Annotated in this window: 55 protein-coding genes and 3 pseudogenes (1 of these 58 cut by a window edge); 37 read left to right on the forward strand and 21 right to left on the reverse strand. The window is 69.4% G+C overall.

The annotated features are described in order from the left end of the window. Positions 1 to 116: 116 nt before the first annotated feature. On the forward strand, positions 117 to 608 hold the full coding sequence (locus tag ACWCO2_RS19545) for an oxidoreductase C-terminal domain-containing protein (RefSeq protein ID WP_450129242.1): 492 nt from the start codon (positions 117 to 119) through the stop codon (positions 606 to 608). 175 nt (positions 609 to 783) lie between these two features. Continuing rightward, positions 784 to 1,842 (forward strand): ABC transporter substrate-binding protein, encoded by a 1,059-nt coding sequence (locus tag ACWCO2_RS19550; protein ID WP_450129157.1) that lies wholly within the window; start codon positions 784 to 786, stop codon positions 1,840 to 1,842. A gap of 372 nt (positions 1,843 to 2,214) precedes the next feature. Here the strand turns inward: ACWCO2_RS19550 and ACWCO2_RS19555 are convergent. Then, positions 2,215 to 2,771, reverse strand: a pseudogene (locus tag ACWCO2_RS19555) (amino acid ABC transporter ATP-binding protein); the annotation flags it as partial. 174 nt (positions 2,772 to 2,945) lie between these two features. Between ACWCO2_RS19555 and ACWCO2_RS19560 the strand changes: the two are divergent. From ACWCO2_RS19560 to ACWCO2_RS19580, 5 genes are all read left to right on the forward strand, one after another. Beyond that, the gene (locus ACWCO2_RS19560; protein WP_450129158.1) at positions 2,946 to 3,899 is read left to right on the forward strand and encodes a LysR family transcriptional regulator; all 954 of its coding nucleotides are present in this window, start codon (positions 2,946 to 2,948) and stop codon (positions 3,897 to 3,899) included. 217 nt (positions 3,900 to 4,116) lie between these two features. Next, a complete protein-coding gene (locus ACWCO2_RS19565; RefSeq protein ID WP_450129159.1) occupies positions 4,117 to 4,671 on the forward strand; it encodes a cysteine dioxygenase in 555 nt (184 codons plus the stop codon). Positions 4,672 to 4,750: 79 nt separating this feature from the next. Further along, positions 4,751 to 6,004, forward strand: a complete 1,254-nt coding sequence (locus ACWCO2_RS19570) for a pyridoxal phosphate-dependent aminotransferase (protein ID WP_450129160.1) — start codon at positions 4,751 to 4,753, stop codon at positions 6,002 to 6,004. Between the two features lie 52 nt (positions 6,005 to 6,056). After that, entirely contained in the window at positions 6,057 to 6,308 is a 252-nt protein-coding gene (locus ACWCO2_RS19575) for a glutaredoxin domain-containing protein (RefSeq protein ID WP_450129161.1), read from the forward strand. Beyond that, positions 6,305 to 6,445, forward strand: coding sequence for a hypothetical protein (locus ACWCO2_RS19580; protein WP_450129162.1), 141 nt, complete (start codon positions 6,305 to 6,307; stop codon positions 6,443 to 6,445). Before ACWCO2_RS19575 ends, ACWCO2_RS19580 begins: the two co-directional genes overlap by 4 nt. A gap of 99 nt (positions 6,446 to 6,544) precedes the next feature. Here the strand turns inward: ACWCO2_RS19580 and ACWCO2_RS19585 are convergent, their stop codons facing one another. From ACWCO2_RS19585 to ACWCO2_RS19595, 3 genes and pseudogenes are all read right to left on the reverse strand, one after another. Next, complete coding sequence (locus tag ACWCO2_RS19585; RefSeq protein WP_450129163.1) at positions 6,545 to 7,372, reverse strand: hypothetical protein; 828 nt, start codon at positions 7,370 to 7,372, stop codon at positions 6,545 to 6,547. Next, the gene (locus ACWCO2_RS19590; protein WP_450129164.1) at positions 7,365 to 8,030 is read right to left on the reverse strand and encodes a CatB-related O-acetyltransferase; all 666 of its coding nucleotides are present in this window, start codon (positions 8,028 to 8,030) and stop codon (positions 7,365 to 7,367) included. The genes ACWCO2_RS19585 and ACWCO2_RS19590 overlap by 8 nt, the downstream gene beginning before the upstream one ends. 14 nt (positions 8,031 to 8,044) lie before the next feature. Next, a pseudogene (locus ACWCO2_RS19595) lies at positions 8,045 to 8,551 on the reverse strand (ATP-binding cassette domain-containing protein); the annotation flags it as partial. A 154-nt stretch (positions 8,552 to 8,705) separates the two neighbouring features. Here ACWCO2_RS19595 and ACWCO2_RS19600 point away from each other — a divergent pair. Further along, entirely contained in the window at positions 8,706 to 8,966 is a 261-nt protein-coding gene (locus tag ACWCO2_RS19600; protein ID WP_450129165.1) for a hypothetical protein, read from the forward strand. A gap of 183 nt (positions 8,967 to 9,149) precedes the next feature. Here the strand turns inward: ACWCO2_RS19600 and ACWCO2_RS19605 are convergent, their stop codons facing one another. Then, positions 9,150 to 10,808, reverse strand: coding sequence for an aromatic amino acid ammonia-lyase (locus tag ACWCO2_RS19605; protein ID WP_450129243.1), 1,659 nt, complete (start codon positions 10,806 to 10,808; stop codon positions 9,150 to 9,152). Positions 10,809 to 10,825: 17 nt separating this feature from the next. On the opposite strand from ACWCO2_RS19605, the gene ACWCO2_RS19610 reads away from it, so the two are divergent. The 5 genes and pseudogenes from ACWCO2_RS19610 to ACWCO2_RS19630 all read left to right on the forward strand — a co-directional run. Then, complete coding sequence (locus tag ACWCO2_RS19610; RefSeq protein WP_450129166.1) at positions 10,826 to 11,524, forward strand: IclR family transcriptional regulator; 699 nt, start codon at positions 10,826 to 10,828, stop codon at positions 11,522 to 11,524. After that, the gene (locus ACWCO2_RS19615; protein ID WP_450129167.1) at positions 11,521 to 11,820 is read left to right on the forward strand and encodes a hypothetical protein; all 300 of its coding nucleotides are present in this window, start codon (positions 11,521 to 11,523) and stop codon (positions 11,818 to 11,820) included. The genes ACWCO2_RS19610 and ACWCO2_RS19615 overlap by 4 nt, the downstream gene beginning before the upstream one ends. A gap of 47 nt (positions 11,821 to 11,867) precedes the next feature. Further along, positions 11,868 to 12,083: a hypothetical protein gene (locus ACWCO2_RS19620; protein WP_450129168.1), complete on the forward strand. Its 216-nt coding sequence runs from the start codon at positions 11,868 to 11,870 to the stop codon at positions 12,081 to 12,083. 214 nt (positions 12,084 to 12,297) lie between these two features. Continuing rightward, positions 12,298 to 13,635: an MFS transporter gene (locus ACWCO2_RS19625; RefSeq protein ID WP_450129169.1), complete on the forward strand. Its 1,338-nt coding sequence runs from the start codon at positions 12,298 to 12,300 to the stop codon at positions 13,633 to 13,635. Positions 13,636 to 13,980: 345 nt separating this feature from the next. Continuing rightward, a pseudogene (locus ACWCO2_RS19630) lies at positions 13,981 to 14,100 on the forward strand (ISAs1 family transposase); the annotation flags it as partial. A 217-nt stretch (positions 14,101 to 14,317) separates the two neighbouring features. On the opposite strand, the gene ACWCO2_RS19635 reads toward ACWCO2_RS19630, so the two are convergent. Then, positions 14,318 to 15,064: a LuxR C-terminal-related transcriptional regulator gene (locus ACWCO2_RS19635; protein WP_450129170.1), complete on the reverse strand. Its 747-nt coding sequence runs from the start codon at positions 15,062 to 15,064 to the stop codon at positions 14,318 to 14,320. Between the two features lie 196 nt (positions 15,065 to 15,260). Further along, the gene (locus ACWCO2_RS19640; RefSeq protein ID WP_450129171.1) at positions 15,261 to 16,364 is read right to left on the reverse strand and encodes a cytochrome b/b6 domain-containing protein; all 1,104 of its coding nucleotides are present in this window, start codon (positions 16,362 to 16,364) and stop codon (positions 15,261 to 15,263) included. A gap of 339 nt (positions 16,365 to 16,703) precedes the next feature. Between ACWCO2_RS19640 and ACWCO2_RS19645 the strand changes: the two genes are divergently transcribed. Beyond that, positions 16,704 to 18,191, forward strand: coding sequence for a S53 family peptidase (locus ACWCO2_RS19645; protein WP_450129172.1), 1,488 nt, complete (start codon positions 16,704 to 16,706; stop codon positions 18,189 to 18,191). Between the two features lie 241 nt (positions 18,192 to 18,432). Here the strand turns inward: ACWCO2_RS19645 and ACWCO2_RS19650 are convergent, their stop codons facing one another. Further along, positions 18,433 to 18,573: a hypothetical protein gene (locus ACWCO2_RS19650; RefSeq protein WP_450129173.1), complete on the reverse strand. Its 141-nt coding sequence runs from the start codon at positions 18,571 to 18,573 to the stop codon at positions 18,433 to 18,435. Between the two features lie 5 nt (positions 18,574 to 18,578). On the opposite strand from ACWCO2_RS19650, the gene ACWCO2_RS19655 reads away from it, so the two are divergent. Next, entirely contained in the window at positions 18,579 to 18,809 is a 231-nt protein-coding gene (locus tag ACWCO2_RS19655; RefSeq protein ID WP_450129174.1) for a hypothetical protein, read from the forward strand. Between the two features lie 86 nt (positions 18,810 to 18,895). On the opposite strand, the gene ACWCO2_RS19660 is transcribed toward ACWCO2_RS19655, so the two are convergent. Genes ACWCO2_RS19660 through ACWCO2_RS19670 form a run of 3 tightly spaced genes read right to left on the reverse strand, consistent with a single transcriptional unit; the run spans position 18,896 to position 21,649 of the window. Further along, positions 18,896 to 20,059, reverse strand: coding sequence for an FAD binding domain-containing protein (locus tag ACWCO2_RS19660; protein ID WP_450129175.1), 1,164 nt, complete (start codon positions 20,057 to 20,059; stop codon positions 18,896 to 18,898). 15 nt (positions 20,060 to 20,074) lie between these two features. Further along, a complete protein-coding gene (locus tag ACWCO2_RS19665) occupies positions 20,075 to 20,746 on the reverse strand; it encodes a hydrolase (RefSeq protein WP_450129176.1) in 672 nt (223 codons plus the stop codon). Between the two features lie 45 nt (positions 20,747 to 20,791). Further along, entirely contained in the window at positions 20,792 to 21,649 is an 858-nt protein-coding gene (locus ACWCO2_RS19670; RefSeq protein ID WP_450129177.1) for an NAD(P)-dependent oxidoreductase, read from the reverse strand. 224 nt (positions 21,650 to 21,873) lie between these two features. Here ACWCO2_RS19670 and ACWCO2_RS19675 point away from each other — a divergent pair, with 224 nt between their 5' ends. From ACWCO2_RS19675 to ACWCO2_RS19710, 8 genes are all read left to right on the forward strand, one after another. Beyond that, positions 21,874 to 22,161, forward strand: a complete 288-nt coding sequence (locus ACWCO2_RS19675) for a hypothetical protein (RefSeq protein WP_450129178.1) — start codon at positions 21,874 to 21,876, stop codon at positions 22,159 to 22,161. Between the two features lie 444 nt (positions 22,162 to 22,605). After that, positions 22,606 to 22,854, forward strand: coding sequence for an SHOCT domain-containing protein (locus ACWCO2_RS19680; protein WP_450129244.1), 249 nt, complete (start codon positions 22,606 to 22,608; stop codon positions 22,852 to 22,854). Between the two features lie 46 nt (positions 22,855 to 22,900). Then, on the forward strand, positions 22,901 to 23,725 hold the full coding sequence (locus ACWCO2_RS19685; protein ID WP_450129179.1) for a universal stress protein: 825 nt from the start codon (positions 22,901 to 22,903) through the stop codon (positions 23,723 to 23,725). 53 nt (positions 23,726 to 23,778) lie between these two features. Continuing rightward, positions 23,779 to 24,597: a polyphosphate kinase 2 gene (gene ppk2 / locus ACWCO2_RS19690; RefSeq protein WP_450129180.1), complete on the forward strand. Its 819-nt coding sequence runs from the start codon at positions 23,779 to 23,781 to the stop codon at positions 24,595 to 24,597. Positions 24,598 to 24,679: 82 nt separating this feature from the next. Beyond that, complete coding sequence (locus tag ACWCO2_RS19695) at positions 24,680 to 25,114, forward strand: CBS domain-containing protein (RefSeq protein WP_450129181.1); 435 nt, start codon at positions 24,680 to 24,682, stop codon at positions 25,112 to 25,114. Continuing rightward, entirely contained in the window at positions 25,111 to 26,055 is a 945-nt protein-coding gene (locus ACWCO2_RS19700) for a nitroreductase family protein (protein ID WP_450129182.1), read from the forward strand. The genes ACWCO2_RS19695 and ACWCO2_RS19700 overlap by 4 nt, the downstream gene beginning before the upstream one ends. 31 nt (positions 26,056 to 26,086) lie before the next feature. Beyond that, positions 26,087 to 26,956, forward strand: coding sequence for a universal stress protein (locus tag ACWCO2_RS19705; RefSeq protein WP_450129183.1), 870 nt, complete (start codon positions 26,087 to 26,089; stop codon positions 26,954 to 26,956). Further along, on the forward strand, positions 26,928 to 28,310 hold the full coding sequence (locus ACWCO2_RS19710; RefSeq protein ID WP_450129184.1) for a nicotinate phosphoribosyltransferase: 1,383 nt from the start codon (positions 26,928 to 26,930) through the stop codon (positions 28,308 to 28,310). Before ACWCO2_RS19705 ends, ACWCO2_RS19710 begins: the two co-directional genes overlap by 29 nt. Positions 28,311 to 28,328: 18 nt before the next feature. Here ACWCO2_RS19710 and ACWCO2_RS19715 read toward each other — a convergent pair whose 3' ends face one another. Next, positions 28,329 to 29,324 carry an Acg family FMN-binding oxidoreductase gene (locus ACWCO2_RS19715; protein ID WP_450129185.1) on the reverse strand — a complete coding sequence of 332 codons (996 nt, stop codon included), beginning with the start codon at positions 29,322 to 29,324 and terminating at the stop codon, positions 28,329 to 28,331. Positions 29,325 to 29,497: 173 nt separating this feature from the next. Here ACWCO2_RS19715 and ACWCO2_RS19720 point away from each other — a divergent pair, with 173 nt between their 5' ends. Beyond that, the gene (locus ACWCO2_RS19720; RefSeq protein ID WP_450129186.1) at positions 29,498 to 30,385 is read left to right on the forward strand and encodes a universal stress protein; all 888 of its coding nucleotides are present in this window, start codon (positions 29,498 to 29,500) and stop codon (positions 30,383 to 30,385) included. A gap of 4 nt (positions 30,386 to 30,389) precedes the next feature. On the opposite strand, the gene ACWCO2_RS19725 is transcribed toward ACWCO2_RS19720, so the two are convergent. Both ACWCO2_RS19725 and ACWCO2_RS19730 read right to left on the reverse strand, forming a co-directional pair. Continuing rightward, positions 30,390 to 31,211, reverse strand: coding sequence for a universal stress protein (locus ACWCO2_RS19725; protein WP_450129187.1), 822 nt, complete (start codon positions 31,209 to 31,211; stop codon positions 30,390 to 30,392). A 10-nt stretch (positions 31,212 to 31,221) separates the two neighbouring features. Further along, a complete protein-coding gene (locus ACWCO2_RS19730) occupies positions 31,222 to 32,046 on the reverse strand; it encodes a universal stress protein (RefSeq protein WP_450129188.1) in 825 nt (274 codons plus the stop codon). Positions 32,047 to 32,297: 251 nt separating this feature from the next. On the opposite strand from ACWCO2_RS19730, the gene ACWCO2_RS19735 reads away from it, so the two are divergent. After that, positions 32,298 to 32,564, forward strand: coding sequence for a DUF3040 domain-containing protein (locus ACWCO2_RS19735; protein WP_450129189.1), 267 nt, complete (start codon positions 32,298 to 32,300; stop codon positions 32,562 to 32,564). Between the two features lie 14 nt (positions 32,565 to 32,578). Continuing rightward, on the forward strand, positions 32,579 to 32,848 hold the full coding sequence (locus ACWCO2_RS19740; protein WP_450129190.1) for a DUF1876 domain-containing protein: 270 nt from the start codon (positions 32,579 to 32,581) through the stop codon (positions 32,846 to 32,848). A gap of 24 nt (positions 32,849 to 32,872) precedes the next feature. Here the strand turns inward: ACWCO2_RS19740 and ACWCO2_RS19745 are convergent, their stop codons facing one another. The 4 genes from ACWCO2_RS19745 to ACWCO2_RS19760 form a co-directional block, all read right to left on the reverse strand. Continuing rightward, complete coding sequence (locus ACWCO2_RS19745; protein ID WP_450129191.1) at positions 32,873 to 35,296, reverse strand: glycoside hydrolase family 65 protein; 2,424 nt, start codon at positions 35,294 to 35,296, stop codon at positions 32,873 to 32,875. Further along, positions 35,293 to 36,849, reverse strand: a complete 1,557-nt coding sequence (gene otsB / locus ACWCO2_RS19750; protein ID WP_450129192.1) for a trehalose-phosphatase — start codon at positions 36,847 to 36,849, stop codon at positions 35,293 to 35,295. The genes ACWCO2_RS19745 and otsB overlap by 4 nt, the downstream gene beginning before the upstream one ends. A gap of 66 nt (positions 36,850 to 36,915) precedes the next feature. Next, positions 36,916 to 38,181: an MgtC/SapB family protein gene (locus ACWCO2_RS19755; RefSeq protein ID WP_450129193.1), complete on the reverse strand. Its 1,266-nt coding sequence runs from the start codon at positions 38,179 to 38,181 to the stop codon at positions 36,916 to 36,918. A gap of 9 nt (positions 38,182 to 38,190) precedes the next feature. Next, on the reverse strand, positions 38,191 to 40,245 hold the full coding sequence (locus ACWCO2_RS19760; RefSeq protein ID WP_450129194.1) for an NAD(+) synthase: 2,055 nt from the start codon (positions 40,243 to 40,245) through the stop codon (positions 38,191 to 38,193). A gap of 160 nt (positions 40,246 to 40,405) precedes the next feature. Here ACWCO2_RS19760 and ACWCO2_RS19765 point away from each other — a divergent pair, with 160 nt between their 5' ends. The 11 genes from ACWCO2_RS19765 to ACWCO2_RS19815 all read left to right on the forward strand — a co-directional run bounded on the left by ACWCO2_RS19765 (position 40,406) and on the right by ACWCO2_RS19815 (position 51,477). Then, positions 40,406 to 43,126, forward strand: a complete 2,721-nt coding sequence (locus ACWCO2_RS19765; RefSeq protein ID WP_450129195.1) for a cation-translocating P-type ATPase — start codon at positions 40,406 to 40,408, stop codon at positions 43,124 to 43,126. Positions 43,127 to 43,205: 79 nt separating this feature from the next. After that, complete coding sequence (locus tag ACWCO2_RS19770; protein ID WP_450129196.1) at positions 43,206 to 43,652, forward strand: hypothetical protein; 447 nt, start codon at positions 43,206 to 43,208, stop codon at positions 43,650 to 43,652. A gap of 23 nt (positions 43,653 to 43,675) precedes the next feature. After that, the gene (locus ACWCO2_RS19775) at positions 43,676 to 44,560 is read left to right on the forward strand and encodes a hypothetical protein (RefSeq protein ID WP_450129197.1); all 885 of its coding nucleotides are present in this window, start codon (positions 43,676 to 43,678) and stop codon (positions 44,558 to 44,560) included. Continuing rightward, on the forward strand, positions 44,547 to 45,944 hold the full coding sequence (locus ACWCO2_RS19780) for a V-type ATPase 116kDa subunit family protein (RefSeq protein WP_450129198.1): 1,398 nt from the start codon (positions 44,547 to 44,549) through the stop codon (positions 45,942 to 45,944). The genes ACWCO2_RS19775 and ACWCO2_RS19780 overlap by 14 nt, the downstream gene beginning before the upstream one ends. Beyond that, the gene (locus ACWCO2_RS19785) at positions 45,941 to 46,363 is read left to right on the forward strand and encodes an ATP synthase subunit C (protein ID WP_450129199.1); all 423 of its coding nucleotides are present in this window, start codon (positions 45,941 to 45,943) and stop codon (positions 46,361 to 46,363) included. The genes ACWCO2_RS19780 and ACWCO2_RS19785 overlap by 4 nt, the downstream gene beginning before the upstream one ends. Further along, on the forward strand, positions 46,360 to 46,590 hold the full coding sequence (locus ACWCO2_RS19790) for a hypothetical protein (protein ID WP_450129200.1): 231 nt from the start codon (positions 46,360 to 46,362) through the stop codon (positions 46,588 to 46,590). Before ACWCO2_RS19785 ends, ACWCO2_RS19790 begins: the two co-directional genes overlap by 4 nt. Next, the gene (locus ACWCO2_RS19795; RefSeq protein WP_450129201.1) at positions 46,587 to 47,090 is read left to right on the forward strand and encodes a hypothetical protein; all 504 of its coding nucleotides are present in this window, start codon (positions 46,587 to 46,589) and stop codon (positions 47,088 to 47,090) included. The genes ACWCO2_RS19790 and ACWCO2_RS19795 overlap by 4 nt, the downstream gene beginning before the upstream one ends. Then, on the forward strand, positions 47,087 to 48,802 hold the full coding sequence (locus ACWCO2_RS19800; RefSeq protein ID WP_450129245.1) for a V-type ATP synthase subunit A: 1,716 nt from the start codon (positions 47,087 to 47,089) through the stop codon (positions 48,800 to 48,802). The genes ACWCO2_RS19795 and ACWCO2_RS19800 overlap by 4 nt, the downstream gene beginning before the upstream one ends. Next, positions 48,799 to 50,166, forward strand: a complete 1,368-nt coding sequence (locus tag ACWCO2_RS19805; RefSeq protein WP_450129202.1) for a V-type ATP synthase subunit B — start codon at positions 48,799 to 48,801, stop codon at positions 50,164 to 50,166. The genes ACWCO2_RS19800 and ACWCO2_RS19805 overlap by 4 nt, the downstream gene beginning before the upstream one ends. Before the next feature lie 5 nt (positions 50,167 to 50,171). Further along, a complete protein-coding gene (locus tag ACWCO2_RS19810) occupies positions 50,172 to 50,801 on the forward strand; it encodes a V-type ATP synthase subunit D (RefSeq protein ID WP_450129203.1) in 630 nt (209 codons plus the stop codon). A 79-nt stretch (positions 50,802 to 50,880) separates the two neighbouring features. Beyond that, positions 50,881 to 51,477 carry an Rv1733c family protein gene (locus ACWCO2_RS19815; RefSeq protein ID WP_450129204.1) on the forward strand — a complete coding sequence of 199 codons (597 nt, stop codon included), beginning with the start codon at positions 50,881 to 50,883 and terminating at the stop codon, positions 51,475 to 51,477. 21 nt (positions 51,478 to 51,498) lie between these two features. On the opposite strand, the gene ACWCO2_RS19820 is transcribed toward ACWCO2_RS19815, so the two are convergent. The 3 genes from ACWCO2_RS19820 to fdhF all read right to left on the reverse strand — a co-directional run. Beyond that, positions 51,499 to 53,838, reverse strand: a complete 2,340-nt coding sequence (locus ACWCO2_RS19820; RefSeq protein ID WP_450129205.1) for a heavy metal translocating P-type ATPase — start codon at positions 53,836 to 53,838, stop codon at positions 51,499 to 51,501. Positions 53,839 to 53,977: 139 nt separating this feature from the next. Further along, positions 53,978 to 54,583, reverse strand: coding sequence for a CBS domain-containing protein (locus ACWCO2_RS19825; RefSeq protein ID WP_450129206.1), 606 nt, complete (start codon positions 54,581 to 54,583; stop codon positions 53,978 to 53,980). Positions 54,584 to 54,690: 107 nt separating this feature from the next. Further along, on the reverse strand, positions 54,691 to 54,964 hold the 3' portion of the coding sequence (gene fdhF / locus ACWCO2_RS19830) for a formate dehydrogenase subunit alpha (RefSeq protein WP_450129207.1). It continues 2,402 nt past the right edge of the window; 274 of the gene's 2,676 nt are visible here — the last part of the coding sequence; the start codon falls outside the window, past its right edge; it ends in the stop codon at positions 54,691 to 54,693.

A 54,964-nucleotide genomic window follows, 5' to 3' on the forward strand; every position in this document is an offset into this window, starting at 1 on the left:
AGCACGGTGCTGCCCAGCAGCAGTTCGCCTTCGTCGATGCGGCGTTTCGGGTGCGGCTCGAAGCGGGCGGGGTCGACGGCGGATCGGGCGCTGGTGGTGTCGCGGACCTCGTGGTCGTGGGGATCGGCTCAGCGCCGTCGACTGAACTGGCCGAACGAGCCGGGCTGGTGGTGGAGGACGGGGTCGTGGTCGACTCCCGGCTGCGAACCTCCGACCCGCACGTGAGCGGAATCGGCGACTGCGTGCGGTTTCCGCTCGGTGACCGGCTGGAGCGGCTCACCTCGGTCCAGCACGCCATGGACTCGGCCCGGCACGTGGCCGAGCAGATCGTCGGCCAGGACGCGCCGTATCGGCCCGTCCCGTGGTTCTGGACCGACCAGGCCGGGGTGAAGGTGCAGATGGCAGGTGCCCCGCGGGCCGACCACGACCGCACCGAGGTCACGACAGGGCCGGCGGACGGGCGGTTCGCGATCCGGCACTACCACGGCGACCGGTTCGTCGGTGGAGCTGCGGTGGCGATGCCGGCCGAGCACGTGAAGATGCGCCGGGAGTTGGCGGCTGAGCTCGCGCTGTCGAGGTCTCCGGTGATCGGCAAAGCCGGGGCATGAGCACGTGGGCGGCTGACCGACCCGCTTCAACACCACCGAACGAACAGCCACGAGGCGGACGATCTCCGGTCGGATGACCGTGCCAAAGAGAGGTAGAGCCATGCACAACCGATCCAGCGATTCGACTGATTCCCAGTTAGATCTAGCCCGGACCAGCCGCCGCACCGTGCTCCGGATGGCCGGAGCATCGGTTCTCGCAGCCGGTGCGGGTGCCCTTCTCAGCGCGTGCGGAGACGGTTCGTCGGGTTCGTCCGCCACCGGCACCGCCGCGGGCGCTGCGCCGCAGCCGACGCCTTTCCGCGTCGCCACGGCACCGGGCGACAACTACTTCCTCGACGCGGTCAACCTCGACCAGCAGCACTACGGCAAGTACAACCTGGAAGTGCCGAAGTTCCTGCACCCCTCCAGCGGTGTCCAGGGGATGCAGCTGCAGACAGCCGGCCAAATCGACGGACAGATGCAGGACACGCTGCTCGTGATGACGACCTTCGCCAACTCCAGGGCAGGGGACCGGCCCGTCATCATCGGCATGCGCATCCCCGAAACGACCTACTCGATCGTCGTCAACAAGGGGAAGTGGCCATCCGAGTCGGCGAGTTTCGCCGACAAGATGGCGTCCTTGAAGGGCAAGACCGTCGGCGTCACAGCGATCGGCGCCGGGGCCGACAAGCAACTCCGGCTGGCCCTGAAGCAGGCGGGAATGTCCGATGGCGACGTCACTCCGCTCGCCGTCGGGCAGACCACCCCGGCCATTGCCCAGATGAGCGCCGGGAAGATCGACGCCTACGTCGGCATCACGTTCGCCACCGCGCGCCTGATGGCCGAGCAGACCGGCGGCAAGGTACTCATCGACTTCAACGCCAGCGGCGTTCCAGATCTGCTCAGCAAGCAACAGGTCGATGTGCTCATCGCCCGCGAAGACTACGCGAAGTCGAACGCGGACGCGTGCAAGGCGTGGCTCGCTGCGCAGTGGGAAGCGAAGGACTGGATCTTGGCCAACCGGGATGAAGCTGCCGATCTGCTGAACTCCGACAGCTTCGACGGACGAGGCTTGGACGTCTCGAAGCAGTACATCCAGCACTTCGCCGAGGCCGTCGTACCGAAACTGCAGCCGCAGTGGAAGGTTACGAGGGACGCGATCGATCTGATGATCGAGGTCGCGGTGCAGACCGGCGCCGTCAAGCAGGGTCAGGTCAGCTACGAGACCCTGGTCGCCGATTTCGCACGAGCGTGATCGCGTGAACGCGGCTGACGGCCTGCACGACCTGGACGGAGCCCAGAGCCGACCAGGTCGTTGATCCCAATTCGTTCTGCGTGGCGGTGCGGGTTGTGAGCGTGGTTGATAGCTGCTTGCTTGCGAGTTTTGGGAACCCTGCCCGAGCCATGCCACGTGGACGGTGACCGGCCTCGTCGATCCGGCTGCGTGGACGTCGGACCTCGCACCATCCCATCTCGACGAGGCATGTCGTGTCATCAGGAGGCATTCAGGGTTGTTCTGACGCTGCCATAGGATGAGCCGATTAGTCCTGTGGTATTTGGATTTTATTACAAACTGTCTCTTGTGGACAGAGTTGAGAAGCAGTATCGGCTGGTTCATCGGATGCGCGCGGTGGCGGCGATGGCAAGGGCTGCCCAGAACCTCGTGTGGTGGGCCTCCTCGACGACGACGCCGCCATCCATGAAGACGACGCGGTCAGCGACGTCGCGTGCGAAGCCCGTCTCGTGCGTCACGACCATCATCGTCATCCCGTCGTCGGCGAGGCCGCGCATCACCCGCAGTACCTCGCCGACGAGTTCGGGGTCGAGTGCGCTGGTCGGCTCGTCGAACAACATCAGCTCTGGCCCCATGGCGAGCGCCCTGGCGATGGCGACTCGCTGCTGCTGGCCACCGGACAGTTGCGCGGGATAGCTGAGTTCCTTTTCCGCCAGGCCGACCCGGGCCAGGTTCTCCCGAGCGATGCGAACCGATTCGGCCTCCCCGCGCTTGAGCACCTTGCGTTGGGCGATGGTCAGGTTCTTCAACACGTTCAGGTGCGGGAAGAGGTTGAAATCCTGGTACACCATGCCGATCCGGCGGCGCACCTGGTCGGTGTACACGTCGGTATCGGTGATGTCGACGCCGCCGACGAGCACCCGCCCACTGCTCGGCTCATCCAGCAGGTGTTCTCAGGGAGCGCGAACCGGTCCTGACCGGTGTATGGCGAAAGAGATGCAGCGGCGGGAGGGATCGGCGCCGTCCATCGGTACGAGTGGGTTGTGCAACGATCGCGCAGGATCCGGATCGAAGTCCAGACATGACTTATTTACACCTCTCAAAGAAATGCTTATGGTTCGGAGATGTTCGACTTGAGGCATGTCCGGGCGTTCGACGAGGTCGTGCGCACCGGCTCCTTCGCCGCAGCGGCAAGGAATCTCGGTTACACGCAGCCGGCGATCAGTCAGCAGATGAAGGGACTTGAGCGCTCGGTGGGCACACCGCTGTTCGTGCGGGCGGGCCGGGGGCTTCGGCTCACCGAGGCTGGCGAGGTTCTCGCGCGCCACGCGGCAGGCATCCTCGGATCGATCTCTTCCGCGCAGAACCAGATGACCGCCATCACCCGCTTGAAGGCCGGCCGCATCCGGATCTGCGCGTTCCCCAGCGCGAGTGCGACGCTGATCCCGCCGGCCGTGGCGTCGATCAAGGCTCGTCATCCTGGAATCCGAATCGAGTTGCTGGAGGGCGAGCCGCCGGCGTCGGTCGACACCGTGCGGCGCGGGGAATGCGACATCGCGCTGGCCTTCAGCTACGAGGCCACGAGTGAGCAGTCCGAATCGGACGACCTGTTCACGCTCGAACTTCTCGACGATCCGCTGATCGTCCTGCTGCCGCGCGAACATCCGCTGGCCCGACGCCGATCGGTCGAGCTGGTCCAACTCGCCGAGGAACGCTGGATCGCCGGTTGCGTGCGCTGCCGGAGCCACTTCGTCCGGTCCTGTGCGGCGGCCGGTTTCGAACCCGACATCGATTTCACCACCGACGACAACCTCGCGGTGCAGAGTCTGGTGGCCGCCGGGATGGGCATCGCGGTGATGCCGAGCATGGTGCAGTCGTTCATCCGTCACCCGAAGATCGTCAGCCGACCGGTGATTCCTGCGGACTCCCGGACCGTTGCGGCATACACGCTGTCCGGTCACGAGAATGTCCCGGTCACCCGGCTGATGCTGGAGGCGTTGCAGCAAGCCGCCGATGAGATGCAGGGGATGGGTGAACGCTGGAACACAGCTCGCGCGTTCCCCAGACATAAGCGGTAGCCGCTACGACGGCAAGAATCTCGAAGTAGACCGCAAGGGTTGTTGCCCGGCAGGCTCATGTCCATGACACAGCTGCACGGGTTCGAAACCCTCGCGATCCACGCCGGACAGGAACCGGACTCGGGCACCGGTGCGGTGGTGCCGCCGATCTGACGCTCCTCGTTGGCCTCGGCGCAGCCCCTCGTTATGTCCATCGCACCTTTTGATCGGAGAACCGATGACCTCCGCCTCTGCCATGCACCGCACGCCGCTTCTCGCCGAACTCGTCTCCACGGTGCGTGATGTCGTGCGTCTCGAGCGGCCACCCGCCGAGTCTGCGCAACTCGTGGCCAGGCAGCTCGAACCCTTCCTGGCACGGCCGAATCTGCTACCGGCCGAGTACCGCGCGGGCGACCCGGAGCGGTACCGACAGCACATCGTGCACGCCGAGCCGGACGGCAGCTTCTCCGTCGTAGCACTGGTCTGGCAACCCGGACAACAGACCCCCATCCACGATCACGTCGCCTGGTGCGTCACCGGCGTCTACGAGGGCGCGGAGACCGAGCGGCGATACGAACTGCGCGGGCAGGGCACCACCGCCCGTCTCGTCCCGACCGCCGACGTCATCAACGGAACCGGAACCGCATGCGGCTTCGCCCCGCCCGGCGATATCCACCTGGTTCGCAACGCCGAGGAGTCGACGGTGATCTCGATCCACGTTTACGGCGCCGACATCAGCAAGCTGGGCACGAGCGTGCGCCGGATGTACGACCTTCCCGTGGCGGAGAGCTGATCCGACGCTCCGGCGAATCGGGCACAGCCGCCCGGTCGAACCCCACACCCGCATTTTCCCTTGGATTCCAGGAGAACCCGTGGTTTCGCGCTCAGCGACCCTCGCCCTCAATGACGCGATCAGCGCGCGTCGCGCGGCGGGCGAGGACATCGTCCACCTCGGCTTCGGTGAAGCCGGTCTGCCCGTGCTCCCCGAAGCAGCCGCCGCGCTGGCGGAGGGAGCCGGTGAGAACTCCTACACGCCCGTCGCCGGGACGGTCCGGGCTCGCGAATCCGTCGCCGGATACCTCTCGCGCGGCGGTCTGCCCACCGACGCCGACCAGATCCTGCTCGCCCCGGGCAGCAAACCACTGCTGTACGCCGCACTCGCCGCGCTGCCCGGCGACGTCGTGTTGGCTGCCCCGTCATGGGTCACCTATGCGGCGCAGATCCGGCTGACCGGCAAACGCGCGATCCCAGTACCGATCCCGGCCGCCGCAGGCGGTGTCCCCGATCCCGACCTGCTCGAGTCCGCGCTCGCCACCGCCCGCGTCGACGGTGCCGATCCACGGATCATGATCCTCACCCTCCCGGACAACCCCACCGGAACCGTGGCGAGCACCGAGTTGATCCGCCGGATCTGCGAGCTCGCCGACCGGCATGACCTGACCATCATCAGCGATGAGATCTACCGCGACCTCGCCTATGACCCCACCACTGTGCACAGCCCGGCGACGCTGGTACCGGACCGGACAATCGTCACCGGCGGCCTGAGCAAGACCATGTCGCTTGGCGGCTGGCGCGTCGGTTACCTGCGCACCCCACCCGGACCGACCGGACAGCGCATCGCTGATCGGATCGCCGGAATCGGCAGCGAGCTGTGGTCCTGCCTCGCCGGTCCCATGCAGGCGGCGGCTGCTTACATCTATGCCGCACCACCCGCTGTCACCGGGCACATCGCCGCAAGCCGACGACTGCACGCGGCGGTGGCCCGCGCGACTCATGCGGTGTTCACGAAGGCGGGTGCCGCCTGTCGGGAGCCGCAGGCCGCCTTTTACCTGTATCCCGACCTGGAAGCCCTGCGCCCCGCGCTGGCGGCCCGCAGCATCGAGACGGGAGTCGTGTTCGCCGATCACCTCCTCGACGAACACGGCATCGGCGTGCTCGCCGGCGAACACTTCGGTGACGCACCGCAGAGCCTGCGCTTCCGGGTAGCGACGAGCCTCCTCTACGGGCGGACCACCGACCAGCGCTGGACAGCACTGCGCAGCGACGATCCGGTGTCGCTGCCGTGGATCTCAGGCGCCCTGGACCGGTTGGCCGGCGCCCTCGAAACGCTCGGCACCCACCGCTGATCCGCCCGATGCACAGCGATCCGAACACCGCACGATGACAGGAGAGCCAGATATGAAGACACAAACCGACCAGAGCCCCATTCGTGTCTACGGTCGCTCTGACTGCCCCGACGTCCAGCTTGCACTGCGCGTCCTCGATGACATGAGGCTCACATACGAGTGGATCGACCTTGACCAGGATCCCGGGCGGTGGGACGAGGCCCTCGCCGCAAACGGCAACATCCGCAAGGTTCCGACTGTGATCTTCCCCGGCGGGAACGTCCTCGTCGAACCAGACGAGGAGACCTTGCGCTCCATCCGTTGATCGTGGTGATTGCCGGGCCGGTGGCGGCTGTGCTGGCGCGGCGGCCGGTGTGGCTGCGGATGCAGCGCTACTTCATGGGAACGGTGCTGGTCGGTTTGGCGGTGCGGCTGCTGACCGATCGGACCCGTCCGGCGTGACACCGAGGACCTCCAGCAGGCCGTTGGCGCCGTGCTCGGTGAGTTTCAGCGCACGCCGCTGAGGTCTGCGGACCAGCCAGCCGGTGTCGAGCAGCGCGGTCAGCAACGCTGCGCCCAGCCGCCCGGCGAGGTGGTGGCGCTGCTCGCTCCAGTCCACGCAGAACCGGACAGCGGCCGCCGCGACGGCCCGGTCTGCACGGCTTGCAGGTCCACGCCCAGTGCGGAGAAGACCGGTCCGGCGTGCGGACCGAGGTCGCTGAGCTGCACGGACAGGCCATCGCCGGGGCGGCGGCGGGTGTCGGGGATGCCGTCTTCGGTGGCGAGCGCCCCACGGTCCAGCAGTGCCGCGGTGACCGCGACGCCGAGCCGGCCGGCGAGGTGGTCGTAGCAGCTGCGGGCTTCGCGCACTGCGGCGGCGCGGGTGCCCTGGCGCAGCGGTTCGGTCGGTGCGATGGCGGCGAGGGCTTCCAGCACGGCGGCCACCCGGTCGTCGACGAGCCGGAAGTAGCGGTGCCGCCCGGACCGTTCGGCCTCGATCAGGCCGCCGGCGCAGAGCTTGGCCAGGTGGGCGCTGGCGGCGCTAGCCGACAGCCCGGCTTCCGAGGCGTCGCGGTGTTCGGCGCGGTCGCAGGTTCTCCGGCCGCGCCTGCTGGTTTCGCCGCCGGGCTGCATCATCTGGCCGTGGTCGGGGTGCTGCTGTGGCTGGTGGCGATCACCTTCAGCCCGACCGCGGGCGACTCTGGTCACCAGTCGGGTCGCCGTGCAGCCGACCACGCTCCGGCAGTGCGGTGAAACACTCGTCGCCGGCCAGCAGCCGCCATTCGGCCACCCGCCGTTGCAGTCGGCGTCGCGGTCGGGCGCGGGGGCGCCGCAGGATTCGGTCCACAGCCGCAAGCCGTCGGGGGCGGCGGTGTGGAGTTCAGGCATCGAGCAGTCCTTCCCGGCGGGCCACCGCGGCGAGGTCTTTGGGCTCGCCGGCCATGATGGTGCGCACGTGGGCGGTGATGGTCTCGATGGGCCAGTTCCACCAGGCGATGCGTTGCAGCAGCTCGACGTCGGCGTCGTAGAAGCGGCGGCGTATCTCCCGGGCCGGGTTGCCGCCGGCGATGCCGTAGGCGGGGATGTCGCCGGTGACCACGGCGCCGGTGGCGATGATCGCGCCGTCGCCGATGTGCACGCCGGGCATGATGGTGGCGTCGCGGCCGATCCAGACGTCGTTGCCGACCACGGTGTCGTTCTTGGCGGGCAGGTTGGCGGCGATGTCGAGGGTGGCCTGGGTCCAGTCGCCGCCGAACATGGTGAACGGGTAGGTGGAGCAGCCGATCATGGGGTGGTTGGCGGCGGGCATGATGAACCGCGCGCCGGTGGCCAGCGCACAGAACCGGCCGATGCGCAGCTTCGCGGGCCCGTAGTTGTAGAGCACGTTGCGAGTTTCGAATTCGGCGGCGCCGTCGGGGTCGTCGTAGTAGGTGTACTCGCCGATCTCGATCAGCGGCGAGCTGACCACTGTGGACAGGAAGGCGACGTTGGTCAGCTCCGGCCGGGTGCTGGGATGCACCCGGGTGGGGTCGGGTGTGTCGGGCATGGCCGTGGCTCTCCTCAGGCGTTGTAGCGGCCGTCGTGCAGGTTCAGGGTGGCCCCGTTCCAGCGCTGCCGCAGCCAGCGGTCGTGGCTGGCGACCACGATGGCGCAGGGAGCGGTGTGCAGGGCGTCTTCGAGTTCGCTGACGAGGCTCAGCGACAGGTGGTTGGTGGTTCGTCCAGCAACAACACCGGTGGTGGGTCGGCGAGCAGCAGCGCCAGGGCCAGGCGGCGGTCCTGGCCGACCGAGAGCCCCGACGGGGCGGCTGAGGTCGGCCGGGGGCGAGCAGGCCCAGTTCGCGCAGGTGTCGGGCCGGGCCGGTGGGTGGCGGCGTAGAGCTGCTGCGGGCTCTTGCGGGCTCTTGCGGGCTCTTGCGGGGGCGGCGAAGGCGACGTCCTGTTCGAACAGGCCGACGCGGATGCCTCGGCGGTGCTGCACGCTGCCGGTGTCGGGTGCCAGCCAGCCGGCGGCCAGCTGCAGCAGGGTGGAGTTGCCCGCGCCGTTGCCGCCGGTGACCAGCAGCCGGCCGTGCCGGTGAGGTCGAGTTCGTCGATCCACACGCGTCCGCGCACGCCGGCCTGCCGGATCTGCAGCACCACGTTGCGGAAGCAGATGGTGTTGCAGGCGAGTTGGAACGGGGCGCTACGGCGACTGGTCTTCGGGCGGAAGCTGGCTGGACGTGCTGATGATGCGCGGCCGCAAGGCGAAGACGGAAGACAAGTACAAGCTGCCACCGCTGCCCTGGGGAGCCAGCGTCGACCAACTGCGCAAGCGACTGTTCGCCCTGCACCCTGCCGTCGCGGAGGTCCAGGACGTGGGATACCCGCGGGGCCGACGGATGACGTTCCGCTTCCTGAACCCCTGCATGGGAAGCTTCTTCCCGATCCGCAACCTTCGCCCGAACAACACCTTGGTCCGCTTCGCCGCAAAGCCGGAGTGACCTGTTCACGCAGGTGGATGCCCGTGAGCTTTTGGGTAGCCAGAGCCCGGATCCACCGGAACGCCGCGCTCGCCGAGATCGAGGGCGGCGCCGCCCGGCAACGGCGGCGATGTCGCCGTTGATCCGCACCGACCGCGTCGATCTTCGAAGTCGAAACCAAGACACTGGTGGGGAGAGGTGCTGTCAAGCGACGCCGGATGACGTCGGGGTTCGCGGCGCGCGTGAGTACGTTGTCCGTGGCAGTGCTGGGAGAAGGTCGGCCAGCGCTGGGAGGAGCTCCTCGGCAGCGGCCAGCTCGTTCTCGAGGTCGCGGTCGGAGTGGTTGGCCGTGCGGGAGGTGTTGCCGTCGTGGCATCGCCTCCACGCCTCGGCCAGCAGTGGTGAAGGCAGCCAGGAGGCGTGCTCGCCATGTAGAGCGAGCGCGCGTAGGGCGTGGACGAGTTCACACGCGATCATCGTTCGGTAAGAGTCCACAGTGGTCTCCAATTGCCGTGCGCCCAACGGGGCGAAGCTGGCATCGTCCTCGGTTCCGCGAGACAGCACGACGGTTTCCACACTTACGGGAGCGGCAGCTGCCCGAAGCGCGCCGTAGGCGGATCCGGCCACGTATTCCAGAATCATCGTTCCGGAGGAGCCCGGCGGTCCGGATGCCAGGAACGATGTGAGTTGGGTGTACGACGGGTCGGTCAACGTGCGGATTCGCCCGAGTAGCAGGGGAGCTGATTGGGCGAAAGCGAGGCGCGTCGTGTCCAGTCGCAGCGCCAGGGCCGCCATGTGGGAGCCGCCGTGGTGGACGACAGTGGCCTGCTCGCCGGTGGCAGCCGTGACCAGCAGTGGGTTTTCCTGTGCCGTGGCGGAAAGCGTGGCTACGGTGGCGGTTAGGTCGGCGACCGTGTCGACGACCGCGCCATGCGCTTGCGGGAACACCCGGTATCCGAACGGGTCCTGGATCCTGGCCGCGGACGGGGGAGAGCTGATCAACTCGCGCAGCCACTCGGCGACCAATGCCGTACCGGTGAAGGGAGTGGCGCGCGCGGCCTGCTCCGAGAACGCCTCGGGGTTGCCCCGCACTGCGGTGAAAGACAGGCCCGCGACTACGGTAGCCGCGCGCACCAATGGTTCCAGGTCGGCGAGCGCGAGCGTGATCCTGCCGAGGGTCAGTGCGTTGCTGCTGATGAACGGCAGTGCATCAGGCTCGGGGAAGTCGCTCATCGGCGTCCACGGGCGGCTTGCCGGGCGTTCCCCGATCAGCGTCAGTGCCGTCCCGGCGAGTGCCGCCAGGTCCCCGGTTCCCACCGAACCGTGTTCCCGAACGGTGGGCAACGCGCCCTCGTTCAGCATCTGCTGCAGTCCTTGCGCCGTAGCGGGGGAGACGCCGGAGCCGCCCGCAGCGATCTGATTGAGCCGGATCAGGAGCATCGCGCGGACGGTGTCTGCGGAAAGGCTCGGCCCCGAGGCCGCGGCGTGGCTTCGCAGCAACCGCCTCCCGTGTCCCTGCGCGTCCGATACCCGCACAGTGCGATTGGCACCCACGCCGGTCCCACGGCCGTAGACGGGCCGCCGAACCGCGACCTCCGCGATCTGGTCGTGCGCCGTAGCGATCTTGAGGAGGGCCGCATTCGCGAGGGCGACCTTTTCGCTCTCGCGTGCCACCCGGGCGACTTGATCGCAGTCCAGCACGGACCCGTCCAACGTCAACAAGCGGGATACCTCCAGTCCCTCCGGAGAACAATCGGAAACGAGGCTCTTCCGATCGGGTGAAGAGTATGTCATCCTGCCGTGCAACGGCAATGGGCTTTCACCCCACGAAAACCGTGCCGATTGGAATCCACTAAGCCCCATGTACCGACGGAGCAAAGATGACAGAGCTGGCCAACCGGCCGGTTGAACGGGCGCTGGGCCTCCTCGCGGTCGTCTCCGAGTCCGGTGAGACGACGTTGACCGAGTGCGCTCGCGCGGCAGGACTCGCGCCGAGCACAGCGCTGCGGCTGCTGAGAACCCTGGAACAGACCGGATTCGTCCACCGCACCGATGACGGTGTGTTCCACCCGGGGCACCGGTTGATCCAGCTCGGCGCCCGCGCACTGGGCAACGATTCGCTGGTGTCCTTGACTGAGCCCGCCCTGCGGGCGATCGCTGCGGAGACCGGCGAGTCCGCGTATCTGTGTGCGCGGACGGCGGATGACGGAGTTGTGTACCTTGCCCAAGCCGAAGGCAGCCGGTCGATCCGGCACGTTAGCTGGGTTGGGCACAGCCTTTCGCTGGACGGATCGGCCGCAGGGAAGGCGGTCCGAGGCGATGTGCCCGCTTGTGGCTATTCCGCCACCATTTCCACCATCGAACCCGATGTCATCGCGATCGCCGCACCGATCAGCTCTCCCAAAGGCGTCATCGCCGCGCTGAGCATTGTCGGCCCGTCTTACCGGATCGACGAGGACCGCCAGCGCCAACTGGGCGAGCTGGTACTCGCCGAGGCGCACCGGATTTCCGCGGAACTCGGCGCGGACGAGTCGTCCCGCACCGAAACCGGCCCCGTGGACGAGGAGGACCCAGCATGATCCGTTTCGAGAACGTCATCAAGCGGTGTCGCGATGGCACCACGGCGGTGGAATCACTGGACCTGACCGCCCCGAAGGGCCGGGGCACCGACGCGCAGGGCAGTCTCCAGGCCGCGCAGCAGGCGCGGGTGCACGCCGCTGCCGCCGGCAGCAAGCTGGTTGAGGTGGATGGCCATCACGGCGCGCACCACATCGTCACACCGCAGCCGACTCCGAGCCGGAGTCCGGCGGCAACAAATTCCAGGACGCCATCGACGCCGACCTGCGCAACTTCGCCGACCTACGCGCACAGCTGACCGACGACACGACGCTGCGCACGGTCGCTGCGAGCCGCATAGCGTCGGTGCCGTTGATCGTGGCCGGCTACCGCGTCTCAGCAGCGCAGGCCGCGTCGTTCGCATACCTGACGGCCAAGATCCACCCGGATGTCCGGCTGCTCACCGACTCCGGCAGCGTGTTCGGCGACGCCCTACGCCACGCCCACCGGCGTGGTGCACGGACGCTCGTCCTCGTCGCGTTCCCCCGCTACCCCCGGGAAAGCGCCGCGGCCCTCGAGTGAGCCCGCGCACTGGGTCTGCGCACCCTCCTGATCACGGACCGGCCCGTCTCGGCGCTCACCCCCTACGCCGACGACGCGCTCCACGCGGGCATCGCCTCCGAGCTCGTGTTCGACTCCCACGCCGCAGTCGCTTCCCCGACCGTGGCACTAGTCGAGGCGATGGCCGACGCGCCCGGTGCCCTGGCTAAGAAACGACTGGAAGGTTTCGAAGACTATGCCGCAGACCAAGACCCCTTCCTCCCCGAGTGAAGCGGCAGAAACCGCATTCGATGACGCCCCCCTCAACCGGTTCCACATCCGCATCACGGCGCTGACGTTCGCCGCCAACTACTCCGACGGCTACGAGATCGGCATCATCAGCATCGCCCTGCCGATGATCGCGTCGAGCCTCGGCTTCGGCGCAGTGTGGGTGGGGCTGCTCGGCGCGTCCGCGCTGATCGGGATCTTCCTGGGCAGTACCATCGTCGGCTGGCTGGCGGACAAGATCGGCCGCCAACGACTGTACACACTGGACTTCATACTGATCGCCGTCGCGTCGGCCGCACAGTTCTTCGTGACCGACCCGGTGCAGTTGTTCATCCTGAGACTGCTGATCGGCATCGGGATCGGCGCCGACTACGCACTCGGGCCGACACTCGTCGCGGAGTTCGTGCCTCGCAAGTACCGCGGCGGTTTTCTGGCTTCGCTGACGGTGTTCTGGACGGTCGGGTACGTCACCGCGTTCTTCCTCGGCAACTACTTCGTTTCCTTCGGCGGCGATTCGTGGCGCTGGCTGCTCGCGTCGAGCTGCGTCCCGGCGATCGTCGTGGTGCTGCTGCGGATCGGCGTACCGGAGTCACCACGGTGGCTGCTGACGCAGGGTCGCGTCGACCAGGCGCGCGCCGTCGTACGGCGGCTGAAGGGTGACATCGAGGCGTTCGAGGCGCTGGTGCGCTCCCACCGCGAGGTGCGGCGGGTGCGCTACCGCGAACTGTTCGGCCGGGAGTACTGGCGCAACACGGCATTCGGGACGATCTTCTACAACGCGCAGGTGGTGCCGTACTTCGCGATCTACACGTTCCTGCCGCTGGTGCTGGTGAAGATGGGCGTCAGCGAAGAGGCCACGACCAGCGACGGCCTGCTCAATCTCTTCCTGCTCCTGGGCAGCCTCGGTGGCCTGTGGCTCGTGGCGAAGATGTCGCGGCGCGGCTTGACGATCGGTTCGTTCGTGGTGCTGATCGCGACGTTGGCGCCGATGGCGATCTGGCCGGACGCCCCGACGGCGGTGCTCTTCCCGCTGTTCCTTGTGTTCACGTTCACGATGTCGGCTGCCGTGAACCTCGACCAGGTGTATCCGCCGGAACTGTTCCCGACCGATCTGCGCAGCTCCGGCGTCGGACTGCTCAACGGGCTTAGCCGCATCGGGTCGGCGATCGGCACCTTCCTGCTGCCCCTCAGCCTCGACAGCATCGGCTTCTCGCCGACCATGCTGATCCTCACCGCGGTGCTGGTGATCGGGCTGATCGCCTCGGTGGCATGGGCGCCGGAAACGAAAAACTCCACCATGGACTAACACCCCACGCCGAACCAGGGCCCTGGCAAAGTCGTTTCGCCCCGGCTGCAGGACGGGCACGGCTCTTGTTGATCATGTGAGTGTCTACGTCCATGGTCATGTGAGAGAGCCGTGCCCGCTGCCTCATCCTGCCCGAGTCACGGTGTTCTCGATCGTCTGGCCCCGCTTTCCGGTGGTGGTGCTGACCGGGAACTGGCCGCTGACGAGGTGGCTGATCTGCGGGGATGCTTTGCTGACGTGGATGATCCGCGGATCGGCGGGGCATGCGGCACTCGCTGGTATCGATCCTGGGTATCGCGGCCGTGGCCGTGGCCGCCGGGGCTCGATCGTTCACGGTGATCGCTGCTGGAGGCCATCGACCTCGACGGCGCGGTGGTCACCGCCGATGCCTTGCACACCACCCGGGCGCACGCGCGCTACCTGCATCAGCGCGGGGCCTACTACGTGTTCACCGTCAAGGAGAACAACGACCGCCTCCTTCCCGTGAGGACCGCTGCAGACTCAGACAATCCGTAGTGTCCCTTGCAGAACAGGAGTTTTCACGCATTTCACGGCGGGATCTACATCACTCCACATGAAACACCAGGGTTAGCGCCAGAGCCAAGAATTGGACACTCTCGGGGCTTTTTGGGTCGAGAGGCTACAGTCGTCTACTTGCTTGCAGCGGACTGAACCGCATTGGTCAATGCCACCGACCCGTAGTCACACCGCTCTCCGGAGGAGCCATCGACGCGTTGCCGTCTGGTCCGGACGGGCTCGTCTGTGGCAGTTGCCTCGCGGTCGCGATGCGATGCAACCCCTGTCGCCACGCCCATGCGGCGACATCTGCTCGACCGGGCAAGCCGAGTTTCTCCAGGATGTTGTGCACGTGGTTCTTCACGGTCGCCACGGCGATGCAGAGCCGCCGGGAGATTTGCTGGTTGGACAACCCCTTTTCGAGCAGCACCGCGATTTCTATTTCGCGGGGGCTCAGACTCTTTTCCGCGCCGAGCGGGCGGCACTTGGCAGCGAGTTCGGCGACCCTTCGGCTGAGCGTAGCCGCAACGCGCGGTGAGCAGCGCATTTCCCCTCTCGCGACGCTTTCGATCGTGCACACCATTTCGGGGATCGAGTTGTCGCGCGTCAGATAGCCCGCAGCGCCCGCCTCCGCATAGTCGATGATGTCGGCTTCGCATTCGGACACGCCCAGAGCAACGATCCGAATTCGTGGGTTGCGACGGCGCAGCGCGTTCACAACGTCGGGTCCGTCACGTGCGTCGACGACGTCGAGCAGGAGCACGCCGTCGGATCGCCTGGCCAGGCCTGGCCTCAGCTGTTCAGGGCGAGCGACAGCGGCGACCACGTCGAGTCGAGGTGCGGCACTGCGCAGCGCGAGGACCAGGCTTTCGCGGTAGAACCGGGTTTCGGCCACGATGATGAGAGTGATCATGGTGTGCCCCCAGCGGCACGAAGTCAGCGTTGAGCTGCTCGGGTGAGCAGCTCTCCGGTTGTACCCCGTGGCCGCCCGCCCGAACACCTGGACGGGTTCCTCATTCATTTTACCGAGAATTTCCGTGCTACACACGGCATTCACGCTCTGTCACCCCGGGGACGGTCCTCGGGCCGGAGGGTCGGTGCTGGGGTTCTCAGGACCAGGCACAGCCTGCATCACCGCCGTACCACGCTGGTCGACGAAGCGGGTGAAGAGCTGTTGTGCTGCGCCGAAGATGACTGCCCATGCGACGATTTGGCCAGGCGTGTCGAGAGATGTAAGCCCGGGTACGAACTGCCCGCGCATGAGAAGCAGACCGAGTACCGCGGTCAATGCACCGGTCGGCAACTTGAGGAGCGCGAGCGCGATCGGCACGTTGTAGGCGGTTGCGGCCCCTCTCATCCGGGGCATGGCCGCGGCGGCCGTGATAGCCGCTGCGGCTACAACCGGCAGCTTCGACGACGGCGTAGTCCCACACGCCTGGGCTAGCGCCCGTGGGGCACACTGCAAAGCCCTCGATCAGCCGAGGGGGAGATTGCTGGGAAGTGGAGGGCAGTAGCGGGAAGGATGGAAAGCACAGCTTGACCAGCGGAACTGTGCCGTCGGGGAAGCGGGACAGATAGCCGATCGCGGCGGCGGCCACCACAAGGCCGGCCGTCCACCAATGGACGATTCGAACAAAGCTGCGCACTCGGACGAACTTGCGCTGCCGGACGTCGTAGGCTGCCCGAAGGGCGTCGACGACGATTCGCCGTTCAGACTCGGTGATCTTGGATCTCGGACGCTTTTGCAGAATTTTTTCTACTTCGACTCGACGTCGATCGGTCTTGGGCAGATGTTCTTCGACGAGCACAGCAAGATCGAACAGCATTCCCCGAAGGTCGTCCTGGTTTGCTGCTTGCACTACGAGTAGGCGTGCTGCATTGATTTCGGCCAGCACGCGGTCCATTGCGCTGGCGCGCTGCGGCCACCGCGGCAACCACCATCGTCGTGCATTGAGGATCGCTTGCTCAGCCTTGTTGAGGCAGTCGCTGGCGCCATCGAGTTCTGGGCGGCGGTCACGCATCCCAGTGCGTCTTCTCTGGTACTCCAGGAGCGGTCTCAACTCACGGATGCGCGCCAAGGCCCGCTGACCCCACGGCCACCGCAGCAAAGGTTCCTTCTCCTCGTGCCGCCGCCGAGGCCAACGCCGATCCTTGTTCCGCCAGCGATCAGGCTCTTCCGGCGAGGCGTTTTCGTTGGCTTCCGGCATGTTCACAACGGATTCTCCTGTTGCGACGGTCGCAGCGAGCTCACTGAAGCCGCATCGCCGAGTCGACGGCGACGCTTCCCCCATGGTCCGGCTTCTCGCGCCGGGCGGACCTACCTGGGAGGGTTCAACCTGGATTCAGCCGGAATCATCTCCAGAACCAACTGATGGGAATCTCCACCAGCGGCAATCCAGCAGCCACGGCCGGTCGCGCGAGTGGCACATGAATCCTCGATGGATCCCGAGGTTCATTGCGAGCCGGATGCCGGCATCCCTTACTGGACTCAACCGCAGGGGGTGACCCGGTATGCCCCGGCGGAAGTCAATACGTGACGTGTGAGGAGAACCATGGCTAAGAAGCAGGCTCGGCAGTTGCTCGAAGGCAGCGAACGCAAGGTTCCCGAAGGTGCCCGACGGGTGCGCGATGCCCATCCAGACTCACCGGTCGACGTGACCGTGGTGCTGCGGCGGCGCGAGGAGGCGAGCACGTCGGAGCGCATCAAGGACCGAGCTGAGTTCACCTCCAGGCGGGGGGCGGATCCACAGGACGTCGCGCGCATCGAGGAATTCGCGCACGCGCACGGTCTGGCGGTCACCTCCGTAAACCAGGCGGCACGTTCGATCGGGCTGTCCGGCACCGTCGCCCAGATGAACGCGGCGTTCGACGTCGACCTCGGCCATTACCAGTCAGCGGGAGAAACATTCCGCGGCCGCGAAGGCCGGATCGGTCTCCCCACCGACATCGCGCCAGCCGTGCGGGCAGTGCTGGGCTTGGACAACCGCCAGCAGGCCAAGCCACACATGCGGACGGTGCGGCCGGAGGTCGCCGCGCAGGCGTACGCCCCGCAAGAAGTGGCCAAGCACTACGACTTCCCGACCGATGTCGACGGTTCCGGCCAGACCGTCGCGGTCATCGAGCTCGCCGGCGGGTATGAGCCCGACGACCTGGACACCTACTTCCGCAATCTGAAATTGCGCACACCGCGCATCACGGCGGTCTCGGTCGACGGTGGCCGCAACCTGCCGGGCGTCGACCCCGACGCCGACGGTGAGGTGGCGCTGGACATCGAGGTCATCGGCGCTATCGCACAGGGTTGCGACCTGGCGGTCTACTTCTCCTTCCAGACCACCAACGGCTTCTACAACGCCATCGCGGCAGCGGTGCACGACGCGCAGCGGAACCCTTCGGTCATCTCCATCAGCTGGGGCGGACCAGAACCCGTGTGGACCCCGCAGGCAATGACCGCTTACGACGAACTCTTCGCCGACGCAGCCGCCTTGGGAATCACCGTCTACGCCGCGTCCGGCGACGAGGGCGCCCAGGACGGCCTACCAAGCGGGAAGAACGTGGACTTTCCCGCATCCAGCCCGCACGTCGTCGGATGTGGCGGCACCACGATGACGGCCACGAGCGAAACGGTCTGGAACGAGCTGCCGGGCGGGGGCGCCACCGGCGGTGGTGTGAGCCAACTCTTCTCCCTGCCCACCTATCAGCAGAACGTGGGCGTTCCGGACGGATTCCGGGGGGTGCCGGACGTAGCAGGCGACGCTGACCCATCCACCGGATACCGCGTTCGCGTCAACGGGCAGGACACCGTGATCGGCGGTACCAGTGCGGTCGCCCCGCTGTGGGCCGCGCTCACCGCTCTGATCAACCAGAAGTTGGGACATCCGATCGGCGACCTCCACGACGCGCTTTACGCCAAGAGCGCTGCGAAAGCCTTCAACGACATCACAACGGGCGACAACGACGGCTACGAGGCCGGCCCCGGCTGGGACCCCTGCACCGGACTCGGAACACCAGATGGACGCAAGGTAGCGGCGCTCTTGCGCTGATCCGCTTACTCCAGCAGCGGCCATCCGGTCACCGAGCAGAAACGGTTCCAACAGGTCGGCCGGCCACCGAGACATCGGCCAGCCCACGGTCATATCGGCTGTGCCCGCCGTGACCGGCCACCGCACGACGGGCACAGACCACCAGGCCGCCATGTTGAGCCGTGCTTGCCCCCTCAGGTGGATGGGGTGTAGGACTGCGTGGCGGATGGGGCTGAAGTGGCATTCGACACGGCTGACCGGATCACTTGTCGTCCGGGTTGAGCGCGCGGAATGCGAGTCCTGCGGCGACGTCGGCGACGGCTTGCACCACGACGTAGACCCACAGCGTCGACCAGCCGAACAGGCCGCCGGCCGCAGAGCCAGGTCGCAGTCGCGGCGGCACTGACGGTGAACGACGGGCTGATCAGCGGGGCGAGGATCGGGCTGGTCAACTCCGCTGACAGCCCCGTGCGGGCACGCGCCGCGGAGCGGTCGGTGACCGGCATCGAAATCGGACGGGCTCAGGCGGGCGGCCACCGGCGAACCGACGATTACCCGTTCGCCCGAGCCGGCCGTATCGCCGCACACGAGGACGCGGACCCCCTGGCCGAACCGTTCGCCGACGTCGAGTACGGGTGAGCTGCGGTCCGGCGGCGGTCAAGGAGCACGAACCGCCGTTTTTCGGCCGAGTGCAGGTGCGAGGCAGGTCTGTTCGGGTCGTGTTCTCAAGCACCCAGGAACTGGCGGCCGGTGGTGGTGCCGAGGGAGGAATTCGACGCGAGCCGCATCCCCATGGCCGCCAACGTGACCAGGTGTGCGACACGCTGCGCCTCCCAGTCCTCCAGGCGGCGGGTCGGCAGCTGTTCCGGCGGCGCCCACCCACCCAGCGCGCTGGCGAGGCCGGCGGCATCGCCGAACGCTTTGGACGTTCCCGACGCGGTGTGCGGCCGGACCGTCCCTGCGGCATCGCCCATCAACACCGCGTGGTCGGCGACCATGCGGCGGGGGGCGAGGTCGAGCACGGGCTGCATGAAGACGTGCGACAGCCGAACGAGCGTGGTGAGCTGCGGCGGAAGTGACTCGGTCGCCAAAGCCAGGAGCTCCGTGGTGATCTCCGGAGTCAGCTCGCCCGGCGGGAGGAAATGTGCATATCTTCTGCCGGACCGGCCGGTGAGGAGTCTCGGCAGATTCTCCTCAGCTGTGTTGACGTACCACACCCAATTGACGCGTCGCGCCCCCTCCTCGCGCTCGCCGTTGGGCCCGGGAACCAGGTAGCACAACAGCTGCATACCGCTCGCGCCGAAGAAGGTGAACCGGTCTGGGAGCAGCTCTAGTAGATCGTCGGGCAGCGCGGATTCGGGTTCCAGCCCGCGCCAGGCGACATAGCCGGCGTAGGTGGTCGCCGTGGCGGGATCGAGCAGTGCGCGCGTTGTCGAGCCGATGCCGTCGGCGCCGACCAGGAAGTTGCCGTGTGCGGTATGACCGTTGGCGAAGGTGGCCGCCACGTCGTGGCCTTCCACTCGCACGGCCTCGAGGGGGCTGTCGAGGTGGTAGCACGCGTCAGCGAGCGGCGTGCGCAGTGCGCGGTAGAGAGCGTCCCACGCGGTCATCAGCTGCGGGGCGACGTACCGTCCGGGCTTGTTGTGCAGATGGAGTTGCTGACGCTCGTGCAGTTCCACGCTCACCGAACTCGCGGTTACTCCCAGACGCATCAGCAGCGCCTCGACCTCAGGTTGCATGACGATTCCTGCGCCGCGAGGCTGCATCTCGCCGGGCGAACGTTCGTACACGGCGATCTCCGCGCCGATGGACCGCAGTTCGTGCGCAACCGCCAGACCACCGACCGATCCACCGATGATCAGTGCTGTGAACGTGTTCTTCGCGGGCATGGGGAACACCGGGGGTCAGTGGAAGAGGCTGCCCGTGTCCTGTCCGATCGCCCGCTTGCGGTGGAAGTAGTCGTTGATGATCGAGCGGTAGAGGTCCGCGTCGGGGCGGGCCCAGTTGCGCATGAGTTCGCAGCCGAACGCCAGCGAGGTGATCGGCTGCGCGCCGGCCTGCGACATCCGTTCGATCGCGGTCTCGTGCGTTATCGGGGAAACGCCGCCCACGGCGTCGATGACCGGATAGATCTCGTAGCCCTCGCGCAGCATGTCCAGGGTCGGGAAGGCGAGGCAGACCTCGGTCCACAGCCCGGCCATGACGATCTTCTTGCGTCCCGTCGCTTCGACGGCGGCGCGGAAGTCGGCGTCCTCCCAGGAATTCACCCCGGTGCGATCGATCTCCGCTACGCCGGGGAGCTCGCGGGTGATGGCGGGGACGGTTCCCTTGTTCACCCCCATGCCGACGGCGACGGTGGTCAGCACGGTGGGGATCTCGTAGGCGCGCGCAAGCTTGGCCAGGGTGACGACCCCGAGGTCGATCTCCTCGTGGCTCGCGGAGCCGACGGTGGCGTACTGCCCTTCCTGGTAGTCGATGAGCACGACGGCGCAGTTGCTCGGTGTGAGCAGGTGGTCGGTCCGGGGAGCTCGGACCGGTTCGGGCTCGGTCTTGATGTTCTCGGCCCCAGCGGTCATGACGTGTCCTTCCGGTGTGCGGGCTGGTGAACGTTCGGGCATGGTTCACGCGCCCCGGAAATCGGGCCGGGCCGTGGTGCGGCGGGTCAGGTCGACGAAGTCCGGTTCGAAATCTTCGGTCGCGTTGACGGCCTCCCACAAGCGCCCGGCACCGGCGTGGGAGATCGGCAGCTGCCGCGCCGGGTCTTCGACGGCGGACAGCAACGTGTCGTCGTCCTCCGCGGACCGGCGCAGCGGGCGCGGATTGGTGGTGTCGAGGGCTCGGGTGACGACGGCGGCCATGGGGCCGACCGACATGAGGTCGAGCGCGGTGTCGTAGTCCTGGTCCAGGTAGTCAGCCAGGTCGAGGGCTTCGCGGATGCCCGCTTCGGCGGCCATGATGGCGACGTTGGTGATGAGCTTGTAGGCCACGCCGGAGCCGACGTCGCCGACTCGCCGCGATTTGCCGAGCGCGTCGAGAACCGGGCGGACGCGTTCGAAGGCGTCGTCCGGGGCGCCGACGAGGAAGGTGATGCCGCGCTCGCGCGCGTACTTCACCCCGCCGACGATCGGAGCGTCGAGGACGGTTACCCCGTCCGAGGCCGCATCGACCACGGAGTTCAGCAGTGCCGGAGTCGTGGTGGAGCAGACGAGGACAGCGGACCCGGGCCCGGCGCCGGCGAGTATGCCGTTCTCCCCCAGGTAGGCGGCCGGGATGTCGTCCGACATGACGAGACCGAACGTGACCTCGGCTCCGCTGGCCGCTTCGGCCGCCGTGGACAGGACCGCAGCGCCAGCAGCGGAGGCGCGTTCGCGCTTGACGGGATCGGTGTCGAACACGCGAACCGCATACCCCTGGGATACCAGATGGGGTGCCATCTGCTCGCCCATGTCGCCGAAGCCAATGATCGCAACCGTCTTCATGCGGAGCTCCAGAGTGCCAGGTCGTGGCGTTGGAATGAGCGTACGTCAGAGCCGCAGAGCCGGGGTGGCGCTTCGCCTGCGGTGACCATTTGGTATTCCAGGCTTCGCGCGATCTCGGCACGTACGGCTCACACGACTTTCCTACGAGCCGGAGCGGCCAGCCACTTCGACGTTGCACAGCTGGGGTGCATGCACCTGGGCGTCAGGTGAGCGCTGGATCGGTGGTGAAGGAGACGGTGACCCAGTGGTTCGGATCGCCGATGCGGTGGGTGACGTGGCAGCGGATGTCGTCCCATTCGGACAGCGGTCGTGCGGGAGCAGCCGGGGGTGAGGAAGGCGACCTCGACCTGCCGGGAGCGTCCGGCTTGCGCGACGTAGGCGTGCGAGGTGAGGAAGCCTTCGCGCACCCGGTGCCGGAATCGGTCTCGGACGACGTCGCCGCTCTGCTCGAGCAGTATGGTGCGGCCGGAGCCAGAACCGAAGTGTTCGGCCACCAGAACGCTCCACAGTAGACTTTGACACTGCGGTGGGGTTTGGACGTTGCTGAGCCTGAACGAGGCACTTGACGACTGCTGAGGACCGGGTGTCAGGGCGTCAGTGTCGGTGAGTTCGTCCAGAGCACGCTCCGGGCCGATGGCGATGTCGAGGGACACCTCCCGCTGCGCCAGCAGGGTTTACCTGAGATCAGCCCACCACGGCCCCGGACCGCAGCAGCGTTTCGAGATGCGTGGTGACCGTCGAGCGGGCCAGTCCGGTCATTCGCACCAGCTCCCCGCGCGTGAACCATCCGATCAGGACAGAGGTTTCTGAATAGCCTGCGCGCTGCTGGCGGCTGGTGATCGACTCGGGCTCCCGCTTGGCGGTCCCGGTGACTATCGCCTCTGTGCCGGTTGGGGTGGGTGGTCGAACAGTGGGGGTGTGGCGGCTGGAACTTGCTGCTGTGGGAGGGCATCGTGATGTATTACGGGGGCGGTTGGGGGATTTTGGGGCTGATGGTGATGACGGTGGGCTTCGTGCTGTTCTGGGCGCTCGTGGTCATCGCCATCATCGCTCTGGTGCGTTACCTCCAGCGGACCGGGCGGGCGGATTCCGGTGGTACGCGTGCGGAGGAGGTGTTGGCGGAGCGGTTCGCCCGAGGGGAGATCGACGACGAGGAGTACCGGCGGCGGTTGGAGACGTTGGTCGAGCGCAGACGTCGGACGTGACCGGGAAATGGGCGGTGCCCTGCGGTCGTGCCGGGGAGGGGTGCGCATGCGCCAGTCCAATGTGGTGGGAGTTGACGGTTCGGAGTCGGCGTTGACCGCGGTTCGTTGGGCTGCGGTGGATTCCGCGCTGTACCGGGTGCCACTGCGGCTGATCCACGTCGAGACCGGCTCGGCCGAGTCCACCTCCGCTCCGGCGGAAGATCCGTTGCCCGCGGCGTGCCGGGCTGCGGTTGGGGCCGCCGATGTCGAGGCGATTCCGGAACTGCGGCGTGGCGTTCCGCATGCCGTGCTCGTCGAGGAGTCCGCGCGGGCGCGGCGGGTGGTGGTGGGGATTCGGGGCGTCGGTGAGCGCGTCGGGTTGCCGGTCGGTTCCACCGCTGATGCGGTCGCCATGCGCGCGGAGTGTCCGGTGGTCGTGGTGCGCGGGCCGCTGCCCGAGCCGGGGAAGCCGATCCTGCTCGGAGTCGACGGGTCCAGGGTGGGGCAGGCTGCGGTGACCGTCGCCTTCGCCGAAGCCGCGGCGCGTCGGGTTCCGCTGGTCGCGGTGCACGTGTGGATGGACGTGGAGCCCGAGCCCTGGAAACCGGTCGACGACCGGGTCTGGCCGGTGATCGCCGAGTCCGAGCGGGAGGTGCTCGCCGAACGCCTGGCCGGGTGGCAGGCGGAGCATCCCGACGTCGAGGTGCGACGGGTGGTCGAGCGGGACCGGCCGGTGCGGTACCTGGTCGAGCACGCCAAGACCGCGCAGCTGATTGTGGTGGGTAGCCGGGGCCGGGGCGGGATGACCGGGATGCTGCTCGGCTCGACCAGCCGAGCCTTGCTGCACATCGCGCCGTGCCCGGTGCTCATCGCCAGGAATCCCGCAGCCTGAGAGCCTGTCTTTCGAACTCGTTTTGCACCGCGGTGCAAGTTGTGAAGGTGAGCATGACCGATGGTGAATCGGCTGCGGTGGCGACGAAACGCCTGTCGCGGACGAGCTACGAGCGGGAACTGTTCCGGTTGCAAGCGGAACTGGTGAAGGTGCAGGAGTGGGTTCGGGCGGAAGGTGTGCGCCTGGTCGTGCTCTTCGAAGGTCGGGACGCGGCCGGGAAGGGCAGCACGATCAAGCGCGTCGCACAGTACCTCAACCCGCGGGTGGCGCGGATCGCGGCGTTGCCGGCGCCGACGGAGCGGGAGCGGACGCAATGGTACTTCCAGCGCTACGTCGCCGAGCTGCCCGCCGCCGGTGAGATCGTCCTGTTCGACCGCAGCTGGTACAACCGGGCCGGGGTCGAGCACGTGATGGGCTTCTGCACCGATGAGGAGCACCGCCGGTTCCTGCGGCAGTGCCCGATCTTCGAGCGGATGCTCGTCGAGGACGGGATCGTCCTGCGCAAGTACTGGTTCTCGATCAGCCAGGCCGAGCAGGAGCGGCGCCTGCGCAAGCGGGTGACGGATCCGATGCGGCGGTGGAAGCTCTCCCGGGTGGACCTGGAGTCGGTCGCGCGCTGGGAGCAGTACTCGCGGGCCAGGGATTTGATGCTCGCCGCCACCGACACCGCCGAGGCCCCGTGGTACCTGGTGGAGAGCGAGGACAAGCGGCGCGCCCGGATCAACACGATCGCGCACCTTGTGTCGAGCATCCCCTTCCAGGAGGTGCCGACCCCGGTGCTCGAGCTGCCTCCCCGGCCACCTCCCACCGGCTACCAGCGGCCGTCCCGGGATACGTTCCGCTACGTCCCGGACCACGCCGCTTCGCTCTGAGCGCGTTCGTGACCAACTCCCCTGGTCGGGGCTGGTGGGGGTGCGGGACGGTCCACTCGAGGCGCAGCCTTCGAGGTGGAACATGACCGATCGAACGAGCTCGCTGGACCTCGCGAGCACTCCTGTTGTCGCCGTCCGGCCCGAACTGGACGCGATGGCCGCGTTGTACGAGATGTACGCGCGGGACGTCCACCACCTCGCCGTGGTCGCCGATGACGACACGACGGGGCTGGTCAGCGCGGCAGATCTGCTGCGGGGCATCGCCGCCCGGTACCCGAAGGCGGTGGTGGCCGTCGGCTCGTTGTGCGTGGTGCCCGGGCCGAGGGTCGAGGCAACCGACGGCATCGAGGTGGCCGCGCAGCGCATGATCGATGCGCGCACCGACGCGGTCCTGGTGATGCGGAACGGACGTGTTTGCGGAGTGCTCACGGCGGTTGATCTCGTCCGCAGCATCGCCCAGGGCTGTGCAGCGCCGCACGAGCCCGTGGACGTCGAGGCTGAAGGGGGAGGCAGATGAGTGCTGTCCCAGGCGACACCGGGGGCCACCGCGGGTTGGGTGAGTGGTCGGCGGAGGAAACGGCGATCATCGACCGCGCGGTCCGCAGCGCGCCCTCGGTGCGCAACAGCCGGCCGTGGTCGCTCGAGCTGTGCGACCGGACTGCGGAGTTGCGCGAACGACCGACTCCGGTGGCCCAGCACGATCCCGAAGGCCGGGACCGGCGGATCTCCTGCGGCGCGGCGTTGGCGAACCTGGTGCTGGCGATTCGTGGTCTGGGATGGGCCGTGGAGGAGACGTTCGGTTCCGACGCGGGCCTGGTGATCGCCGAGGTCGCCGCAACCGAGCGCGCCGAGCCGAGCGAGGTGGAGCGCCGTCGCTTCGAGACGGTGCTGGACCGCCGGAGCCACCGGGAGGCCTTCGACGACCCGGCGCTTCCGGAGAACATCCGGGAAGCGCTGTTGGACGCCGCCACGGCCTCCGGTGTTGCGGGGCGTTGGATTTCCGGTGCTGACGAGACCCTGGCCGTCGCGAGGTTGTTGACCTACGCGGCGCGCGTCTTCCGCGACAACGCCGCGTACCAGCGAGAGCTGTCGTCGTGGACGACATCGGCCGGGGACGTGCCTAGCAACGGGGTCGGTGAGCGGGGACTGGCGGCGGTCGGGCTGACCACCGGCCGCACCCACCTGCCCGACGAGTCCGCGCTGGCGGCGCGCATGCAGCGGGAAGCGGTGCTCGTCGTGGGAGTTCAGGTCGACGGTCAGGTGAACCAGGTCCGCGCGGGTGCCGCCGTGGAACAGGCGTGGCTGGAGGCGACCGGCCGTGGACTGGCCGCTTCCGTCATGACGCAGCCGCTGCACCTGGAAGAAGTGCGATCCGATCTGGCGGCCGCGCTCGGATTCACCGGGATGCCGCAGGTGTTGATGCGATTCGGGCGTCCCGCCGGCTCCGGGCGTCGATGACCGCTCTGAGCCGGCGGGCTGGGGAGGGCGAATGCGACGCGTGCTCGCAGGAATCGACGGGTCCGAGGAGTCGGTGACCGCTGGGATGTGGGCGGCGGCCGAAGCGGCACTGCGCGGTGCGCCGTTGTGGTTGGTGACCGTGGAGGACTCGGTCACCTCGCAGGCCTGGGCCGTGGTGCGCAGCGCCGTCGAGCATTGTCGCCGCGACTACCGCGGTCTCGAGGTGACCGGAGCCGTGGTTTCCGGTTTCGCCGCGGATGCGCTGGTCCAGCAGTCCGCCGACGCGCAGCTGCTGGTCGTGGGCTCGCGCGGCCGCGGGGCCGTGGCCGAGACGCTGCTCGGGTCGGTGAGCCGGGTGGTGGCGGAACGGTCGAGCTGCCCGGTGGTGGTCGTGCCGCAGCGCAGGACCAGTTTCGCGCTGGGCCCGGTGGTGCTCGGGGTGACGGACCTGGCCTACCGGGCGGATGCCGTCCCGTTCGCCTTCGCCGAGGCCGCGATCCGGCGTACCTCGTTGCTCGCGGTGCACGTGTGGCAACCGGTCGTTGGTAGGCATTCCCTGACGAGGAGCGCAGTTCCGGAATGCTCCACAGTGGAGCAAGTGCGCAGCGGAGTGGGCGAGTCCCTCACCGGTTGGACGACCAGGTACCCGGAAGTGCAGCTCGGCATCGACGTTCGCTGCGGCGATCCGGCCGCCGAGCTGAGCCGTGCTGCGGCGTCGGCGCAGCTGCTGGTCCTCGGGCACCGCAGCACGACGATCGGCTTCGGTTCGGTGGCCCACGGCGCCCTGCACCGCGCGGACTGCCCGGTGGCCATCGTCGGCGAAACCCACCACGGCGAGGACGTCGCCTTCTACCGGGGACGGAGGAACGCAGGTGAACGAGACGCGGAACCGGCTCCCTGACGACCGTCCCGCACGCGCCATGGCCGGGTTGTGCACCGATCTCTACGAGATCCGGATGGCGGTCAGCTACCTGCGCCGAGGCATGTGCGGCCCGGCCACGTTCAGCCTGTTCGTCCGGAAGCTGCCGCGCGAGCGGGGTTTCCTGGTGGCCGCTGGGCTGGCCGACTGCCTGGACTTCTTGCAGGACCTGCACTTCGGCGATGCGGAACTGGCCTACCTGGGAGAGGTCGTGGGCCTGCGGCAGGCCGATCTGGCCGCGCTGGGGCGACTGCGGTTCACCGGTGAGGTGTGGGCGGTTCCGGAAGGTCGGGTGGTCTTCGCCGGTGAGCCGCTCCTGGAGGTCACCGCACCGCTTCCGGAGGCGCAGCTGGTGGAGACCGCGATGCTGAGCTTCGCGACGTTCCAGACGGCAGTGGCGTCCAAAGCCGCGCGGTGCCACCTCGCCGTTCCGCAGGCGGACCTGATCGACTTCGCCGCTCGGCGCACGCACGGTCTGGAAGCGGCGCGTGCGGTCGCGCGTGCGTCGGCCATCGCCGGGTTCGCGGGCACCAGCTACGTGGCAGCGGCGCGCGAGTTCGGGCTCCTGGCCACCGGCACGATGGCGCACTCCTACGTCGAGGCCTTCCCCGACGAGCGCTCTGCATTCCGCGCTTTCGCAGCCGATTTCCCCGATATAGCGGTGTTCCTGGTCGACACCTACGACACCGCTCGAGGGGTGCGCACTGCGATCGAGGTCGCCCGGGAGCTTCCCGCGCGCAGCGAAGTCGGCATTCGGTTGGACTCCGGGGATCTCGGTGCGCTGGCGGTCGAAGCCCGTCGGATGTTCGACGACGCGGGGATGACGCGCGCCCGGATCATGGCCAGCGGTGGCCTGGACGAACACGCGTTGGCCGACCTCGCGGCGGCGCCGATCGACATCTTCGGCGTCGGCACCCGCATGGGCGTTTCCGCGGACGCGCCGTCCCTGGACAGCGCCTTCAAACTGGTGGAGTACGAGGGATCTCCCGTGATGAAGCTGTCCGCGGGCAAGCGGACCGCGCCCGCCGCCAAACAGGTCTACCGCGGCGAGCCCGGACAGCCCGATCTGCTCGCCCTGCGCGCGGAAGTACCCCCGGCCGGTCGCGAGCCGCTCCTGCGCCCGGTCATGCGCGGTGGCGAACCGGTGGGCGAGCTCGATCCGGTCGCGGTGGCCCGTGGTCGGTTCGAACACGACCTGCGGTGGCTGCCCGGAGCAGCACGTTCGCTCACCGATCCCGCGCCGGTCGAGGTGCGCTGGTCCCCGGCACTGGCCAGGCTCACCGAGGAGGTGCAGGACTCGCTCAAAGCGAAGTACGGGCTCAGCCGCGTGCCGTGAGGGCTCTCCGCGCGGTGGTCAGTCCTCTGCCGGCCCGTTGATGAGCAGAGCAGCGGGTTCGCGGCGCGGCGAAGCGGTGGTCGCGGTCCCGTGCCCGATACGCAGCAGCGCCTGCGGTGCGGCATGCCTGCCGACCAGGTCGTGGACCGCTTGACGGGTTTCCGGCACTTCGAGTACCTGGGAGATCATCGAAGCCGCTAGCCCCCGCGCGGTCGCGGTCAACCACAACCGCTGCAAGGCCTGCCCGGACTGCAGTTCGGCCTCCTGATCGGCGGTGCGGCTGCACAGCAGCACCAGCAGCGGGTGGGATTCGAACTTCGTCCCCGACGCGCGTTCGCCCCGCCCGGCGGTGAAATCGCGGTTCACCCACTGGTCCTGGGGCCCCGGCTTGGGCCCGGCCGCCGACAACGGCACGCCTTCGGAGCTGTCCTCGCCGCGGCCGATCCACGCCGCCAGCTCGGCCTGGAACCGCTCGTCGGCCATCTGCACGCGGTGCGCCCGGTGCACCAGTCCTTCGAGCTCACCCAGTTGACCGGGTTGAACCAGGTGCAACCAGGTGTGCTCCTCTTGCGCAGCACGGGCGAGCAGGTGCCGGTCCTCGGTCGAGACCGGAGTGTTCTGGAACGGCTGCCGATGGCTGTGCCGCTGGGGGATCGCTTCGTACAGCTTCACGTCGTCGGGGCGCGGAGGCTCGTGCCCGCCGCTGCGGATCTCCGCCAGCGCGGTAGCGGTGCCCAGGTAGGGCAGCAGGGTCACCAGCGGGTGGATTCCCGCCTGCGCCAAGGCGAGTCGGAGGTTGAACAGGGCGGCCCCGCAGGCCAACCGCAGTTCCCGGTCCTCCGGGTCGGCCGCCGGCAGCCGGTGCTTCGGGTCCGAGTGCAGTTCGATCAGGTGCGGCATGATCCGGAACCGCCACGGCTGGCTGTTGTGCAGCGACGGCGCCATCCCGGCGAGCCGGACGACCTGTTCGACCTGACCGGGCGTCAGACCGAAAGCGGCGGAGAACGCTGACATCCGCACCTCCTGGTTCGCAGGCTGGATGTCGTCACCATGCCTGCTGCGCACGCGTGCGGGCAGGGCCCAACGGCCCCGGCTCGAGCAGCACGAGTGACGAAGTGCTCTGATCCCGCACCGGCCGGTTGCCGCAGCCTGGACCCGGTGCAGCGGTGCGGGAGGGGGCGTTCGGGATGGCGAAGAGCGGACGCAAACCGGTGGTGGTGGGCTACGACCTGTCGGCACCGTCCCGCCGAGCGGTGTGGTGGGCGGCCCGCGAGGCGTCCAGCCGCCGTTTGCCGTTGCAGCTGGTGCACGTGCTGACCTGGCCGTTCGAGGACCACGTCCCGATCGTCGTGCCGGGCGAGGGCGATGTGCTGGAGCCCTTGCGGGATCTGCTGCGGCGGGAACTCGGTGCGCTCGTCGCAGGCTGCCGGGAGATCGACGCGGACCTCGAGGTGCGCGACGAGCTGCTGTTCGGGGACCCGGCCGAGACGTTGGCGGAGTTGGCGGGCGACGCCGAGCTCCTGGTGCTGGGCGGGCCGCGCATCGAGGTGGAGATGGGTGTGCTGGGTTCGACGTCGGCGGAGCTGCTGACCCGCCGCACCGGGGCTCCGGTGGTGGTCGTGAGAGGTGTGCGCGAGCAGTCCGATTCCCACCCCGTCGTGGTGGGTGTGGACGGGTCGGCGGCGAGTCGGAAGGCCATCGGATTCGCCTACGATTTCGCCTCGCGCCACGGAAGCGCGCTGGTCGCGGTGCACGCGTGGAGCGACCTGCCGCTGGATCCGTTCACCAGGGTGGAGCGCTGGGAGCTTCCGTGGGGCGAGGTGCGGGAAGAAGCCATGGAAGTGCTCGCCTCGTGCCTGGCCGGCTGGCGCGAGCACTACCCCGACGTCGGGGTCCGGCGCGCGGTCAGCCCGGAGAAGCCCGCGGATGCCCTGCTCCGGGAAGGGCAGGACGCGGCACTGGTCGTGGTGGGCAGCCACGGCAGGGGACTCATCCGCCGCGCACTGCTGGGCTCGGTGAGCCACGCGGTCGTCAACCGGGCCCAATGCCCGGTCGCAGTGCTACGCGCCGGGTGAGCAGTCAAGAATCCGCCGCTGCGTTGCGGACGACGGCCACCGGGCACGGAGCGTGGTGCAGCACGCCCGCCGCGACCGAACCGAGGAACAGACCGTCGAAGCCACCGCCGCCGCGGTGCCCCACGACGAGCAAGCGCGCATCGCGGGCGGCGTCGGTCAACGCGGCCACCGGGTGTCCGTGTCGCACGACTTCGCGGACCGCGATCTCCGGGTGCTTCTCGCGCAGGTCCGCGGTTTCCTGGTTCAGCGACAGACTGATGTTGCGCTCGACCTCGTCGCGGTCGGTGGGTGAGAGCGGCGCGGCGAGCAGCGCTTCCTCGTGCCACACCTGGAGCACGACCAGATCCGCCCCGAGCCGGGTTGCGGCGGCGAACGCGAATTCCAGTGCGACGCGGCCGCACCGCGAACTGTCCACACCGACCACCACCGGGCCCACGGTCACCGGGATGTCCTTGCGCACGACGACCACCGGACAAGCAGCGCGGGTGGCGACGCCGAGGCTCACCCCACCCAGCAGCGCGTTGGCGAAACCACTCAGCCCACGAGCTCCCAGGACCACGAGCTCTGCTGCGGCGCTCTGGCGCAACAGCGCCTCCACGGGATGCCCGGGTAGGACTTCCGAGGTCACCTCCAACTGAGGGTGGTTGGTGCGGCACTTCGCCTCGGTCCGGCGCACGGTGTCTTCGGCGTGCTCAGCGCGCGCCGGGTCGTCGTTGGCGATCACGACGTGCAGCGGGGCGTGCCGGCGATCGGCTTCCTCCGCTGCCCATTCGGCCGCGCGGGCCGAACTGTCCGAACCGTCGACACCCACCACGACAGCAGACATGGCGAACTCCTCAGTCTTTCGCGTCTCGGACCACGGCGACCGGGCACTGCGCGCGGTTCAGCACTCCCATCGCCACCGAGCCCAGCAGGAGCCCGGCGAACCCGCCACGACCGCGGTGCCCGACGACCAGCAGACGTGCTTCCTCGCTCGAGGCGGCAAGTTCGGCCACCGGGTGCCCTCGCTGCGCGATCCTGCGTACCGGCACGTTCGGGTAGGCCTCGGTGCAGCCGGACAGCTGCTCGGCGAGGCCGCGCAGCGTTTCGTCGCGCAGCTCGACTAGCTCGTGCTCCAGAGGAGGCACGATCGGTGCTGGCTCCACGTACTCCCACACCTGCATGGCCACGAGTTCGCACTCGTACCGGGCCGCGGCATCCAGCGCGTACCGCAGCGCGGCACGGCTGTGCGGGGAGTTGTCCAGTCCGACCACGACCGGACCGGTGCGGGGGTTCTGGCGGACGACCACGACCGGGCACCGCGCGTGCGCGGCCACCTTGGCGCTGACCGAGCCCAGCAGGGTCGCGGCTAGGGCGCTGCGCCCGCGCGAGCCGACCGCGATCAGCTCCGCGCTGTCAGAGAGCTGGACCAGGACCTCCGCGGGGTCGCCATGAGCGACCTTCGACGCCGCTTCCACGTCCGACCGCTGGGCGGCGAACCGGTTCGCGACCGGGCCGACGGTCTCCCACGCTTCGTCGTCGGCCAGCCGATCGCTGGTCACCATCACGAACTGCACCTGCGCGGCGTGCCGGAGTCCGGCCTCTTCGGCAGCCCACTCGGCGGCTGCCAGCGATTCCGGGGAGCCGTCCACCCCGATGACCACGTGTCCACCTGACTGCATGCCGACCCCCGCTGCCGACGAACTGGGTGCCACCTCGGGTACCCGGACCGGCGCCGGCAGACGGGGCCGTTGGACTCTGACGTCGAGAACTGCGCGCGGTTCACCGTGGGATGTCGATCCGAGTGGTGGGGGAGTGGGGATGCGGAAGCGGGTTCGCCCGATCGCCGGGTCCATCGGCTCTGTTGGGTCTGCTCGTCGGCTCGGGATGCTTTTGTCGCAAGGTTCTCGCGCTCGTCGGCTTGGAGGTTCCCATGCTGCGGCGTCACGAACGACGTCTTTTCGACGCGATCGAGCGGCGGTTGCGCTCCGAAGACCCGGAGTTCTCGCGCAGGATGGCTCAAGCCCACTCGGTGGTGCGCGTCCTGGCGTGGTTCACGCTGGCCCGGGCGCTCGGTGCGGTGGCGGCCTTCCTCGCCCTGGTTTCCCTCTCCTTGGGAGAAGCCGCGGCGTTCCTGGTGTCCGGGGTCCTCGCCGCAGCGCTGTTCGCGTGCTCCGGGCGGCAGGTCCGATCGGAGTGACGAGGAGGTGCGCGATGCTGGAGACAGAGCGCTGGTCGGTCGACATCGACCTCACGGAGGAGGACGACCGCACGTTCGCGAAAGCGCGGTTGCGCACGCGGGATGCGACCGATCTGCAAGGCAAGGGGGTGGCCAAGCGCAATCCCGACGACACCAACGTGCCGGAGATCGGCGCCGAGCTGGCTGCGGCACGCGCGTTGTTCGAGCTGGCCCACCACCTGCTGCGCGCGGCGGCGACGGATGTGGAACAGCTGACCGGAGAACCAGCGCACCTGCACAGCTGACGCCAAGGCCTCAGGGACGGGTTTTCAGGCGGCGTCGCCCTTCCAGGGCTGTTGTTCGAGCGAGAACCGCGCGGTCTCGCCGGGGCCGAGCTGGACGGTCCGGGAACCGCAGGCGCAGGTGATGGGTTGGCGGGCAGGTCCGGGCGCGGTTCGCACGGTCGCGGTGCGGCCGGTGACGGTGATGCTCAGGGGCTGGCCGCGGTAGCGGATGGTCAGCTCCAGATCGCCGAGTTCGGTCGGCCACAGCGGGTTGAGGCGCAGCGCGCCCTCGCGGACTTCGATGCCGGCGAAGCAGCGCTGCAGCAGATCGACGCCACCAGCCATGGCGGCCAGGTGGATGCCTTCGCTGGTGGTGCCGCGCTGGGTGTCGTGGATGTCGGCGGCGAGCACGTGGTCGAAGAACTCCAGTGCCCGGTGCCGGCGGCTGCGGGCGAGAACCCAGGCGTGCACCACCGCGCTGAGGGTCGAGCCGTGGCTGGTGCGCTGCAGGTAGTACTGGATGTTGTTCGGGATGGTGTCGGCGGGCATCGGATACCCGAGACCGCCGAGCAGTTCGGCCAGCTCGTCGGCCGACAGCAGGTAGAACAGCATCAGCACGTCGGCCTGCTTGGACGCCTGGTAGCGGTTCGGGTCGTCGCCCTCCGCCTCCAGGATGCGGTCCAGGCGCTGGATGTCGCCGTAGCGCTGCCGGTAGGCCGCCCAGTCGAGCTCGGCGAGCTGGTCGTAGCCCTCGAACTGGCTGATGATGCCGTCCCCGTGGAAGGGCACGTACATCCGTTGCGCGATCCGCTTCCACCGGTCGATCTCGCCGTGCCGCAGGTCGAGCTGCTCGACGAGCTCGTGATGCCGCTCGGCGGGCAGCTCGCGCAGGACCTGCGCGGCGGTGCGGCACAGCCAGACCGTCATGACGTTGGTGTAGGCGTTGTTGTCGATGCCGGGACGCTCCTGCCCGGGGTATCCCGTGTGGTACTCGTCCGGGCCGACCACGCCGCGGATGACGTAGCGGTCCCGGCTGCGGTCGTAGTGGGTCAGCGCGGCGAAGAACCGGGTGATCTCCAGCAGCACCTCCGCGCCGAACTCGCTGAGGAACTCGTCGTCGCCGGTGGCCAGGTGGTAGTGGCGGATGCTGTGCGCGATGGCGATGCCGACGTGGCGCTGCAGGTAGGTGTGGTCGGGCAACCAGCGACCCGAGCGCGGGTTGAGGTGCACCCGCTGGCTCTCCTCGCGACCGTTGCTGCCGCTCTGCCACGGGAACATCGCCCCGGACAGCCCGGCTTCCGCGGCCGCGCGGCGCGCTCGGTCGAGCCTGCGGTAGCGGTACATCAGCAGCGATCGGGCCAGCAGCGGGCGGCGCAGGGTGAGGGTGGGCAGCACGAACTGCTCGTCCCAGAACACGTGCCCGCGGTAGGCCTCGCCGTGCAGCCCGCGCGCGGGCACGCCGACGTCGAGATCGCTGCTGTTGGGCGAGATCGTCTGCAGCAGGTGGAACAGGTTCAGCCGCGCCGCCCGCTGCGCGTCCTCGCTCATCGACAGTCCGCAGTGGAATTCGCGGTGCAGCCGGGACCACGCCAGGGCGTGCGACCGGCACAGCTCGTCGAAGCCCGGAGCGCAGCGCACTCCGTCCACGGCTTCGACGACCGGTTCGGTCGAGGCGGCGTCCCGCGAGGCGTGCACCGAGGCGATCTTCTCGACGCGGACTTCGGACTTCTGTCCGAAGTGGACCGTGATGTCGTGGATGATCAGGTCGTTCTGCTGGATCAACGAGCGTTCGGCGTCGACCGGTTCGCCGCCCGCGAACACCTGTGCGCGTGCGGCTTCGGCGACGCGAACGCGGGACTGGGACGTCCGCGCGTGCAGCACCACGGTGTCCGAAGTGGACTCGAAAGTGCGGTGGTCGGTGAGGTGCTGGGAGTTGAGCGGGCGGTAGCGGTCGACACCGCCGTTGGTCACGCGCCCGTCGATGCCGCAGCGGAACGTGACGTTCCCGGACCAGTCCTCGGCGACCAACGTGGTGTCCAGGCCGGCGAGGTGCTGCTCGGCCATGTGCACGAAACGGCGCTGCACGACCCTGGTGGTGCGCCCCCGCTCGTCGCGGAAGCGCAGGCGGCGCACCAGGATCGCGCGCTCGAGGTCCAGCTCCTGCTCGTGGTCGAGCACGTCGACCCGCGCCAGGTCGAACCACGGACCGTCGTCGATCCGGAAGGTCAGCAGCAGCCAGTTCGGCATGTTGACCAGCGATTCGTCCTCCACCTCCCGGTCGGCGACCTCGGTGGTGAGCCGGTTGTAGCAGCCCGCGACGTAGGTTCCCGGGTAATGCACGTCGTCGGCCGTGGATTCCGGTGCGGCACCTCGGGTGGCGAAGTAGCCGTTCCCGAGCGCGCACAGGGCTTCGCGGCGCCCCTCGTCGTCGGGATCGAAGCCCTGGAAACCGAACTGCCAGGAACTCATGCCGCTTCCGGCGGTGCGATGCGGGACAGCAGCTCGATCAGCGGACGCGTGCCGGCGACGCTGCAGTGCGCCCAGGTCAGGCGGTTGCCGTGCTCGGCGCTGAGGACGACGATGCCGAGACCGTCGTCGTGGATCTCGCGCAGCGCGTCCTCGTCGGTGTAGTCGTCTCCGGCGAAGACCGGCACCAGCTCGGTCAGCCCGCTGCGCTCCAGCAGCCAGCGCAGCGCCCGGCCCTTGTTCCAGTCGATGTCGGGCAGCAGCTCGACCACCTTGCGGCCGTGGGCGACCCGCAAGCCGGGGAGTTCCGAACCGACCTGCCGCACGGCGGTGATCACCCGGTCCACTTCGTCCGGGCGGACGTTGCGGTAGTGCGCGGCGAGCGCGAACCGCTTGCGGTCGACCAGCGCCCCGGCCACCGGTTCCAGTGCATCGGACAGGCGTTGCTCGGCCACGTCGAGATCGGGCAGCGCGGCTTCACCCGCCTCCTGCGCGACCGGCTCGTCGTTGGGGCCGACCAGCTCGAACCCGTGGCTTCCCGCGTACCACAGGCCCTCGAGCCGCACCCTGCTGCGCACGTCGCTGAGGTCGCGACCGCTGATCACCGCCACCGGGCAGTGGCGGACGAGGTCCTGCAGCGCGGACCGGGTCCGCACCGACAGCGAGACCTCCGCCGGATCCTTGCGGATCGGTGCGAGGGTGCCGTCGAAGTCCAGCAGCACCACCGGGCGGCGACCTCGCAGCCGGGCGACGATCTCGTCCCAGTGCTCGAGCCCGTCGGGGACCTCGGACAGCCGCCGCTGCTCGGACGCCGCGACGGTGACGTCGGCCAGGCTGGACACCACCACGTCCGCCCCGGCGTCGACCAGCCGGCTCGGCAGACCTGTGCGGGAGACGCCGATGACCAGCGCGAAGCCGCCGACGCGGGCAGCCGCCACACCTGCTTCGGCGTCCTCCACCACCGCTGCACGCGACGGTGGGGTGCCCAGTCGGCGAGCGGCTTCGAGGAAGAGGGCGGGATCGGGCTTGCCGGGCAGCTGGAGCTCCGCTGCGACCACGCCGTCGACGCGGACGCCGAACAAGTGGCCGATGCCGGCTCGCTCGAGCACGCGGGCGCAGTTGCGGCTCGCGGAGATCACGGCCGTCCGGATGCCGTGGTGGTGCAGCGATTCGACGAGCGCGATGGCGTCGTCGAACACTTCGGCGCCTTGCGCGTCGAGAGCGGCCAGGAAATGCGCGTCCTGGAGCTTTCCCAGGCCGTGGGCGGTTTCATCCCCGGCTTCGTCGCCGACATCGCCGCGGGGCAGCCAGATCCCGCGGGAGCGTAGGAAGTCCAGCACACCATCGACGCGAGACTTGCCGTCGACGTGGTGGAGGTAGTCGCCGTCGGTGAATGGGCGGTGGTCCTCCGACGGGTTCGGGGCGCGCTTGGCCAGGTACTGGTCGAACAGGCCCTGCCACGCCGCGGAGTGCAGCCGCGCCGTGTTTGTCAGCACCCCGTCCATGTCGAACAGCACTGCGCGGTGGAGGTTCGGATCGATGCTGGTTGCGACCATGGCGGCTCCACACCCGGAATCGGCGTGCTCGCGGAGTACCCACATCCGCTCGCTCCTACCGGGCGGTCAGCCGGTCACGACGATCCCGACGGCGACCGCGGCCGCGGGAAGCAGGAGCAGCGCCGCCAGCCGGAGCGCGAAGCGCGGCCCACCGGACACTGCTGCGAGGACGAGTTTGATCAGCGTGTTGCTCAGCAGCGCTGCGCTGACGCCGAGCACAGCGGTGTGCATCGGGATGACGGTGCCGGCCAGCGATGCTGCGGCGACCGCCGCGGTGTGGGTGTCGGCCAGCCCGCCCACGAACGCCGCGGCGATCACGCCCTGCGGACCGATCAGGTCGGCCGCTGCGCGCGTGGCCAGCAGGAGCAGCACCAGGAGCAGCGCCAGCGACAGCGTGATTCGCAGCGAGAGCGGTCGTTGGAACGCGGAGCGCGGCCTTTCCCCGCCTCCGCCGTTCTGGCTGGAGTCCTGGTCGGCGGAGCGGGCGAAGCGGAGGAGCAAGCCGGCTTCGACGAGCAGAACCAGGGAACCGGCGACCGCCGCGGGGACGAGCCGGACGGCGACCTGGGGGTTGGCCACGGCGGTCAGCAGGACGAGCTGCACCAGGGTGGCCACGCTCGCGGCGAGCACCGCGGGCAGGACTGCTGTCCGCACGCCGCGATCGGTGCGCCTGGCCAGCACGACGGTGGTGGCTGAGGCGGACACGAACCCTCCCAGGAATCCGACGACCAGCAGTCCGTGGCGCTCTCCGAGCTCGCGCACGGCCACGTACCCGGCCCAGCCGATGACGGTGATCGCGATGACCAGCAACCAGATCCGGGACGGGTTGAGCGCGCCGTAGGGGCCGAGCGGCTGGTCCGGCAGCAGCGGGTAGATCACGAACGCCACCACGAACAGGCGGATCGCATCGCCGATGTCCTGGTCGCTGATCAGCCGCGTCGCGAACCGGTGCAGCGGGCGCTTGGCGGCCAGCAGCGCGACGACACCGACGGCGATCGGCACCGCCCAGGTCGGCTGCGTCCAGGCCAGGGCGCCGAGCAGCACGGTGGCGATGGCCGCGACTTCGGTGGTCGCGCCCAGATCCGCGCCTTCGGTCCGCGCGGTCAGCACGTACCAGGCGATGACCAGCGCGCTCGTCACGCCGAGGGTGGCGATCAGCACCGCCGGGCCGATGGCCGCGGCGACCGCCCCGGCCACACCCAGCAGCGAGAACGTCCGCGAGCCCGCCGGGCGCACCGGCTGCCCGGCGGTGCTGTGCTCGCGCTCCAAGCCCAGCATCAGCCCGATCGCCAGCGCGGTGGCGAAGTGCAGCAGGGCGGTCGTGGTGTCCACCGGGCACCTTCAGCCGGGGACGTTGCGGTCCAGCTCGTCGAGCCAGGTGCGGGCGGTCGCGTCGCTGGGGGCGCGCCAGTCGCCGCGAGGTGACAGCGCGCCACCGGAGCCGACTTTGGGGCCGTTGGGCAGTGCGGAGCGCTTGAACTGGCTGCTCCGGACGAACCGGTGCAGGAACACGGCCAGCCAGTGCTTGATGGTGGGCAGGTCGTACTCGTTGCGCTCGTCCGGCGAGATCAGCGGCGGCCAGCTGCCCCGGTCTCGATCGCCCCACGCGTGGTGCGCGAGGTAGGCGATGCGGCTGGGGCGGTAGCCGAAGCGCAGCAGGTGGTAGAGGTGGAAGTCCTGCAACTCGTAGGGGCCGATGACCGACTCCGAGCTCTGCTCCGGTTGACCCGTTCCCGGCCGTTCGGCGGGGACGAGTTCCGGTGAGATCACCGTGTCCACTATGGACCTCAGGGTTTCGGCGGCGGTACCGCTGAACTGCCCGGTGTCGATGCTCCAGCGGATAAGGTGCCGGACCAGGGTCTTGGGCACCGAGGCGTTGACGTTGTAGTGCGACATGTGGTCGCCGACCCCGTAGGTGCTCCAGCCCAGCGCGATCTCGCTGAGGTCACCGGTGCCCACCACGAGGGCGCCGTGCTGGTTGGCCAGCCGGAACAGGTGGGACGTGCGCTCGCCGGCCTGCACGTTCTCGTAGGTGATGTCGTGGACGGGTTCGCCGCGCGCCGCCGGGTGGTCGAGGTCGCGCAGCATCTGCGTCGCCGACGGGCGGATGTCGATCTCACCGGGGGTGACCTCCAGCGCGGTCATCAAGCGGTGCGCGTTGCGGCGGGTCCGCTCGCTGGTGGCGAATCCGGGAAGCGAGAACGCGAGGACGTTGCGGCGGGGCAACCCGAGCCGGTCCATGCTCCGCGCGGCCACGATGAGCGCCTGGGTGGAGTCCAGTCCGCCGGAAACGCCGATCACGACCTTGTCGCCGCCGGTCGCAGCCAGTCGCCGGGTCAGACCTTGGGTCTGGATGTGGTAGATCTCCCGGCACCGCTCGCCCAAGGTCTCCGGATCGGAGGGCACGTACGGGAACCGCGGCACTTCGCGGCGCAGCACGACGGAGTTCGCCGGTGCGGCGAGGTCGAGGTGCACGCGGCGAAGGGCGCGCACGTGGTCCTGGTGGTCGTGCGCGGCGTCGGCGAAGCTGGTCATCCGCATCCGGTCCTGCACCAGCCGTTCCAGATCGACATCGGCGGTGACCAACTGCGCTTCGAGGCTGAAGCGGTCGCTCTCGGCCAGTTCCGCGCCGTTCTCGTGGATCAGCGCGTGCCCGTCCCACGCCAGATCCGTGGTGGACTCGCCGGGACCGGCCGCGGCGTAGAGGTACGCGGCGATGCAGCGCGCCGAGTGCGCGGCGCACAACTGGCGCCGGTAGTCGGCCTTGGCGATGGTGATGTTGCTGGCCGAGAGGTTGACCAGCACGTGGGCTCCGGCCAGCGCGGCCCAGGTGCTGGGCGGCACCGGCACCCAGAGGTCCTCGCAGATCTCGACGTGGAAGGTGAACCCGGGCAGCCGCGGCGCGTCGAACAGCAGGTCGTTGCCGAACGGCACGTCGTCGCCGAACAAGGTCACGTGCCCGCAGAGGGCATCGCGCGCGGCGGCGAAGTAGCGCTTCTCGTAGAACTCCCGGTAGGTGGGCAGGTAGCTCTTGGGGACCACACCGGCGACCGCACCTCGGTGGATCACCACCCCGCAGTTGAACAGCCGATCGCCGAAGCGCAGCGGCGCACCTACCACGAGCACGCTGTCCAGTTCGCCGCTGGCCGACACCACCCGGCAGAGCCCGGACAGCACGGTGTCCAGCAGCGCGTCCTGGTGGACGAGGTCGTCGATGCTGTAGGAGGACAGGCCGAGCTCGGGGAAGAGCGCGAGCACCGCGTGGTCGGCGGCCGCCCGTCGTGCCAGCTCGATGGTGCGGTCGGCGTTGAGCTCGGGATCGGCGCCGCCGACCACGGGTACGCCCACGGCGACCCGCGCGAAACCGTGCCGGTACAGCGATTCGAATCCAGCCATCACGGACACCCCGGTGTGCGGTTGCACTGAGGTCTTCCAGTCTCGCCCAGCGCGGTGGATACGCCAGGTGGTGTGGTGGCGTTCGGCTCTGGTGTGCGCAGGGGTGCTTGCGAGCATGGATGCGGGGCTGGGTTCGTCGAGCGCAGTTGGTCGGGAATTGATGAAGAGCCAGCACGATTCGTGGGTGCGGCCGCCTGATCTGGATCCCGAGGAGGCCGCGCAGCTGCTCTTGCGCGACCTGCGCAGCTCGCGCAGGGGGTTGACGAGCGCGGAAGCGCAGCGCCGCCTAGTGCAGTACGGGCGGAACGAGCTGCAACGGCGGGGCGGGCTGCGGTGGCCGGGGGAGCTGGCACGCCAGTTCACCCACCCACTGGCGCTGCTGCTGTGGCTGGCTACGGCTCTGCTCTGGATCGTGGGTTCGCAGGTCGTCGCGGCGGCGGTGCTCCTGATCATCGTGCTCAACGCGGCGTTCGCCTTCGTGCAGGAGGTGGAGGCCGAGCGGGCCGTCGAAGCCCTGGCGAAGTACTTGCCATTGCAGGCCCGGGCGGTGCGCGACGGTTCGCCCCTGCTGGTTGACGCAGCGGAGCTGGTGCCGGGCGACATCGTGGTCGTCCAGGAAGGGGATCGCGTCGCCGCCGACATCCGGCTGCTGGCGGGCTCGGTCGAGGTCGACATGGCGGCGTTGACGGGCGAATCGGTGCCTTCCTTGCGCTCGGCGTCGATGCTCGACGTCGACGTTCCGGTGCTCGCGGCGCACGATCTGGTCTTCAGCGGGACCAACTGCACCGGGGGAGAGGCGCACGGCGTGGTCTACGCGACCGGCGCGCACACCGAGCTGGGGCGGATCGCCGCGCTGTCCGAGCGCGTGGAGCAGGAGCTGAGTCCGCTGGAGCGGCAGGTTCGCCGGGTGGCGTGGTTGATCGCAGCGGTGTCGGTGGCGCTGGTCCTGGCGTTCATCCCGTTGGCCACGTTCGGTGCGCACTTGTCGATGGTCAATTCGCTCGTCTTCGCCGCGGGACTGCTGGCCGGGATGGTGCCGGAGGGGCTGCTGCCGGTCATCACGCTCGCTCTGGCCGTCGCGGTGCGTGCCCTGGCCTCGTCGTACGGGGCGTTGGTGAAGCGGCTGTCCGCAGTGGAAACCCTGGGCTCGACCGATGTCATCTGCACCGACAAGACCGGAACGCTGACCGAGAACAGGATGCACCCCACCGCGGTCTGGACGGCTGCCGGTCAGCTCGACCTCAACACGGGCCGACCGGAGCCCGACTCCGCGGTGCGGGCCGTGGGCCGCGTCGCCGCGGCGTGCAACAACGCCCGGTTGTCCGACGGCGAGCAGCCAAGCGGGGATCCGACCGAGGTCGCGCTCCTCGAGGCGGCACGCGAGGTGGGGGTGAACACCGCGGTGGCCGAGCGCGAAGCGATGCGCCGCTGGCAGTTCCACTTCGACCCCGAGCTGAAGCTCATGTCGACCATCGACGTGCACGACGGCGGTCTGGCCGTGCACGCCAAGGGCGCACCGGAAGCGCTCGTCCCGCTGTGCACCTCCTGGCTGGACGAACGGGGGAGCGAAGTCCCGCTCGACTCCGCCGAGCGATCCCGCATCACAGGTCAGGTCGATCGGTTCGCCTCCGACGGACTTCGGGTCCTGGCGCTGGCGCAGCGCGCGCTGCCGGCTGGGAAGCGGCCGCCGCACCGGCGAAGCGACGCCGAGCGCGAGCTCTGCTTCGTCGGCCTGGTCGCCATGCTGGATCCGCCGCGAGCCGGTGTCGCCGAGGCGGTCGCGCACTGCCGCACGGCCGGTATCCGCATCATCGTGATCACCGGTGACCACCCGAAGACGGCTGTGGCGATCGCGCGCCGCGTGGGCATCACCGGTGAGCACCCTGCGGTCGTCAGCGCCGAGCTGTACGACGTCGAGCTGGACGCCTTGCTGCGCAGCGAACCGGAGGTCATCTTCGCCCGCGCATCCCCGGAAGCGAAGCTGCACGTCGCCAACGCGTTGCGCGAGCAAGGGCACGTGGTCGCCATGACTGGCGACGGGGTCAACGACGCGCCGGCGCTGCACCGAGCCGACATCGGGGTGGCGATGGGGCGTTCCGGCACGGACGTCGCGCGGGAGGCCGCGACGATGGTGCTCACCGACGACAACTTCGCGTCGATCGTCGCCGCGGTCCGCGCTGGTCGGCGGATCTACGACAACGTCCGCAAGTTCATCATCTACATCTTCGCCCACGCCACGCCGGAGACCGTGCCGTTCCTGGTCTTCGCACTCAGCGGCGGTGCGATCCCGCTTCCCCTGACGATCCTGCAGATACTCGCCTTCGACGTGGGCAGCGAGACGCTGCCCGCGCTGGCGCTCAGCCGCGAGCCCGCCGAGCCGGGGATCATGCAGCGGGCGCCCAGACCCCGGGCGGAAGGGGTGATCCGCCCGCCGATGCTCCTGCGCGCGTGGCTTTTCCTCGGACTCGTCGTGGCGGCCATGCAGATGGGCGGCTTCTTCTACGTGCTGGTCAAGGCCGGATGGCACCCCGGCGCCGTCGTCGACCCGGGACAACCGCTGCACCACGCGTACCAGCAGGCGACGACCATGGCCTTCCTCGGCATGATCGCCGGTCAGATCGGCACCGCGTTCGCCGTTCGCACCCAGAGCGCCTCGCTGCGTTCGGTCGGCGTGCTGTCCAACCCCTACCTGCTGGCCGCGATCGTGGGGGAGATCGCCCTCGCCGCCGTCTTTGTCTACGCACCGCCGTTGCAGGTGCTGCTTGGCACCGCGCCGCCCTCGGCCGACGACCTCCTGCTGCTGATCGCCTTCCCCACAGTGGTCTGGGGAGCCGACGAGCTGCGCAAGTACTTCCTCCGTCGCGGCCGGACAGGTGGATGAACGGTGGTCCGAGGAATGCGCAGGAGGGTGGTCTGAGCGACCATCGGTGGGGCGGGGCCGTGTGTGAGGGGGACACGGAATGCTGCGACTTCGCCGTTTCTTCGAGCGCTTCCGCCCGGCGGGCACGCCGGGCGCGGCGGCTCGTCGAGGCGTGCCCGCCGACCGCGTCGCGGAGTTGGCCGCCGAGCTGGCACCGGTGTTCGAACTGCTGGCGGACACCGAGTCCGAGGCGGAGCGGATACGTGCGGCGGGGCGGCAGGCTGCCGCGCTGGTTTGGCAGCGGGCGCGGGAGCAGGCGGACGCGATCGTTGCCGATTCCGGGGCGCGGGCGGCCGAGGCGCGCGCAGCGGTCGTGTCCGAGGCGTACCGGCAGTCCGCGGCGGAATCGGTGCGCACTGCCGCATCGGCGGACCGCGCTGCTGCTGAGTTGAAGGCTCTCGCCCGTGAACGCATGCCGACGATGGCCGAACGAGCCGTAGCTGTGGCCCTGACGGCACTCGGTGAATCACCGGAGAGCACGACATGAGCGCGGCGTGGAGCGCCGGGTGCGTGCGAGCCAGATCGATCCTCTGCCGCCGCGTGGGTGCGGGCGGCGCGCGGGAACTGGCGTCGTGCGCTTCATTGGGGGAGGCGTTGCAGCAGCTGGCGGCAGGGCCGTACCAGCGCGAGGTTCGTCCTGGTCAATCGCTTGAGGCCGCCGAGCGTGCGGTGGCTGCGACGGTGCTGTGGCACCTGCGCGTGCTGGCCGGGTGGTTGCCTCGCGACGGTGCGGAGTCGGTCCGGGCGTTGGCGGGCTGGTTCGAGGTGGTCAACGTCGTGGAGCAGGTCCAGCAGCAGGGGGCTCCGCCGTACCGCCTGGGTTCGCTGGCTGTGTCATGGCCGAGGTTGGCTCAGGCGGGGAGCCCAGAACAGATGCGGCAGGCGCTCGCCGCGTCGCCGTGGGGCGATCCCGGTGGATCGACTCCCCGAACGATCGCTGTGGGAGTGCAGCTCGCGTGGGCGGTGCGGGTGGCCGAGCGCGTGCCGCAAGCGCAGGACTGGGCAGCCGGTGGCGCCGCACTGCTTTTCGCACGCGAGCGGTTCCTCGCAGAACAGCCGCTGGCGGAACCGACGGTCCGCCGAGCCGCCGTCCTGCTCGGCACCGATGCCGTCGGATCCGGTTCGTTCACCGATCTGCGGGCCCGACTGCACGGCGACGCCCGATGGGTCATGTCCGATGTGGACGATCCGGATGAGTTGTGGCGGGCGGAGGTCCGCTGGTGGGATCGGGTGGCCCGCGATTGCCGCGAGTTGTTGCGGACCACTGGATTCGGGCCGGACATCGTCGTCGGGTGCGCGGCGCTGCTAGGGGTCGATGCCCGGAAGGTGCGGGCTGCGCTGGAGATCTCGGCTCGCGGCGGTCGGCTGTTGGAGGCCTTCGATGTCCTGGCGTGAGGCGGTGCTGCCGGTCCGGATGCAGCGAGTGGCCGTCCTCGCGCCGGTGGATTCGCTCCGCGAGGTGTTGGTGCGGGTGGCCGGAGCCGGGGTGGTCCAGTTCGAGCCGGGCGGCGAGCCCGGTGGCGAGGCGGAGCAGCGGCTGCACCGCGCGGGAGGGGGCGAGGTCACGCCGAAGTTGGCGGCGCAGCAGCCCGACCTGGACCTCCTGGAACGCGCTGGCCGGGCCGACCTCATGGCCGGTGAGGCGGAGCTCGAAGGCCACTCGGCGATTGCGGTTCGACGCGGCTCGGTGGCCGGGCTGACCGGGTGGTGCGCGCGCCCGGATCTGCCCGGACTGGCCGAAGATCTGGCGGCGATCGGTGGCGCGGTGGTACCGCTTCCCGCTCCGCGCGGTGTCGATCCACCGACTGCGCTGCGCCCGGGCGGGCCGGTGCGTCGGTCGTTCTCCGGCGTGGTGCGGACCTACGGCACCGTCGCCTATCCCGACGTGGATCCGACGTTGCCGGCCGGGGTCGCCTACGTTCTGATGTTCGGGATGATGTTCGGCGATCTCGGGCACGGCCTCCTGCTGGTGCTGGCCGGGGCTCTGTTGGCGTCCGGGTGGCCGGGTCGGCTGGCGAAGTGGCGTCATGCGTGGCCGTTCGTAGCGGGTGCCGGTGTCACCGGTGCGGTGTTCGGCCTGCTGTACGGGGAGTTCTTCGGTCCGACCGGAGTGGTGCCTGTGCTGTGGCTGGCACCGCTGGCCGATCCGATCCTGCTGCTGACCTCGGCGGTCGCCGTGGGTGCGGTGCTGCTCGCGGCGGCGTACGCGGTCGCGATCGTCAACCGGTGGCGCGAGGGCGGTCCGCAGCTCGCCGTCTACGCCTCATCAGGAATCGCCGGAGCGGCTCTGCTCCTCGGTATCGGGTGCGTGGCAGGCGGCCTCTACCTGTCCAGCGGCGTGCTGGCCGCCGTCGGCGGCGGAATTGCGGTCGTGGGAGTTCTGCTGGCCGGTGCCGGGTACTACGCCACGACGAGCGGCGGGGCGGCCGGCGCGCTCCAGTCGGGGGTGCAGGCGTTCGACGCAGTTGTCCGCGTCGGGTCGAACCTGGTTTCGTTCGCGCGGTTGGCCGCTTTCGGTCTCACCCACGCCGCGCTGGGCTGGTTGGTGTGGCAGGGCACCGTTGCGCTGTTCGGAGCGGGTCCGCTGGGGGCGCTGGGGGCGATCAGTCTCTTCGCGGTAGGAAACGCCCTCGCCTTCGCGCTGGAGGCGCTGGTGGCCGGGATCCAGGCCCTGCGCCTGGAGTTCTACGAGCTGTTCTCGCGCGTTTTCGCCGTCGAGGGCAGGCCTTTTCAGCCCTGGCACGTGCCGGTGGAGGACTGGTCAGAGGAGGCGCCGTGATCGCCTGGTTGCTGGGATTGCCCGTGTTTCTGGTGGCGGTGTTCGGCGCGCTGCTCCTGCTGCGGCGCAAGGGCCGCGCGGTGTTGGGGGTCTTCCTCGCCCTCGACGCGGTCCTGTTGTTGGCGGCCGTGGTGGTGTTGATCGCGGTGCTGACGGGTGGTGCTGCAGAGGCCGTTCCCGCAGCGGTTCCGCCCGACCCGTCGAGCGGAAACTGGGCTGCGCTGCTCGGCGCGGCGATCTCGGTCGCGGGTTCGTCGATCGGTGCGTCAATCGCCGTGGCCTACACCGGTGCGGCGGCGTTGGCCGCGCTCAGCGAGCGGCCCGAGCTGTTCGGCCGGGCCATGGTCATCGTCGGTCTGGCCGAGGGAATCGCCATCTACGGGTTGATCGTGTCGGTCATCCTCATCGGCAAGGCGTGACCGCCGTGGGAACCGTTGTGGCGATCGGAGAACAGCTGAAGGTGCAGGGCTGGCGCCTCGCCGGAGTCGTCGTCCTGGCGGCGGAAGACGCACCGTCCGTGCAGCGGTCGTGGGAGGGGCTGGACGACGGCGTCGCAGTGGTGATCTTGACGCCGACCGCTGCCGAGGTACTCGGCGAGCGGCTGGACGGGCGCGCATCACCCCTCGTCGTGGTGCTTCCGCCATGACCGCCCCGATGCGGAATGCGCTGGTCCCGCTGCGCGATGGCGTGATCGCTCGAGCGCGGCGCGAGGCCGACGCGGAATTGCTCGACGCCCGCCGGGAAGCCGAAACCTTGATCGCCGATGCGCGGGAGGCCAGCAGCGCTGCCGTCGACGAAGCGGTTGCGCGAGGTCACGAGGATGCCGCAGCCGCACGCAGTGCGAACGAAGCTCGCCGCCGCCGCTCCGAACGGGCGGTGGAGCTGGCCGCGCAGCGCGAGGTCTTCGAGGAACTGATCGCCGAGGTCACCGCACGACTTTCCCAGCGGGACGACCAGGCGCTGCGGGATCGGTTGCGGAGCAGGGCGCGATCGGCCCTCGGCGGCGAAGCAGAGGTGGTCGACGCACCCGGTGGCGGCGTGATCGGGCGGGTGCCGGGACGCCTGGTGGACCTCAGCTTCCGCACGGCCGCGGCACGTGCGGTCGAGGAACTGGGTGCCGACGTGGAACGGCTGTGGACGCCATGAGCGCAGGGCGGATCAGGCGGGTCACCGGGCCGCTGGTGGAGGTCGAAGGGCTGGGACCGGTCGCGATGTCGGAGCTGGTCGCGCTCGGCCCCGCAGGTCTGCCGGGAGAGGTCGTGGCGATCCGCGATGGAGTCGTCACTGTGCAGGCCTACGAGTACACCGGTGGGCTCGCGCCCGGCGAACCGGTGCTGCCGAGGGGAACACCGCTGGTCGCCCATCTCGGCCCGGGCCTGCTGGGCAACGTCTTCGACGGACTGCTGCGCCCCCTGTCCACAGCGCCGACGTTCCTGGTCGCGGGCGCAGCCCAGACCGAGGCGAGGAGAACGTGGCAGTTCGAGCCGCGAACGGTGGTGGGTGACCGCGTGGCAGCGGGAGACCTGCTCGGCGTCGTGCGGGACATCGGGCCGCCGGAGTACCGGGTGCTCGTGCCGCCGGGCATCGCAGGCGTGGTGCAGGAGCTGGCTGAGGGCCAACAGCCGCAGGACGCCGTGATCGCGAAGGTCGACGGTGCACCGGTTGGCCTGTGGACCGACTGGCCGGTGCGCCGTCCTCGCCCGCACCGGGGTCGGCGCGAGGAGGTCGGGCCCCTGCGCACGGGACAGCGCGTGCTGGACGTGCTGTTCCCCGTCGCGCGGGGCAGCACCGCTGGGGTTCCGGGAGGTTTCGGCACGGGCAAGACCGTGCTGCTGCAGCAGGTGGCCAAGTGGTGCGACGCCGACGTGATCGTCTACGTCGGCTGCGGTGAGCGCGGTAACGAGATGGCCGAGATCGTCGCCGAGCTGTTCGCGCTCGAAGACCCTCGCACCGGTGGTCGGCTCGCCGACCGCACGGTGGTCATCGCCAACACCTCGAACATGCCGATGATGGCCCGGGAAGCCAGCATCTACACCGGGGTGACCGTCGCCGAGCACTTCCGCGACATGGGCCACGACGTGGTGGTCATCGCCGATTCCACCTCCCGCTGGGCCGAAGCGCTGCGCGAGTTCGCCTCCCGCACCGGGGCACTTCCCGCCGAGGAGGGCTATCCCGCCGATCTGGCGTCGGCGCTGGCGGCGTTCTACGAGCGGGCCGGGGCCGTCGACGCGCTCGGTGGATCTGCGGGGTCGGTGACCATCCTGGGCGCGGTGTCCCCGCCGGGCGGGGACGTCACGGAGCCGGTGACCGTACACACGGAGCGGTTCGTGCGGTGCCGGTGGGCGCTCGACCGAGATCTTGCCTACGCGCGGCACTACCCGGCGGTGTCGTGGTCGGAGTCGTTCTCCCGCGATGCCGAACTCGTGGCGCACCACCAGGAGCGGTTCGGTGATCCGGGGTGGTCGCGGCGTCGTGCCCGGGTGGTGGACCTGCTCGCCGAGTCCGATCGGCTGGCCGAGTTCGCCGAGCTCGTCGGGGTCGGTGCCCTGCCGGAGCGGGAGCGGATGGTGCTGCTCGGCGGGCGGTTGCTGCGCGAAGCGGTCCTGCAGCAGAACGCTCTGTCCACATCGGACTCCTTCTGTCCGTTGGAGAAAGCGGTGGCACTGGTCGAAGGCGTGCTGGCGGTCGTCGATGAGTGTCAACACCTGGTGGCCGAAGGGGTTGCCGCCGAAGAGGTCGAGGAGTTCGACTTCGCGCCCCTGGCGCGGGTGCGGGAAGAGGTCGGCCCGCACGACGCCGCGGAAGCCGTGCGCCGGTGCGGTGCAGTGCTCGCCCAGCTGCAGGAGATGGCGCCGTGACCGCCGGGCCGCGCGTCGAGTACACCGGGATCCGCGAGCTCCGCGGCCCGCTGGTGGTCGTCACCGGTGTGCACGGCGTTGGCTGGGACGAGTTCGCGCGGATCCAGCTGGCCACCGGGGAGGTCCGGCACGGCCTGGTGCTGGAGGCCGACCGGGAGCTGGCCGTCGTCGAGGTGCTGGAGGGCACTGCCGGGATGGACACCGCCGGAACCCAGGTGGAGTTCACCGGTGAACCGCTGCGCATCCCGGTCGGACCGGCGTGGCTGGGACGCGTCTGCAACGGACGCGGCGACCCCGTCGACGGCGGACCGCCGGTGTTCGGCGCACGGCTGGCCGATGTGACGGGCGCGCCGATCAACCCGGTGCACCGCGAACCCCCGGCCGAACCAGTGCTCACCGGACTGTCCGCAGTGGACGCACTGACAACCTTGGTGCGCGGACAGAAGCTGCCGGTGTTCTCCCCGCCGGGCCTGCCGCACCTGGAGCTGGCGACGCAGATCGCGGCGCAAGCCACCGCCGGAGGTGAGCCGTTCTCTGTGGTGTTCGCCGGCATGGGCCTGACCCATAGTGACGTCGCGTACGTCCGCGACGCCCTAGCCCGCCGGTCCGCCGCCGGCGAGCTCGCGCTGCTGGTCAACACCGCCGACGATCCGGTGATCGAGCGGATCCTCACCCCGAGGCTTGCGCTGACCATCGCCGAGGAGCTGGCCTTCGACGCGGGTCGGCACGTGCTCGTCGTGCTCAGCGACATGACCAGCTACGCCGAGGCCCTCCGCGAGATCTCCGCGGCGCGGGGCGAGATCCCGGGGCGCCGCGCCTACCCCGGCTACCTCTACAGCGACCTGGCGGCGGTCTACGAGCGGTGCGGCCGGATCCGGGGCCGGGCGGGATCGGTGACTGTGCTGCCCGTGCTCACCATGCCAGGCGGCGACATCACCCACCCCGTACCCGACCTGACCGGCTACATCACCGAAGGTCAGGTCGTGCTGTCGCGGGATCGGGGCGGTTACCCGCCGATCGATCCGCTGTCCTCGCTGTCCCGCCTCATGCGCGCCGGAGCGGGCCCGAACCGCACTCGCGCGGACCACCTGCCGGTGGCCGCGCAGCTCGTCGCAGCGCTCGCGCGGGCCAGACAGGTGCGGGAGCTCTCCGACCTGATCGGGGCGACGGCGTTGAGCCGGACCGACCGGGCCTACCTCGAGTTCGAGGAAGCGTTCCGGCGCGACCTGGTCGCCCAGCGCCCGGACGAGTCCCGCAACTTCGACGACACGCTCGACCGCGCCTGGCAGGTGCTCCTGCACCTACCGGACCGCGAGCTGACCATGCTGCCGGGCGACCTCGTCGACCTTCACCGAGCCGGGTGATCATCGTGGCCGAGATCAGGATTCCCCCTGGGCGCGCAGGTCGGATGCGGCTGCGCCGACGGCTGGAGGTCGCCGAACGAGGCGCTGCCCTGCTGGACCAGAAGATGCGGGCCCTGCAGCAAGAGGAGCACCGGTTGGCAGCACGCGCGGAAGCCAGCGGCCGGGACTGGGCGCGGTCGGCGGCAGCAGCCGAAGACTGGTTGCTCCGCGCGGTCCTGCTCGGTGGCCGAGACGGGCTGCGCATGGCGGATCCGGGGTCGACGACTGATGTGTCCGTGCACTGGACGGCGTCGATGGGGGTGCGCTACCCGGTCGGCACCAGCCGCACCCCGCCACCCCACGACCGCACCTCGGTCCCGTGCGGTCCGGCGATGATCGAAGCGGCAGAAGCGCACGACGCCGCGCTCGACGTCGCGCTGCGGCACGCCGCTGACCGCGCGGCGTTGCGGCTCGTCCGCGCCGAGATCGCCACGACCCGGCAGCGGGTGCGCATGTTGCGGCGGTACTGGGTCCCGAAGCTGCGAAACGCGCTGATCGCCGCGGACTTCGCGCTCGAAGAGCAGGAACGGTCCGAAGTTCTGCTGCGGCGGTGGGCACTCGACGAGGGGCGGCCGCCCGGTTCCGAGCGGAGCTGACGGTTTGCTGGGACGAAGGACTCTTAAGCGGGAACCGCGAAGCGAACAGCCTGGAATCAGTCCGTTCCAGGAGCATCCGATGAATCTTCGCTGGTGTGCGCGAGCGATGGGGCTGACGTCGAATCCGTTGCGGCGCCGCTTGGACAAGGTCGTCGCCACGTTGGTTCTCGGACTGGTCCTCTTCGCCATCCTCGGTGTCCCGGTGGTGGCGGTCGTGGTGGGGGAGACGTCGTACGACGCGGCCTCGCGCGCTGCCGCAGCCGCCGCTGCCACGCGGCACCAGGTCGACGCGACCGTGCTCAACCCTCCCATTGCCGACGCAGTCGGGACCGCTCCCGACGTCAAGCCCCAGCACTACTCGGCCGAGGTGCGCTGGACTGGGGCGGACGGAACTCCGCACTTCGCGACGGCCGCGGTGGCGCCGAGCACCGACGTGGGCAGCGCGATCCAGGTGTGGGTCGACACCTCGGACCGGCTCTCGGCACCTCCGCTGAGCGAACGCCAGATCCGCGGGTCGGCCACCGGGTCGGCATTCGGGGCCTTGGTGTCGGGAGAGGTGCTGTGCATCGCGCTCGTCGCCTGCGTCCGAGCTGCAGGAGAGGCACTGGCATCCCGTTCCTGGGCCAAGGAATGGGAGGTCGTAGGACCGAAGTGGACCCGCCGCCAGCAGTTCTAAGCCACAGCTGGGGGTGCAGGTTCAGCGACCCACGGAGCGGTCGGTGAGCGCGAAGTAGTTTTCCTCCTCCTGCGTGAAGTGGAGGCGGAGCACGGCGTTCAGCCCGTACAGGGTGGCGAGCAGGTCTTCGACCTGGTCGTCGCCGATCTGGCCGTGGGATTCGGCCAACGCCAGGTGGGCGGCGGCTCGGCGGCTGAGCCGGTCGATCTCGGCGTGCATGCGGCTCATGGTCGCGGTCGCGTCCGGGCTGCCCAGCGGGCCGGCCAGCGCGGGGTAGAGCCGGGCTTCCTCCGCTTGTTCGTGCGGGATCAGCTGCTGGTCCAGGAACTCCGAGGTGCGGCGCAGTGCGGACAGGGCTTTTGCCAACCCAGCGGATTCGGTGACGAGCGCTGCGGTGTCGCGGATTAGGTGGAGGGTTTCGCGCAGCTCGTCCTGCGCGGTCGCGAAGCGGTGCAGGAGTTCCTCCGTCGAAGGTGGTACGCGCTGCCCGTGACGACGTCCGCCGCGCAAGGCCCGGAGCGAATTGCCGATGACCGCCACGTCGATGCCCTCCTGCAGCAGCGCACCTGCTGCCGGGGGCAGCCAGCCGGCTGCGGCGAAGCCCATCGCGATGATCGACAGGACCATGCCGGCGGCAGCGCTCTGCACGGCGATCGCCGTCGAGCGGCGGGCGATGCTCATGGCGTCGGCCAACCTGTCGAGCCGGTCGGCGGTGAGCACGACGTCGGCAGCCTCCGAGGACGCGGTGGACCCGCGAGCACCCATCGCGACCCCGACGGAGGCTGCCGCCAGCGCGGGGGCATCGTTGACGCCGTCGCCGACCATGACGGTGGTGGCCGCTTCGCTCTCCGCGCGCACGCACGCGACCTTCTCCGCCGGTGTGCGTTCGGCGTGCACCCAGTCCAGCCCCAGCACGGTGGCGACTTCCCGGGCGGGTTCGGCACGGTCCCCGGTGAGCATGACGAGTCGGCGCAGTCCCGACTGCCGAAGTCTCCTGAGCGTGATGGGCGCGTCCCTGCGCATCGGATCGTGCAGCAGCACGGCGCCCAGCAGGTCGCCCTCGCAGCGGACCCAGGCGATGGCCGCGGCATCGAGCATCGCCCGGTTCAGCGCGGCATCGGTCCAGGCCGGCCGGTCGGGTGGGAGCTCGAGCTTGCCGACTTCGACGCGTTTTCCACCGACGACTCCGGTCATTCCACGGCCTGGTTGCTCGTGCGCGGCGTGCGGTGGTGTCAGGGCGAGGTTCCGCTGTCGGGCGTGCTCGACGATGGCTTCGGCAAGCACGTGCGGCGATGCCTGGTCCAGGGACGCCGCGAGCCGGAGCACCTCTGCGGCGCTGTGACCGGGCGCTGCGACGACGTCGATGACCGTCGGGCGCCCCGAGGTCAGGGTTCCGGTCTTGTCCAGGATCGCGGTGCTGGCCCGGCCGAGGTCCTCCAACGCCGCACCGTCGCGGACGATCACGCCGATCCGGGACGCCCGCGACATACCGGATACGACTGCCACCGGCACGGCCAGCAGCAGCGGGCACGGTGTCGCCACCACCAGGACCGCAACGGCGCCGACGGGCGTGCCGTCGAGCAGCCAGCCCGCCCCGGCCACCAGCAGCGCGAAGGGCAGGAACCACGTCGCGTACCGATCTGCGATCCGGACGACCGGTGCGCGCTCCGCGTCGGCCTGCTGCGCCAACCGCACGATCCCGGCGTAGGTGCTGTCCGCAGCGGAGGCCTCAGCGCGCAGGTCGAAGGCGCCACCGGCGTTGACGACCCCGCTGCGCACCGGAGCATCGGCGGCCCGCTCAACCTGGACCGCCTCCCCGGTCAGCACCGACTCGTCGAGCACGGCGCGGTCGCTGACCACCCGACCGTCGACGGGGACCACTTCGCCGGGAGCGACCAGCAGCACGTCATCGGCGCGGATCTGGTCCACTGCGACGGTTTCGAGCCCACTGGGGGTGTGCCGGCGGGCGAAGCGGGGCGCGTGCTCCAACAACGCGCGGAGGTCGTGGGCGGCCCGGCGCTGCGCCGCGGAATCCAGCGCCCGCCCGGAGGCCAGCATGACCGCGACCAGCGCTCCGGCCAGGTACTCGTGCACGGCCAGAGTGCCGCCCAGCGAGAGCACCGCGATGAGATCGACCCCGGTCCTGCCCTGCCGCAGGGCCTGGACCAGCCACCCGAGCGCCGGTGCGATCGCAATCGCGGTGCCGACCGCCCATGCCACATCGGCCGCACCGGAGTTACCGACCGCCCAGGCGGTGATACCGGCCAGCAGCGCGGCAGTCGTGACCGCCAGCAGGGCAGGTTCGTACCAGGTTCGGGCTTGGTGCACGACCGGATGGCCGGGTGCGTGGGGTTCGGACATGGCTGGCTCATCACTCGCGTGCGGTTTCCCTGGTTTCCGGCGGGGATCACCGTTGCCCTGTGGTGGGCGTTCTCGTGTGCACAGGCGGCGGGGCCGGGATCTCTTGGGTTTTCGCGGTCACCTCCGGGGAGCGCAGCGGCTACGAGCGGGCGGGGCCTTCGACCACCGTCACCTGGCGCGTCCCCGGGGCTGCTAGCGCCAGCGCACGGGCGACGTGGTGGCGGGACGGGGCGCGGACCGGGTCTGTCATCACCACTGCGCCGTGGCGCACTTGCACCGGCCAGTCCTCGAATCCCCCGCAGCGATCGAGGTTGCGGCGGATGATGCGGCCGATCTCGATGTCGTCCAGGGTGAGTCCACGCATGAGGTCGCGTCTGGTGACGATGCCGACGACGACGCGGTTCTGCACGACGGGTACGGCGCGCAGGTCGTGTTTGAGCATCATCTCGGCGATGTCGGCGCAGTCGGTGTCCGGCGCAGCCGTGCGGACCTTCCTCGTCATGACCTGGTCGACGACGGCCGGCGGTGCGCTGCGCGGCTCGTCGCGGACGGCGCTGCGGGCATCGTGCGGAATCGCGCCTCGGATCAGGTCGGCCTCGGTGACGATCCCGATAAGACGCTTGTCTTCACCGGTCACCGGCACGGCGGTGAAGCCGTGCTCTGCCAGAACCGCGGCCGCGGTCCGGATCGAGTCGAAGTCGTGGACGGTGACCACCGGCCGCGACATGATGTCCTGGGCTTGCATCTGCCCTCCCGAGCTCAACGGTCGCTGCTGAGGGAGCCTGCGATGTCCACTGTGCCGGTGGCGACGGGACTGCGGGAGGGGCGATCGACCTCGATCCGGGATCGGGGCTACGGCTCGGCGGGCTGCACGCGCACTGCGGTGACCTTGTACTCGGGGCATCCGGTGACCGCGTCGACGTGGGGCGACGTGAGGTCGTTCAGCGCCGCGTCGGGGAAGTGGAACGCCGCGAAGACCTGCCCCGGTACGACGTCCCCGCTGAGGTGGGCGGTCAGGGTGGTGCGGCCCCAACGGCTGGCGACGGTCACGGCCGTGCCTTCTGCCACGCCCAGCTGCGCGGCGTCGACGGGGTGGAGTTCGAGGGTTTCGGCCGGTACCAGTTCG

It is taken from the genome of Saccharopolyspora sp. NPDC002376 (assembly GCF_053593195.1).

Excerpts from the sequence above, each read along its gene's own strand:
- ACWCO2_RS19550 (WP_450129157.1), top strand. The coding sequence starts at position 784 with ATGGCCGGAGCATCGGTTCTCGCAGCCGGTGCGGGTGCCCTTCTCAGC.
- ACWCO2_RS19560 (WP_450129158.1), top strand. The coding sequence starts at position 2,946 with ATGTTCGACTTGAGGCATGTCCGGGCGTTCGACGAGGTCGTGCGCACC.
- ACWCO2_RS19565 (WP_450129159.1), top strand. The coding sequence starts at position 4,117 with ATGACCTCCGCCTCTGCCATGCACCGCACGCCGCTTCTCGCCGAACTC.
- ACWCO2_RS19575 (WP_450129161.1), top strand. The coding sequence starts at position 6,057 with ATGAAGACACAAACCGACCAGAGCCCCATTCGTGTCTACGGTCGCTCT.
- ACWCO2_RS19585 (WP_450129163.1), bottom strand. The coding sequence starts at position 7,372 with ATGCCTGAACTCCACACCGCCGCCCCCGACGGCTTGCGGCTGTGGACC.
- ACWCO2_RS19590 (WP_450129164.1), bottom strand. The coding sequence starts at position 8,030 with ATGCCCGACACACCCGACCCCACCCGGGTGCATCCCAGCACCCGGCCG.
- ACWCO2_RS19605 (WP_450129243.1), bottom strand. The coding sequence starts at position 10,808 with ATGGGGCTTAGTGGATTCCAATCGGCACGGTTTTCGTGGGGTGAAAGC.
- ACWCO2_RS19610 (WP_450129166.1), top strand. The coding sequence starts at position 10,826 with ATGACAGAGCTGGCCAACCGGCCGGTTGAACGGGCGCTGGGCCTCCTC.
- ACWCO2_RS19615 (WP_450129167.1), top strand. The coding sequence starts at position 11,521 with ATGATCCGTTTCGAGAACGTCATCAAGCGGTGTCGCGATGGCACCACG.
- ACWCO2_RS19625 (WP_450129169.1), top strand. The coding sequence starts at position 12,298 with ATGCCGCAGACCAAGACCCCTTCCTCCCCGAGTGAAGCGGCAGAAACC.
- ACWCO2_RS19635 (WP_450129170.1), bottom strand. The coding sequence starts at position 15,064 with ATGATCACTCTCATCATCGTGGCCGAAACCCGGTTCTACCGCGAAAGC.
- ACWCO2_RS19645 (WP_450129172.1), top strand. The coding sequence starts at position 16,704 with ATGGCTAAGAAGCAGGCTCGGCAGTTGCTCGAAGGCAGCGAACGCAAG.
- ACWCO2_RS19660 (WP_450129175.1), bottom strand. The coding sequence starts at position 20,059 with ATGCCCGCGAAGAACACGTTCACAGCACTGATCATCGGTGGATCGGTC.
- ACWCO2_RS19665 (WP_450129176.1), bottom strand. The coding sequence starts at position 20,746 with ATGACCGCTGGGGCCGAGAACATCAAGACCGAGCCCGAACCGGTCCGA.
- ACWCO2_RS19670 (WP_450129177.1), bottom strand. The coding sequence starts at position 21,649 with ATGAAGACGGTTGCGATCATTGGCTTCGGCGACATGGGCGAGCAGATG.
- ACWCO2_RS19680 (WP_450129244.1), top strand. The coding sequence starts at position 22,606 with ATGTATTACGGGGGCGGTTGGGGGATTTTGGGGCTGATGGTGATGACG.
- ACWCO2_RS19685 (WP_450129179.1), top strand. The coding sequence starts at position 22,901 with ATGCGCCAGTCCAATGTGGTGGGAGTTGACGGTTCGGAGTCGGCGTTG.
- ppk2 (WP_450129180.1), top strand. The coding sequence starts at position 23,779 with ATGACCGATGGTGAATCGGCTGCGGTGGCGACGAAACGCCTGTCGCGG.
- ACWCO2_RS19695 (WP_450129181.1), top strand. The coding sequence starts at position 24,680 with ATGACCGATCGAACGAGCTCGCTGGACCTCGCGAGCACTCCTGTTGTC.
- ACWCO2_RS19700 (WP_450129182.1), top strand. The coding sequence starts at position 25,111 with ATGAGTGCTGTCCCAGGCGACACCGGGGGCCACCGCGGGTTGGGTGAG.
- ACWCO2_RS19705 (WP_450129183.1), top strand. The coding sequence starts at position 26,087 with ATGCGACGCGTGCTCGCAGGAATCGACGGGTCCGAGGAGTCGGTGACC.
- ACWCO2_RS19715 (WP_450129185.1), bottom strand. The coding sequence starts at position 29,324 with ATGTCAGCGTTCTCCGCCGCTTTCGGTCTGACGCCCGGTCAGGTCGAA.
- ACWCO2_RS19720 (WP_450129186.1), top strand. The coding sequence starts at position 29,498 with ATGGCGAAGAGCGGACGCAAACCGGTGGTGGTGGGCTACGACCTGTCG.
- ACWCO2_RS19725 (WP_450129187.1), bottom strand. The coding sequence starts at position 31,211 with ATGTCTGCTGTCGTGGTGGGTGTCGACGGTTCGGACAGTTCGGCCCGC.
- ACWCO2_RS19730 (WP_450129188.1), bottom strand. The coding sequence starts at position 32,046 with ATGCAGTCAGGTGGACACGTGGTCATCGGGGTGGACGGCTCCCCGGAA.
- ACWCO2_RS19735 (WP_450129189.1), top strand. The coding sequence starts at position 32,298 with ATGCTGCGGCGTCACGAACGACGTCTTTTCGACGCGATCGAGCGGCGG.
- ACWCO2_RS19740 (WP_450129190.1), top strand. The coding sequence starts at position 32,579 with ATGCTGGAGACAGAGCGCTGGTCGGTCGACATCGACCTCACGGAGGAG.
- ACWCO2_RS19745 (WP_450129191.1), bottom strand. The coding sequence starts at position 35,296 with ATGAGTTCCTGGCAGTTCGGTTTCCAGGGCTTCGATCCCGACGACGAG.
- otsB (WP_450129192.1), bottom strand. The coding sequence starts at position 36,849 with ATGGTCGCAACCAGCATCGATCCGAACCTCCACCGCGCAGTGCTGTTC.
- ACWCO2_RS19760 (WP_450129194.1), bottom strand. The coding sequence starts at position 40,245 with ATGGCTGGATTCGAATCGCTGTACCGGCACGGTTTCGCGCGGGTCGCC.
- ACWCO2_RS19765 (WP_450129195.1), top strand. The coding sequence starts at position 40,406 with ATGAAGAGCCAGCACGATTCGTGGGTGCGGCCGCCTGATCTGGATCCC.
- ACWCO2_RS19770 (WP_450129196.1), top strand. The coding sequence starts at position 43,206 with ATGCTGCGACTTCGCCGTTTCTTCGAGCGCTTCCGCCCGGCGGGCACG.
- ACWCO2_RS19780 (WP_450129198.1), top strand. The coding sequence starts at position 44,547 with ATGTCCTGGCGTGAGGCGGTGCTGCCGGTCCGGATGCAGCGAGTGGCC.
- ACWCO2_RS19795 (WP_450129201.1), top strand. The coding sequence starts at position 46,587 with ATGACCGCCCCGATGCGGAATGCGCTGGTCCCGCTGCGCGATGGCGTG.
- ACWCO2_RS19800 (WP_450129245.1), top strand. The coding sequence starts at position 47,087 with ATGAGCGCAGGGCGGATCAGGCGGGTCACCGGGCCGCTGGTGGAGGTC.
- ACWCO2_RS19815 (WP_450129204.1), top strand. The coding sequence starts at position 50,881 with ATGAATCTTCGCTGGTGTGCGCGAGCGATGGGGCTGACGTCGAATCCG.
- ACWCO2_RS19820 (WP_450129205.1), bottom strand. The coding sequence starts at position 53,838 with ATGTCCGAACCCCACGCACCCGGCCATCCGGTCGTGCACCAAGCCCGA.
- ACWCO2_RS19825 (WP_450129206.1), bottom strand. The coding sequence starts at position 54,583 with ATGCAAGCCCAGGACATCATGTCGCGGCCGGTGGTCACCGTCCACGAC.